The organism is Pantoea sp. F_5 (assembly GCF_008631595.1).
In the GTDB taxonomy this organism is placed as follows: domain Bacteria; phylum Pseudomonadota; class Gammaproteobacteria; order Enterobacterales; family Enterobacteriaceae; genus Pantoea; species Pantoea gossypiicola.
The window spans coordinates 1-57,671 of sequence record NZ_VWUO01000012.1; the positions used below are offsets into that span (position 1 = coordinate 1).

General features: G+C 55.4%; 49 protein-coding genes, 1 tRNA gene, 1 other RNA gene and 1 pseudogene (1 of these 52 running past the window's edge). 34 read left to right on the forward strand and 18 right to left on the reverse strand.

The features are described 5' to 3' along the window. From F3I44_RS16095 to F3I44_RS16120, 7 genes are all read left to right on the forward strand, one after another. Positions 1–1,925, forward strand: a 1,925-nt coding sequence (locus tag F3I44_RS16095; RefSeq protein ID WP_150019486.1) for a VENN motif pre-toxin domain-containing protein, incomplete at its 5' end; no start/stop codon positions are given. Next, positions 1,925–2,383 carry a hypothetical protein gene (locus tag F3I44_RS16100; RefSeq protein WP_150019487.1) on the forward strand — a complete coding sequence of 153 codons (459 nt, stop codon included), beginning with the start codon at positions 1,925–1,927 and terminating at the stop codon, positions 2,381–2,383. The genes F3I44_RS16095 and F3I44_RS16100, both read left to right, overlap by 1 nt. Positions 2,384–2,667: 284 nt before the next feature. After that, positions 2,668–4,101 carry a VENN motif pre-toxin domain-containing protein gene (locus F3I44_RS16105; RefSeq protein ID WP_223811685.1) on the forward strand — a complete coding sequence of 478 codons (1,434 nt, stop codon included), beginning with the start codon at positions 2,668–2,670 and terminating at the stop codon, positions 4,099–4,101. A 2-nt stretch (positions 4,102–4,103) separates the two neighbouring features. After that, a complete protein-coding gene (locus F3I44_RS16110; protein ID WP_150019489.1) occupies positions 4,104–4,325 on the forward strand; it encodes a hypothetical protein in 222 nt (73 codons plus the stop codon). 89 nt (positions 4,326–4,414) lie between these two features. Then, a complete protein-coding gene (locus F3I44_RS24285) occupies positions 4,415–4,747 on the forward strand; it encodes a hemagglutinin repeat-containing protein (RefSeq protein WP_368668629.1) in 333 nt (110 codons plus the stop codon). A gap of 29 nt (positions 4,748–4,776) precedes the next feature. Continuing rightward, complete coding sequence (locus F3I44_RS16115) at positions 4,777–7,353, forward strand: hemagglutinin repeat-containing protein (protein ID WP_368668630.1); 2,577 nt, start codon at positions 4,777–4,779, stop codon at positions 7,351–7,353. After that, the gene (locus tag F3I44_RS16120) at positions 7,350–7,823 is read left to right on the forward strand and encodes a hypothetical protein (RefSeq protein WP_150013397.1); all 474 of its coding nucleotides are present in this window, start codon (positions 7,350–7,352) and stop codon (positions 7,821–7,823) included. Before F3I44_RS16115 ends, F3I44_RS16120 begins: the two co-directional genes overlap by 4 nt. 36 nt (positions 7,824–7,859) lie before the next feature. Here the strand turns inward: F3I44_RS16120 and F3I44_RS24180 are convergent, their stop codons facing one another. Continuing rightward, positions 7,860–8,060, reverse strand: a complete 201-nt coding sequence (locus F3I44_RS24180) for a hypothetical protein (RefSeq protein ID WP_150013395.1) — start codon at positions 8,058–8,060, stop codon at positions 7,860–7,862. Between F3I44_RS24180 and F3I44_RS16125 the strand changes: the two genes are divergently transcribed. The 3 genes and pseudogenes from F3I44_RS16125 (at position 8,052) to F3I44_RS16145 (ending at position 11,115) form a co-directional block, all read left to right on the forward strand. Then, positions 8,052–9,608 carry a VENN motif pre-toxin domain-containing protein gene (locus tag F3I44_RS16125; protein WP_304621876.1) on the forward strand — a complete coding sequence of 519 codons (1,557 nt, stop codon included), beginning with the start codon at positions 8,052–8,054 and terminating at the stop codon, positions 9,606–9,608. The two genes, F3I44_RS24180 and F3I44_RS16125, sit on opposite strands and share 9 nt — an antisense overlap. A 245-nt stretch (positions 9,609–9,853) precedes the next feature. Further along, positions 9,854–10,273, forward strand: a pseudogene (locus tag F3I44_RS24290) (hypothetical protein); the annotation flags it as partial. Between the two features lie 299 nt (positions 10,274–10,572). Further along, positions 10,573–11,115, forward strand: coding sequence for a DUF3916 domain-containing protein (locus tag F3I44_RS16145; RefSeq protein ID WP_150013387.1), 543 nt, complete (start codon positions 10,573–10,575; stop codon positions 11,113–11,115). A 92-nt stretch (positions 11,116–11,207) separates the two neighbouring features. On the opposite strand, the gene F3I44_RS16150 is transcribed toward F3I44_RS16145, so the two are convergent. Next, positions 11,208–11,531, reverse strand: a complete 324-nt coding sequence (locus F3I44_RS16150) for a type I toxin-antitoxin system SymE family toxin (RefSeq protein ID WP_150013385.1) — start codon at positions 11,529–11,531, stop codon at positions 11,208–11,210. After that, positions 11,528–11,752, reverse strand: a complete 225-nt coding sequence (locus F3I44_RS16155; RefSeq protein WP_150013383.1) for a SymE family type I addiction module toxin — start codon at positions 11,750–11,752, stop codon at positions 11,528–11,530. The genes F3I44_RS16150 and F3I44_RS16155 overlap by 4 nt, the downstream gene beginning before the upstream one ends. A 368-nt stretch (positions 11,753–12,120) precedes the next feature. Between F3I44_RS16155 and F3I44_RS16160 the strand changes: the two genes are divergently transcribed. Both F3I44_RS16160 and F3I44_RS16165 read left to right on the forward strand, forming a co-directional pair. Next, entirely contained in the window at positions 12,121–12,405 is a 285-nt protein-coding gene (locus F3I44_RS16160) for a damage-inducible protein J (protein WP_150013409.1), read from the forward strand. After that, positions 12,402–12,701 (forward strand): type II toxin-antitoxin system RelE/ParE family toxin, encoded by a 300-nt coding sequence (locus F3I44_RS16165; RefSeq protein WP_150013381.1) that lies wholly within the window; start codon positions 12,402–12,404, stop codon positions 12,699–12,701. Before F3I44_RS16160 ends, F3I44_RS16165 begins: the two co-directional genes overlap by 4 nt. A 105-nt stretch (positions 12,702–12,806) precedes the next feature. Here F3I44_RS16165 and F3I44_RS16170 read toward each other — a convergent pair whose 3' ends face one another. The 5 genes from F3I44_RS16170 to fdnG are packed head-to-tail and all read right to left on the reverse strand — an operon-like array spanning position 12,807 to position 18,966. Next, positions 12,807–13,418 (reverse strand): glutathione S-transferase, encoded by a 612-nt coding sequence (locus tag F3I44_RS16170; RefSeq protein WP_150013379.1) that lies wholly within the window; start codon positions 13,416–13,418, stop codon positions 12,807–12,809. 21 nt (positions 13,419–13,439) lie between these two features. Beyond that, a complete protein-coding gene (gene fdhE, locus F3I44_RS16175; RefSeq protein WP_150013377.1) occupies positions 13,440–14,363 on the reverse strand; it encodes a formate dehydrogenase accessory protein FdhE in 924 nt (307 codons plus the stop codon). Continuing rightward, a complete protein-coding gene (gene fdoI / locus F3I44_RS16180; protein WP_150013375.1) occupies positions 14,363–15,004 on the reverse strand; it encodes a formate dehydrogenase cytochrome b556 subunit in 642 nt (213 codons plus the stop codon). Before fdoI ends, fdhE begins: the two co-directional genes overlap by 1 nt. Continuing rightward, positions 15,004–15,903 carry a formate dehydrogenase subunit beta gene (fdxH, locus tag F3I44_RS16185; RefSeq protein ID WP_150013373.1) on the reverse strand — a complete coding sequence of 300 codons (900 nt, stop codon included), beginning with the start codon at positions 15,901–15,903 and terminating at the stop codon, positions 15,004–15,006. The genes fdoI and fdxH overlap by 1 nt, the downstream gene beginning before the upstream one ends. 12 nt (positions 15,904–15,915) lie before the next feature. Further along, the gene (fdnG, locus tag F3I44_RS16190) at positions 15,916–18,966 is read right to left on the reverse strand and encodes a formate dehydrogenase-N subunit alpha (protein WP_150013371.1); all 3,051 of its coding nucleotides are present in this window, start codon (positions 18,964–18,966) and stop codon (positions 15,916–15,918) included. A 395-nt stretch (positions 18,967–19,361) separates the two neighbouring features. On the opposite strand from fdnG, the gene fdhD reads away from it, so the two are divergent. Continuing rightward, a complete protein-coding gene (gene fdhD / locus F3I44_RS16195; protein ID WP_150013369.1) occupies positions 19,362–20,186 on the forward strand; it encodes a formate dehydrogenase accessory sulfurtransferase FdhD in 825 nt (274 codons plus the stop codon). Here fdhD and F3I44_RS16200 read toward each other — a convergent pair. Continuing rightward, positions 20,183–20,959 carry a DeoR/GlpR family DNA-binding transcription regulator gene (locus tag F3I44_RS16200; protein WP_150013367.1) on the reverse strand — a complete coding sequence of 259 codons (777 nt, stop codon included), beginning with the start codon at positions 20,957–20,959 and terminating at the stop codon, positions 20,183–20,185. The genes fdhD and F3I44_RS16200 overlap by 4 nt on opposite strands. Positions 20,960–21,165: 206 nt before the next feature. Here F3I44_RS16200 and F3I44_RS16205 point away from each other — a divergent pair, with 206 nt between their 5' ends. The 3 genes from F3I44_RS16205 to F3I44_RS16215 all read left to right on the forward strand — a co-directional run bounded on the left by F3I44_RS16205 (position 21,166) and on the right by F3I44_RS16215 (position 24,576). Continuing rightward, entirely contained in the window at positions 21,166–22,506 is a 1,341-nt protein-coding gene (locus tag F3I44_RS16205; RefSeq protein WP_150013365.1) for an aspartate aminotransferase family protein, read from the forward strand. A gap of 282 nt (positions 22,507–22,788) precedes the next feature. Beyond that, the gene (sodA, locus tag F3I44_RS16210) at positions 22,789–23,406 is read left to right on the forward strand and encodes a superoxide dismutase [Mn] (RefSeq protein ID WP_135910493.1); all 618 of its coding nucleotides are present in this window, start codon (positions 22,789–22,791) and stop codon (positions 23,404–23,406) included. Between the two features lie 201 nt (positions 23,407–23,607). After that, positions 23,608–24,576, forward strand: coding sequence for a VirK/YbjX family protein (locus F3I44_RS16215; protein WP_150013363.1), 969 nt, complete (start codon positions 23,608–23,610; stop codon positions 24,574–24,576). 8 nt (positions 24,577–24,584) lie between these two features. Here the strand turns inward: F3I44_RS16215 and F3I44_RS16220 are convergent, their stop codons facing one another. The 7 genes from F3I44_RS16220 to F3I44_RS16250 form a co-directional block, all read right to left on the reverse strand. Continuing rightward, positions 24,585–24,947 (reverse strand): YibL family ribosome-associated protein, encoded by a 363-nt coding sequence (locus F3I44_RS16220; protein ID WP_150013361.1) that lies wholly within the window; start codon positions 24,945–24,947, stop codon positions 24,585–24,587. Positions 24,948–25,050: 103 nt separating this feature from the next. Then, positions 25,051–25,644, reverse strand: coding sequence for a mannitol operon repressor MtlR (mtlR, locus tag F3I44_RS16225; RefSeq protein WP_190285958.1), 594 nt, complete (start codon positions 25,642–25,644; stop codon positions 25,051–25,053). A gap of 16 nt (positions 25,645–25,660) precedes the next feature. Then, positions 25,661–26,809 (reverse strand): mannitol-1-phosphate 5-dehydrogenase, encoded by a 1,149-nt coding sequence (gene mtlD / locus F3I44_RS16230; RefSeq protein WP_150013359.1) that lies wholly within the window; start codon positions 26,807–26,809, stop codon positions 25,661–25,663. A gap of 96 nt (positions 26,810–26,905) precedes the next feature. Beyond that, positions 26,906–28,840: a PTS mannitol transporter subunit IICBA gene (locus F3I44_RS16235; protein ID WP_150013357.1), complete on the reverse strand. Its 1,935-nt coding sequence runs from the start codon at positions 28,838–28,840 to the stop codon at positions 26,906–26,908. A gap of 499 nt (positions 28,841–29,339) precedes the next feature. Continuing rightward, positions 29,340–29,972, reverse strand: a complete 633-nt coding sequence (locus tag F3I44_RS16240) for a helix-turn-helix transcriptional regulator (RefSeq protein WP_150013355.1) — start codon at positions 29,970–29,972, stop codon at positions 29,340–29,342. A 562-nt stretch (positions 29,973–30,534) separates the two neighbouring features. Beyond that, positions 30,535–31,251 (reverse strand): DUF3053 domain-containing protein, encoded by a 717-nt coding sequence (locus F3I44_RS16245; RefSeq protein WP_150013353.1) that lies wholly within the window; start codon positions 31,249–31,251, stop codon positions 30,535–30,537. 235 nt (positions 31,252–31,486) lie between these two features. After that, entirely contained in the window at positions 31,487–33,085 is a 1,599-nt protein-coding gene (locus F3I44_RS16250) for a gamma-glutamyltransferase family protein (protein WP_150019490.1), read from the reverse strand. 736 nt (positions 33,086–33,821) lie between these two features. Between F3I44_RS16250 and F3I44_RS16255 the strand changes: the two genes are divergently transcribed. After that, complete coding sequence (locus F3I44_RS16255; RefSeq protein WP_010257438.1) at positions 33,822–34,118, forward strand: HTH-type transcriptional regulator; 297 nt, start codon at positions 33,822–33,824, stop codon at positions 34,116–34,118. Between the two features lie 39 nt (positions 34,119–34,157). Here the strand turns inward: F3I44_RS16255 and F3I44_RS16260 are convergent, their stop codons facing one another. Further along, entirely contained in the window at positions 34,158–34,754 is a 597-nt protein-coding gene (locus tag F3I44_RS16260) for an HD domain-containing protein (RefSeq protein WP_150013349.1), read from the reverse strand. Positions 34,755–34,817: 63 nt separating this feature from the next. Between F3I44_RS16260 and F3I44_RS16265 the strand changes: the two genes are divergently transcribed. The 17 genes from F3I44_RS16265 (at position 34,818) to F3I44_RS16345 (ending at position 57,550) form a co-directional block, all read left to right on the forward strand. Beyond that, a complete protein-coding gene (locus F3I44_RS16265; protein ID WP_150013347.1) occupies positions 34,818–35,282 on the forward strand; it encodes a MarR family winged helix-turn-helix transcriptional regulator in 465 nt (154 codons plus the stop codon). Positions 35,283–35,377: 95 nt separating this feature from the next. Further along, complete coding sequence (locus F3I44_RS16270) at positions 35,378–35,806, forward strand: organic hydroperoxide resistance protein (RefSeq protein WP_013359635.1); 429 nt, start codon at positions 35,378–35,380, stop codon at positions 35,804–35,806. Positions 35,807–36,117: 311 nt separating this feature from the next. Continuing rightward, positions 36,118–37,809, forward strand: a complete 1,692-nt coding sequence (gene eptB / locus F3I44_RS16275; RefSeq protein ID WP_150013345.1) for a kdo(2)-lipid A phosphoethanolamine 7''-transferase — start codon at positions 36,118–36,120, stop codon at positions 37,807–37,809. Positions 37,810–37,934: 125 nt separating this feature from the next. Continuing rightward, positions 37,935–38,011: transfer RNA gene (locus tag F3I44_RS16280), tRNA-Pro, on the forward strand. Between the two features lie 34 nt (positions 38,012–38,045). Continuing rightward, positions 38,046–38,175: non-coding RNA, RtT sRNA (locus F3I44_RS16285), on the forward strand. Between the two features lie 1,092 nt (positions 38,176–39,267). Next, entirely contained in the window at positions 39,268–40,878 is a 1,611-nt protein-coding gene (gene dppA, locus F3I44_RS16290; protein ID WP_150013343.1) for a dipeptide ABC transporter periplasmic-binding protein DppA, read from the forward strand. A gap of 171 nt (positions 40,879–41,049) precedes the next feature. After that, entirely contained in the window at positions 41,050–42,069 is a 1,020-nt protein-coding gene (gene dppB, locus F3I44_RS16295; RefSeq protein ID WP_013359638.1) for a dipeptide ABC transporter permease DppB, read from the forward strand. 9 nt (positions 42,070–42,078) lie between these two features. Further along, on the forward strand, positions 42,079–42,981 hold the full coding sequence (gene dppC / locus F3I44_RS16300; protein ID WP_150013341.1) for a dipeptide ABC transporter permease DppC: 903 nt from the start codon (positions 42,079–42,081) through the stop codon (positions 42,979–42,981). 12 nt (positions 42,982–42,993) lie between these two features. Next, a complete protein-coding gene (gene dppD / locus F3I44_RS16305) occupies positions 42,994–43,980 on the forward strand; it encodes a dipeptide ABC transporter ATP-binding protein (RefSeq protein WP_150013339.1) in 987 nt (328 codons plus the stop codon). Continuing rightward, positions 43,970–44,992, forward strand: coding sequence for a dipeptide ABC transporter ATP-binding subunit DppF (dppF, locus tag F3I44_RS16310; RefSeq protein ID WP_150013337.1), 1,023 nt, complete (start codon positions 43,970–43,972; stop codon positions 44,990–44,992). Before dppD ends, dppF begins: the two co-directional genes overlap by 11 nt. Before the next feature lie 683 nt (positions 44,993–45,675). Beyond that, positions 45,676–46,269, forward strand: a complete 594-nt coding sequence (bcsO, locus tag F3I44_RS16315) for a cellulose biosynthesis protein BcsO (RefSeq protein WP_150013335.1) — start codon at positions 45,676–45,678, stop codon at positions 46,267–46,269. Next, entirely contained in the window at positions 46,260–47,063 is an 804-nt protein-coding gene (bcsQ, locus tag F3I44_RS16320) for a cellulose biosynthesis protein BcsQ (RefSeq protein WP_150013333.1), read from the forward strand. The genes bcsO and bcsQ overlap by 10 nt, the downstream gene beginning before the upstream one ends. A 48-nt stretch (positions 47,064–47,111) precedes the next feature. Then, a complete protein-coding gene (gene bcsA, locus F3I44_RS16325) occupies positions 47,112–49,223 on the forward strand; it encodes a UDP-forming cellulose synthase catalytic subunit (RefSeq protein ID WP_150013331.1) in 2,112 nt (703 codons plus the stop codon). Further along, positions 49,220–52,264 carry a cellulose biosynthesis cyclic di-GMP-binding regulatory protein BcsB gene (gene bcsB, locus F3I44_RS16330; protein WP_150019105.1) on the forward strand — a complete coding sequence of 1,015 codons (3,045 nt, stop codon included), beginning with the start codon at positions 49,220–49,222 and terminating at the stop codon, positions 52,262–52,264. Before bcsA ends, bcsB begins: the two co-directional genes overlap by 4 nt. An 11-nt stretch (positions 52,265–52,275) precedes the next feature. Then, on the forward strand, positions 52,276–56,091 hold the full coding sequence (locus tag F3I44_RS16335; RefSeq protein ID WP_150013327.1) for a cellulose biosynthesis protein BcsC: 3,816 nt from the start codon (positions 52,276–52,278) through the stop codon (positions 56,089–56,091). Next, a complete protein-coding gene (gene bcsD, locus F3I44_RS16340) occupies positions 56,091–56,534 on the forward strand; it encodes a cellulose biosynthesis protein BcsD (protein ID WP_150013325.1) in 444 nt (147 codons plus the stop codon). Before F3I44_RS16335 ends, bcsD begins: the two co-directional genes overlap by 1 nt. A gap of 8 nt (positions 56,535–56,542) precedes the next feature. Beyond that, positions 56,543–57,550, forward strand: a complete 1,008-nt coding sequence (locus F3I44_RS16345) for a glycosyl hydrolase family 8 (protein ID WP_150013323.1) — start codon at positions 56,543–56,545, stop codon at positions 57,548–57,550. Between the two features lie 103 nt (positions 57,551–57,653). On the opposite strand, the gene bcsG is transcribed toward F3I44_RS16345, so the two are convergent. Further along, positions 57,654–57,671: the 3' end of a cellulose biosynthesis protein BcsG gene (bcsG, locus tag F3I44_RS16350; protein ID WP_150013321.1), read on the reverse strand. The gene runs 1,647 nt beyond the window's last position; only the last 18 of its 1,665 coding nucleotides appear in the window; the start codon falls outside the window, past its right edge — the gene reads right to left on this strand; its stop codon occupies positions 57,654–57,656.

Genomic DNA, 57,671 nt, shown 5'->3' on the forward strand with positions numbered 1-57,671 from the left:
CGGCGAACGTGAACGTGAGCCGGGACAGGATGCACAGCAACTGGCAGAGCGTGACGGAGCAGACCGGGATATTTGCGGGTCAGGGCGGCTTTGACGTGACGGTGGGTGAGCACACGCAGCTGAACGGCGCGGTCATCGGTTCCACCGCCACCGCCGGTAAGAACAGGCTCGACACCGGCACGCTGGGCTTCAGCGACATTGAGAACCACGCGGACTATAAGGTGGAGCACCAGAGCGCGGGGATAAGCAGCGGCGGAAGTATCGGGGGTGAGTTCGCCGGGAACATGGCGAACGGGATGCTGGCGGGGCTGAACGGCAGCGGCAGCGCCTCGTCGGTGACGAAGTCGGCGGTGAGCGAAGGCACGATCGTTATCCGCGCCCCGTCGAAGCAGAAGCAGGACGTGGCGGACCTCAGCCGCGACGTGGAAAATGCGAATCCGGGGCTGGACGTCATCTTTGATAAAGAGAAGGAGCAGAACCGGCTGAAGGCGGCGCAGCTGATAGGCGAAATCGGGGCGCAGGCGGGGGACATTGCCAGAACGCAGGGCCAGATAGCGGGCATGAAGGCGCAGCGTGACCCGGCAGCGCTGGCGGCGGCCAGGGAAGAGCTGGCCGGAAAAGGGAAGCTGAACCCGACGTCAGATGAGATAGCGAAGCAGGCTTACGACACGGCGATGAAGCCGTTCGGCACGGGTTCGGCACTTCAGCAGGGCATCAGCGCGGTAACGGCGGCGGTGCAGGGGCTGTCGGGCGGTAATGTTGCACAGGCGGTAAGCGGGGCGGCTGCGCCATACCTGGCAGAAAAGATACATGAGCTGACCACGGACGCGAACGGTAAGGTGAATACCGAAGCGAACCTGATGGCGCACGCGGTGCTGGGTGCGGTAACCTCCTATGCGGCGGGCAACGCGGCGCTGGCGGGCGCATCGGGCGCGGCGATGGGCGAGTACATTGCGCAGCAGCTGTATCCGGGTGTCAAGCGTGAGGACCTGAGTGAAGAGCAGCGGCAGACGATAAGCGCGCTGGGGACGCTTGCGGCGGGTCTGGCTGGCGGCGTCGCTGGTGACAGTACGGCGGATGCGGTGGCGGGCGCGCAGGCGGGTAAGAATGCACTGGAAAATAACGCACTGAGTGATATTGCGCAGGCGCAGGCTGAAGGAAAAACGCCGGAACAGAAGGCCGGTGAGTACGTTGAGGCGGAAAACGAGCGCTATAAAAAGGCCAACTGCGGCGGCATGAGTGCCGAAGCCTGCTCGGTGAAGATGTACACTGAACGGCGTGAAGCACTGAAAGATATGGCGTCAGCGGGTGTAGAGTTCGGTAGCGACTTCATCCCTGTTTACGGCGACATAAAGAGTTTTGCGGAAGCGCAGTCGGCTCTCGATTATTTGGCAGCGGTAGTCGGTATTATACCGGGCGCAGGTGATGTTGCCGGTAAGGCCATCAAAGCAGCAGAAACGGCACTGAAGAAAGGTGATGTTGCTGAAGCATCGAAGCTGATTAATAAGGCCAGCGATGAGATAAAAGTTAAAGCACTTGATGTTGGCTCTTATAAAGAGCTTAAAGCGCGTGAAGTGGTTGGTGATGGATTAGAGCATGACCATATTCCGTCTTTTGCCGCTATAAAAAAATCCAAAGAAATAGAGTTGGGACGCCCACTTACTGAGGCAGAAACAAAGAATCTTTATCAAAATTCTACAGCTGTTGAGGTACCTAAAGATGTTCATCAGGCAGGCCCTACTTATGGCGGTAAAAATAAATCATCGCAGGTAGAACTAGACGCAATGAATCTATGTGGTGCAGAATGTCGCGATACTGATTCATTAAGAAAGAATATGTTAGATAAGGGATATGATCCTGGGCTTGTTGATGATGCAATACAGCAAATCAAAGAAAGAAACCGTCAGATAGGGGTAACTAAGTAATGCCTGATTGGATGAAATTCATTGGCTCTCTTGGGAAGGTTGAAAATTCAATCGAGTTCATAGAACTTAATAGTACTATTGATGATGTTCCCATTGTATCCGAAGATTCTAAGGAATATGACGATCCTGCAGGTCATACAAAGTATTATAAATATGTAAAATCAGGGCTGGAAATTGGATTTAGAAAAGGAGTGATGAATCATGCCCATTTTTATTTTGATGGTTATGAAAACTATGCGCCTTTTCAAGGAAAACTACTGTCAGGCATATGCTCAAGTTGGAATGAGAAATCTGTACTGCGCATTTTAGGTGAACCTTCTGCCAGTGGCGGTGGGAATTCAGATATGCTTCTGGGTTATATTAATCGCTGGATAAAATACGAAAAAGAGAGTTACGCGTTACATCTGCAATTTGATCAAAATGATTTTTTATGCAGAGCCAGTTTAATGATTCATTGATGAATAGAAACCCCAGCTAACCTGCCTAATGCCGGTCAGTTAAGCTTTTAATGAATATAAAATCATGAATTTGCTTAAAAGGAAAACGAAGGAATCAGGGCTTCAGTCCTTTTTTACTTCATTGAAGGCCAGAATTATTGAGCCTCATTTCCTTAACTGACTAGCATTAAGCTAAACTGCCGGGGTTTTTTATTTATGAGTCAGCTAGTTATGCTGCTGACAGCACCATTATTATCCGCGATAAGGAAAAACAGGCGCAGGACGTTGCAGATTTAAGCCGCGACGTGGCGAATGCGAATCCGGGGCTGTACGTCATCTTCGATAAGGAGAAAGAACAGAACCGGCTGAAGGCGGCGCAGCTGATAGGCGAAATCGGGGCGCAGGCGGGGGACATTGCCAGAACGCAGGGCCAGATAGCGGGCATGAAGGCGCAGCAGGACCCGGCAGCGCTGGCGGCGGCCAGGGAAGAGCTGGCCGGAAAAGGGAAGCTGAACCCGACGTCAGATGAGATAGCGAAGCAGGCTTACGACACGGCGATGAAGCCGTTCGGCACGGGTTCGGCACTTCAGCAGGGTATCAGCGCGGTAACGGCGGCGGTGCAGGGGCTGTCGGGCGGTAACGTTGCACAGGCGCTGAGCGGCGCGGCCAGTCCCTACCTGGCGACAGAAATACACAAGCTGACAGAAGGCAACCCTGAAGCGCAGGCGATGGCGCACGCGGTACTGGGTGCGGTAACCTCTTACGCATCCGGCAACTCAGCGCTGGCGGGTGCGGCGGGCGGGGTCAGCGGCGAACTGATGGCGAAGCTGGTGATGAACCAGCTGTATCCGGGCAAAGCGGTTGGTGACCTGTCGGAAACCGAGAAGCAGACCATCAGCGCACTGGGTGCGCTGGCGGCGGGCCTTGCGGGCGGCGTGACCGGTGACAGCACGGCTGATGCTGTGTCGGGTGCGCAGGCGGGACAGAACGCCGTTAACAATAACCTGTTTGGCGGAACGGAAGACGGTCAGGAGACGTTCGTGCGGGAGCACGGTAAAAATATCGCGTCTTGCAGTACAGACCCAGGCTCAGCTTCCTGCCAGAAAGGGCTGGCGATGAATGATGCGCTGATGGTAGCGCTTCCGGCGGGTCTTGGTGGTGGTTTACTGGCAGCGGCCACACCTGAAATAGCGGCGGCGGCAAAAGCTGTAATACAAGCTTGCGCAGGAAATGTGATGCTGTGTCTGAATAATGCCGGTATCCAGATGTCGGAAGCTATCGTGCCGGGTGGTGTTGGGGCTGGCGGTGCCGTAGGTATCGGTAAGACAGCGGTCGAGGCGACGGCGGCGAAAGCTGAAGCTGCGGCGGCTAATGCGGCGAAGGATATTCCTTCAAATGTTGGCAAAATTAATGCCGGTAAGTTTGGTCAGATTGAATTAACTTCTCTTTCTAAAACTGGAGGCAATATTGATCCAGCGGCCAAATCTGGCAATTTTACCGTTGCAGGTAGGGCGTTACAAAAACATGGCAGCCGCGAAGGAAGTGTCTATCCTACCGCTAAAGGAACTCCTGCTCAAATCAATGAACAGGGACAGAAAATATTAGACGGTATAGTTAAAGCACCTGGAGCGTCTGTAAAAGAAGGAAATCGTTTTGGAGGATTTGATGTCATCGCCCCTGATGGTCGAGGGGAAAGATTTGACCCTCAAGGTAATTTTCGTGGATTTTTGGAACCGTAATTATGAATTGTAAGGATCATTTAAAAATTGTCATCGCTAGTGATGTCGATTATGAAAATCTAATAGCTGAAATTTATCGAGATGATGAATTTATTGCACTTTTACAACAAGAAGATGGGATAAACGATATAAAAATTGAATTTTCATCGGACGTTAGTCCAATGAATTTTGATTGGCTTCAGAATGCATTAAATGAAGCCAAGAGAAGACTATTAGAGCAGTAATATTATATCCCGGCCACTGAGCCGGGATTTTAATTTTATCAGTCAGTTACCTTTCAGTCACCAGTCGGACGATCAACTATCCCGGCCCGGTGAGCACCTCGATCTTCAGCCCGGTCGTAAAACCCATCGTCAGACGCGATCTGACGGTAACCGGCTCTGCGGTTGCCGCCGACCGGGACGTGAACCTGCGTGCCGGGCGCGACGTGGAGATCGGCGCGGCAACCGGGACCGACAGCCACTATCAGCTGGAGGAAAAGAAAAAGAGCGGCCTGCTGGGCAGCGGCGGCATCGGCTTCACCGTCGGCAAACAGTCGACCCGCCATGAAATCGATGAAAAGGGCACCATCCAGAGCCAGAGCGTCAGCACCGTCAGTCGGGTGACGGGCGGGTCAGCGCGCTGCAGAACACTCAGGCGGCGCTGAACGGGGTGCAGGCGGCGCAGGCATATCAGATGGACGGGCTGAACACGGCCTCAGCGGACGCACACAATGCCGCCAACAACCTGAAGCCGGGGCAGGACGGCTATCAGGCGGGTTCGACCAGCACCATCGGCGTCAGTGCCTCGTACGGCAGCCAGTCGTCGAAAAGCGAAACCCGTACTGAAAGCCGCCAGTCGCAGGGCAGCACGCTGACGGCGGGCCGGAACCTGACCGTCACGGCCACCGGCAAAAATGGCACGGCGCAGAGCGGCGACATCAGCATCACCGGCAGCCAGCTGAAGGCGGGCGGCGACCTGAGCCTGGCTGCGGCGCGTGACATCCTGCTGCAGTCGGCGCAGAACACCCAGCGCACCGACAGTCAGAACAGCAGCAAAGGCGGCAGCGCCGGGGCGGGCATCGGCGCAGGGTCGGGCGGCTACGGTATCAGCGTGTCGGCCAGCGTCAACGCGGCGAAGGGCAGCGAAAAGGGCAACGGGCTGACGCACAGCGAAACCACGCTGGACGCGGGCAGTCAGCTCAGCCTGACCAGCGGGCGCGACACGACGCTCACGGGCGCGCAGGCAAGCGGCAACAGCGTGAAGGTGGACGCGGGCCGCAACCTGACGCTGACGTCGGAGCAGGACAGCGACCGCTACGACGCGAAGCAACAGAGCGCCAGTGCGGGCGGCAGCTTCACGTTCGGCTCCATGACCGGCTCGGCGAGCGTGAACGTGAGCCAGGATAAAATGCACAGCAACTGGCAGAGCGTGGCCGAACAGACCGGGATTTTTGCGGGCAGGGGCGGCTTTGACGTCACTGTAGGTGAGCACACGCAGCTGAACGGCGCGGTTATCAGCTCGACGGCCACCGCCGATAAGAACCGGCTCGACACCGGCACGCTGGGCTTCAGCGACATTGAGAACCACGCGGACTATAAGGTTGAGCATCAGAGCGCGGGGATAAGCAGCGGCGGAAGTATCGGGGGTGAGTTCGCCGGGAACATGGCGAACGGGATGCTGGCGGGGCTGAACGGCAGCGGCAGCGCTTCGTCGGTGACGAAGTCGGCGGTGAGCGAAGGCACGATAATCATCCGCTACCCGTCGAAGCAGGTGCAGGACGTTGCAGAGTTAAGCCGCGACGCGGAGAATGCAAATCCGGGCCTTGAGGTTATCTTCGACAAGGAGAAGGAGCAGAACCGGCTCAAGGCGGCGCAACTCATCGGGGAAATCGGGGCGCAGGCGGGGGATATCGCCAGAACGCAGGGCCAGATAGCGGGCCTGAAGGCGCAGCAGGACCCGTCAGCGCTGGCGGCGGCGAGGGAAGAGCTGGCCGGAAAAGGGAAGCTGAACCCGACGTCAGATGAGATAGCGAAGCAGGCTTACGACACGGCGATGAAGCCGTTCGGCACGGGTTCGGCCCTTCAGCAGGGCATCAGCGCGGTGACGGCGGCGGTACAGGGGCTGTCGGGCGGTAACGTTGCACAGGCGCTGAGCGGCGCGGCCAGTCCCTACCTGGCGACAGAAATACACAAGCTGACAGAAGGCAGCCCTGAAGCGCAGGCGATGGCGCACGCGGTACTGGGTGCGGTAACCTCTTACGCATCCGGCAACTCAGCGCTGGCGGGTGCGGCGGGCGGAGTCAGCGGCGAACTGATGGCGAAGCTGGTGATGAACCAGCTGTATCCGGGCAAAGCGGTCAGTGAACTGACTGAATCAGAGAAGCAGACGATCAGCGCGCTGGGGACGCTGGCAGCGGGCCTGGCAGGCGGCGTAGTGGGTGGAAGCACGGCGGATGCGGTGGCGGGAGCGCAGGCGGGCCAGAACGCGCTGGAAAACAACGCGTTAAGTGATATTGCGCAGGCGCAGTCTGAAGGTAAAACGCCGGAACAGAAGGCCGGTAAGTACGTTGAGGCGGAAAACGAGCGCTATAAAGAGGTCAACTGCGGCGGAATGAGCGCCGAAGCCTGCTCGGTGAAGATGTACACGGAGCGGCGTGAAGCACTGAAAGATATGGCTTCGCTGGGCACTGACTTCGTGCCTGTTGTGGGTGATATCAAAAGCTTTGCTGAGGCACAGAGCGCGCTTGATTACCTTGTGGCTGCAATCGGTATCATTCCAGGCGCGGGAGATGCGGCAGGTAAAGCCATCAAGGCGGCACAAACGGCGCTGGCTAAAGGTGATGTAGCGGAAGCATCAAAACTGCTTAATAAAGCCAGTGATGAAATATCAGGATATTTACCGAGTCCTGGCCAAACATCTTTACCAAGTTCTGGAATTGGATCTAATGCTGCATTCTCAGTTAACAATGCACAATTAGGTAAAAAACTTGGAAAACACGTTGAAGATTTTGGTGGTAATGCATCGAACGCAGCAGATAGGCAGCGCGTATTAGATATTATCAATGATATCGGTTCTCATCCAGATAAAGTTATTGCTGGAAAGTTTGCGGGACAAGGTACTGACGTTGGTGCCAGTCGTGGAAATGTGTTTTTTAGGATAAAGGGTAATAATGTTGTTGTTACCAAGCCAGATGGTAGTTTCGTCACTATCCTTAAAGATGGTATTAATAATACATCAGTAAAAAATGCACTAAAGGGTGATCCGAAATGATTAATATTGTAAAGGGATATGAAGAATGGACTCGCAGTGTTGTTGAGAAAAAACTTCTAAGGGTTAATGGGGTAATTTATTCGCTTGAAAACCATGATTATATTCACCCTCAACAATTGCAGCTTGTTTTTTCAGAAGTTGAAGAGATGGAGAGCTTTAAATGTGGAAAGGATGGCTCGACGCTTGAATTAACAGACTTGCCTCTCCAGGGAAGTGATCTTGGTGAATATGGAAAAGAAACGGTTGTTGATATTTCACACATTTATCCGATCGTTAATTATATTGGAAAAATACTTTTAAAAGTATTTTTAATGTCTTCTTCATTAGAGGATGCATTTGTAGGTGTGAAACTTGTATTTGAAGGTGAATTAAGCCTCTTTATTATGAATGTTGGGGATGAAATAAATATGTTGGAATCTTTGTCGTCATCATATGAACAAGACGAAGGTATTAAATATCAACAGTTATAAATTAAAATCTGAACCTCGCTTTACTGACGTCCTTTTTTACTTTAATGAGCAGTTTTTCGCGTACAGCAGGTTGGGAGTAGAGAGTAAGGCGTAGTAGGCCATCGTCATCGGCGTGAGCACACGCAGCTGAACGGTGCGGTCATCAGCTCGACGTCCACCGCCGATAAGAACCGGCTCGACACCGGCACGCTGGGCTTCAGCGACATTGAGAACCACGCGGACTATAAGGTGGAGCATCAGAGCGCGGGGATAAGCACCGGCGGCGGCATCGGCGGTCATTTCGAAAGCAACATGACTCAAAACGTGCTGGCGGGGCTGAACGGCAGCGGCAGCGCGGAGAGCACCACGAGGTCGGCGGTGAGCGAAGGCACTGTCGTTATCCGCGATAAGGAAAAACAGGCTCAGGACGTTGCAGATTTAAGCCGCGACGTGGCGAACGCAAATCCGGGGCTGGACGTCATCTTCGACAAGGAGAAGGAGCAGAACCGGCTGAAGGCGGCTCTGCTGATAGGCGAAATCGGGGCGCAGGCGGGGGATATCGCGCGGACGCAGGGTGAGATAGCGGGCCTGAAGGCCCAGCAGGACCCGGCAGCGCTGGCGGCGGCCAGGGAAGAGCTGGCCGGAAAAGGGAAGCTGAACCCGACGTCAGATGAGATAGCGAAGCAGGCTTACGACACGGCGATGAAGCCGTTCGGCACGGGTTCGGCACTTCAGCAGGGCATCAGCGCGGTAACGGCGGCGGTGCAGGGGCTGTCGGGCGGTAACGTTGCACAGGCGCTGAGCGGGGCGGCCAAGCCGTATGTGGCGACGGAGATACACAGGCTGACGGAAGGCAACCCTGAAGCACAGGCGATGGCACACGCGGTGCTGGGTGCTGTAAGCTCTTACGCATCCGGCAACTCAGCGCTGGCGGGTGCAGCCGGAGCGGTCAGCGGTGAGCTGATGGCGAAGCTGGTGATGAACCAGCTGTATCCGGGGAAAGTGGTCAGCGACCTGTTGGAAACCGAGAAGCAGACCATCAGCGCACTGGGTACGCTGGCGGCGGGCCTTGCGGGCGGGGTAGTTGGTAACAGCACAGCGGATGCGGTGGCGGGGGCGCAGGCGGGTAAGAACGCGGTTGAGAATAATTTACTCGGCGGTAGTGAAGATGCTCAGGCTGCATGGATACGCCAGCATGGAATAGACATGGCAAGTTGTGCCGATGCGCCGGGTTCTGCAAGCTGCCAGAAAGCGATGAATGAACGAGATTCTGTTGGGCTGGCACTGGCAACGGGAAGTGTTGCGTTGCTACCTGGTGGTGCTCAGGTAATGTGGGGACTGGGTGCGGGCGCGAATGCAGGTATCGGTTATTTGATGGATGGCTCGATAGATCCGGCAAACGCAGCGATAGCGGGTTGGGTGAATGTTATCAGCATGGGTAATGGCCTTGCGGGTACCGTGGGCTGGAACGCCGCAGGTGGTGCGCTGGGTAACTGGATTGATGACAAAGATCCACTGTCTGGTGCGCTTATCAATGGTGCTGGATCTGGTATCGGCTATGGCATTGGTAAAGGGCTCTCATGGGGAGTCAATGCCGGGGCAAACTGGTGGAAAGGTGGCTGGGATCCGAAATTCAATCCAACGCTTCAAAAATATACTGATATTAAAGGAGAGTTTGGGCTTTCAAAAGAAATGACACCTGGTTATTTCCCCGGCATGGCTGGAGATATCGGTGGTAGCTTGGGCTCAGAGCTCAGCGGGAAGTATATAGAGCAGAAATCCTCTGAGGAGAACCTCAAAAAATGAGACAGCAAAATGTGTTTCTACACTTGGCTCTTTTTATCGTATTAAGCATTGTATCTATTTTTTTGACATCAATTACTTTATACATTGCAGGGGAGTTTTTGTTCTTTTTTTTCAAAGGGATACCAATAAATTTCACTATGGATAATATATTTCTGCTTTGCAAGATTAGTTTTAGTATCGGAAGCTTTGTCGGGGGAGGGATGTGGATAGCTCGGGTATTGAAATTAAAAAACTTCTAAGTTGTTGTTGAGAATAACTCGCTGTCCGGTGATCAGGCGCGTGCAACGGCGAAGCAGGTCGCTGAATCCCTGAAGGATCAGGTCAGGGAAAAGCTGGGCGAGGGTACAACGTCTTCCATTGCCAACGGCATTATAAACGCTCTTGCGGATACCGGCGATGCGGCATTAGGCGGAGCGGATTACGCTGCTGACGCAGCAATGGCGCTTGCGTCTTGCGCGACCGGGGACAGTTACTGCGGTACAGCGCTTAATGACCTGTCCGGTAAGAATCAGGCGGTAGCGGACAGCGTTAAGGCGCTGATGAGCAGTGATACCTGGTCTGCGGTTGCTGCCACAATCAAACAGGCATCCGAAGGAAACCAGGTGGCGCTGGAAGCTACGGGCGGCATGCTGGCCGGGATTATATTACCGGGTAAAAAAGTTCCACATGTGCCAAATGCTGGAGCCGTGGGAAATATGAAAGAATTTCTTACCCAACAGGGGCTTGGTGCTCAGATAAAAAATAGTGCTCAAAAAAGTAGTCAAATATATCAAGGTCAGAGCATTTATAAAGCAAGTAGTGACATTGGCGATGTGATAAAAAAAGGCGATCAATTCTATCTGGATGGGCAGCATAAAAATCATCTTGAAGTATTCGACAGTAAAGGTAAATTCAAGGCAGTATTAAATCTTGATGGGACTATTAATAAGGTTAAGACTGAAGCAGCTAAGGGAAGGAAAATATAATGCGGCAACTAGCAATGAGTAATAAGAAATTGCGAGGAATACCACGCAGATTAAGATCATTAAAGAGATGGTCGGAGTCGTACGCGTCTAAATTTCCAGAGATTAATTCTGAAGACTACTCTTATGGCTACTGGAATGTCAAAATCCCGGTGCATTTTTCACTGGTTCAAGGGAAGCAAACCAGTCGTGATGTTCAGTCATATTGTGCACAAGCATTGATAAATGCAGCATATGAAATTCATCAAGCTAAGCCTGCTAATGAAAATGATATAAGAGTTACGTGCAGTATTGTTTTGCCTGATATGTTTTCAAGTGAATTGTGTTTATTTACTTCTGAAGAGTATTTCGATATGCATACATCGCCGGGGGTTAATGTTTTTGGACAGTTAAGTTTACTGCGTGATAGAAGTTTAATCAGAGAGTGGGGTTTAAAATTACCGAGAGGTTTTTCAGAGTTAGGAATACTAAGGGTCTGTGAAAACGATGACGGTGAGCTTTATCATTCAGAGCACTGGTATATTGGTGAGGTCAGTAAAAAATAGACTTCTATTTTTTAGCGGAAGATCCCGGCCAACTTTCGGAGTTCGCTTCATACTGGCCGGGATTTTTACATTTAAGCCTTTAATCCTTCCGTTTACCTCCGCCGCAACCGAATCACACCGGACGCAGTGGTAACCTCCAGCTGTTCCGCCTCAGTGATACCGAAACCGGTCAGCCAGTCGCCGCCGATAATCACTTCGCCGTTATCCCGTACCCAGTCAGCTCCCGGATTTTGCCACTGCTGGCTGGCTTCGCAGAGTTCTTTCCACTCCGCTTCATCGGTCACGGTTGTCACTGTCAGCGCGTTATCCCGCAGCATCAGCCGGATCGGTGTGCCGGTGGTAAATCCGAGTGCGGCCAGCTGACCGCCTGTGATGGTCAGCTCCGGGACGGGTTCCTCAATAAAAGTGATGTTCATACGTTCTCCTCCGTGAGGTGAGTAGTGCGGATAATCAGCTGGCCCTGTTCGGCGATGATGCTGACCGGCTGGCCTTTAATAAATCCTAACTGTTCCAGCCATCGTCCTTTGATGGTCAGTTGAGGTAAGGGGTTCGGTCTGCCGCCGTTGGGGCGGTATCCGACGATGCTTTTGCGTGCTTGGGGTACAGCAGGTTCTGACGTAGAATCTTTTCCAGCCATAATTAACTCCTACCTAGTTAGTTGTGGTCAGCGGGCTGCTGGTGTTCCACCACCTTCAGCCCGCGCTAATAATCTTTCGTTATGCTCTTCCTTTCCTGTTTTCTCCTGTTCAAATATACACCGTCCGCTTTGTAAACTCGCTGAAAGCTAAGTAATAGATTGCGAGGCATCTCTGAAAAACGGATTGTTTTTCCATTAACCATTTCGTTTACATCCTCTTCCCCATATCCTCTCCAGCATCCGTAATCGGCTATTTAGTTCTATTGGTGTGTCGATTTCCGGCATCGCATGCGAGCGAAATGGAGATGACAGAGAAAGGGATGACAGGCATGATGACACCACAAACGACACCACACGAGAGTCAGGCTATGAGCACTATCCACTTCAGGATTGATGACGACGTTAAACGACTTGCCATGCAGGCAGCCGAGCGCCAGAAGAAGACGCTGACTGAGGTTATGCGTCAGCGAGCGGAAGAGCTGGCTGCTGAAGAGCGGCACTATCAGGACAGTAAACATGATGCATGGCTGGAAGAGCAGATAGCGGCGGCATTCAGTCGTTATGATGCCGGCGAAAGTGAGTTCATCAGTAACGATGAAATGAATACCCGCATGGAAGAGCTTAAAGCGCAGGCCGCGCAGGGAACATTGTGATATCAGCCGTTCAATGGGAAAAACAGGCGCAGGCGGACAGGGAAATAATATTTCGTTATCTGTATCGTGAGGCTGGCCTGCTGGTAGCCAGTGCAACAGACGATAAGTTTACCCGGTTGGCCAGTCTGCTTAGCGAAAACCCGCGGGCTGGCACTAAAGTCGGAACAGAAAAACAGCTTAAACTGGTGGTGCCACGCTTACCGTTCATTATCATCTATGTAGCTGAAACAGATGCGGTTCGCATCCTGCGTATACTGCACACATCCCGAAAAATATCGGGTCGCTATCAAAGATAGTCTGCCACTCGAGCCTGCATCAGGTTGTCAGGCTCACGAGCTACGGTAGAGAGAGCGGTGCGCTCAGGAGGCCGATGAAATCATCAGCCCCAGCCACCGCACCCATCACGCCGCAGGCGGCGTTGTCCGTGCAAAGCTCTCGCGCTCAAACAGCGTTTCCGCCAGCTTCACCAGCGCCGGACGCTCAACGCACCAGTTTGGCACCACCCGGCGGAAATTGAGGTAGCCAATCATGCAGCCAGTAGCGATATCCGCCAGATTAAGCTGGCCGTTGTTAAGCCATTTGCCCTCCGCGGCCTTTGCTTCCAGCATATCGAGACTGCGCTGAATCTTTTCACGATTGCGCAATAGCACCTCTTCCGACTGCAAATCCCCCGGACGCATTTGCTCGCGCACGATCACCAGCGCGGCATCACTGACCCCATCCGCCAGCTTCTCCAGCTGGCGAATGTTAAGTGCCTCAAGCGGATCGGCAGGGAGTAAAGCCGGCTCCGCGCCGCGAAGTTCCAGAAACTCGGCGATGATGCTGGAGTCGAACCAGATTTGCTTATCGTCAGCAACCAGCGCCGGGACTTTGCCCAGCGGATTGTAGTGCGGCACGTGGCTGTCATCGCTGTAAGGCGATGCGTTAACGAATTCAAACGTAATGCCTTTTTCCAGCATGATAATCGAAATCTTACGCACAAACGGGCTGGTATAGCTGCCAATCAGTTTCATCGGGTTCTCCGGATTCAGTGACTATTCGCCAGGAAACATAAAGGGATTGAGACTGCTGCGAGCGAAGCCTTCCTGCTCCATCCGTGCATCCAGTATCAGCGACGCCAGGTCATCGGCCACCGGTTCGATCGCCGGATCTCTCTCCTGATAAAGCATCTTCAGGTAGGTGCCGCAGTCGCCACAACTCTCCGCCTTCACCGCCGCATGCTCGCTGTCGAGCGACCAGTAGTGCAGATCACGGGACTGTTCGCACTGGGTACATTTGCTGCGCACCACGTGCCATTCACTTTCGCACAGATTGCAGTGCAGATAGCGCGCACCTTCATGGCTGCCCATATGTACCACGCTGGCGACCGGCATACTGGCGCAGACCGGACAGAACTGGCGCTGATCGCCCATCTCAGCGCGTGCTTTGCCTGGGATCAGGGCCGCCATCTGCGCCCAGTAGAGCGAAAGCGCCGCCCAGATAAAGGGCGCTTTATCGCTGCTGACCAGCGCATAGTCGCCGGTAAACAGCGCGCTGGCCAGTGTCTCCAGCTCGGTGGCGGACGCCTTTTCCAGATTCTCCAGCACCGCCAGCGCCTGACCACTCATCTCCGGCTTCAGTTCGGCAATCAGCGAGTGCAGCAGCCGTTGCCAGTGCGCATCGCGCGGCAGGGTGTGAATGTTCAGTGGCGGCTTGCCCTCGCTGGCACTCTGCGTCAGTCGGGCATGCAGGTCGATGTGCAGCGGATGGTCATACAGCACAATCTCCTGCGCTTCAGCGATCATCGCCGCAAAGCGCAGATAATCGCCAAGTGGATTTTTCGCCGCCAGGTCGCGCAGTCGCGCGGCACGACGGCTGTATAAATTTTTCAGCCGTGGAAAAAGTAACGGCGGAATCATCTCCGCCGTTGTCTTTTCGCTTTTCTCCAGCTGGTCCTGCGGGATTATGCGAATACTCATCAGGGGCGTTTTTCCTGTTTTATTGGCGGATTACGCTGCTCACGATACCAGCGAGGGTGATGCTGTCTGGCCCATTCCGAGCTGACCCAGCCTTCCACCATCGCGGTCAGTGTGCCTTTGACCCACAATGCAGCATAAATATGCACCATAATGACGATGATCAGCGCAACCGCTGACACCGAATGCACAACCAGCGCCAGACGAATCAGCGGAATGGCAAAGGCATCAGCAAAGTAGGGTCGCCAGATCACAATGCCGCTGGCAAGCAGCAATACTAAGCTGATGATAGCAGCCCAGAACACACACTTCTGACCAAAGTTATATTTACCGGTATCGCCGACCTCTTCGTTCAGCGCAATCCGGTGAATATTTCTGGCCCAGTAAAGGTCATCGCGATTGATCAGGTTGTGTTTCCAGTAACGTAAAAACATCAGCATAAAAGCGGCAAACATCACCACGCCAACAAAAGGATGCAGAATACGCGCCAGTTGTGGCGTGCCAAAGATCTGCATCAGCCAGTTAAACGACGGAAAGAAAAACCCTAATCCGCTTAACGCAGCCATGACAAAGCAAATCGCGACGATCCAGTGATTGATACGTTCAGGTGCGCGATAGCGCACCAGATGATCGGGCTTTTTCATTATTGATGCTCCTCAGGCTGATCGTCGTTGTCGTCATGCTCTTCAGTGACGCGATTCGGGCCAACGCCGACATAGTGGTAAATGGAGGCGGCAAACGTGGCGGCAAAACCGACCGCCGCCAGCGGTTTCCAGATCCCCTTCCAGAAGGTCACGGTCGGGCTGATGCCCGGATTAGCAGGCAGACCGTGATAGAGCTGGGGTTTGTCAGCATGATGCAGCACATACATCACGTGAGTGCCGCCCACGCCTTCCGGATTGTAGAGACCCGCCTGCGCAAACCCGCGTGACTTCAGCTCCGCCACGCGTTCCTCCGCCAGCGTCAGCATGTCGCTTTTACTGCCGAAATGAATGGCACCGGTCGGACAGGTCTTCACACAGGCAGGTTCCTGGCCGACACTGACGCGATCTACGCACAGCGTGCATTTGTAGGCGCGGTTATCCTCTTTGTTTAGCCGTGGCACGTTAAACGGGCAACCGGCGATACAGTAACCACAGCCGATGCACTGCTCAGACTGAAAATCGACGATGCCGTTGGCATACTGAATGATGGCGCCTGCCGACGGACAGGCTTTCAGGCAGCCGGGATCGGCGCAGTGCATGCACCCATCTTTGCGAATCAGCCAGGCCAGCTTGCCGTTCTCTTCGACTTCGGAAAAGCGCATCACCGTCCAGGATTTGGCGGTCAGGTCGGTGGGATTGTCATAAACCCCGATGTTGTGGCCAACTTCATCGCGGATGTCGTTCCACTCGGAACAGGCGACCTGACAGCCTTTGCAGCCGATACAGGCGGTGACGTCGATAAGTTTCGCCACTTCGATCTTGTGATCGCGCGCCTGCGGCGGCGGGGTAAAACCATTGGTCGCAGAGCGACGGATAATATCTTGTGATTGATAAGCCATAGTCATCTGCCGTTACGCTTTTTCTACTTTCACTAAAAATCCCTTGTACTCCGGGGTCTGTGAGTTGGCATCGCCAACCGAAGGCGTCAGCGTATTGGCGAGGAAGCCTTTACGCGTGGTGCCTTCAAAGCCCCAGTGGCAGGGAATGCCCACGGTATCAACCGGCTTGCCGTCAACTATCAGACGCTGCAGACGACGCGTCACCACCGCTTTAGCTTTGATATAGCCGCGACGTGATGTGACCTTAACGGTGTCTCCGGCCTGAATGCCTTTCTCCTCAGCCAGCTCGGTGCCGATCTCGACAAACTGCTCCGGCTGCGCAATCGCATTCAGCAGGGCATGTTTGGTCCAGTGGCGGAACAGCTCGGTGATGGAGTAGGTGGTGGCGACGCAGGGATAGTCGGCGACCTCACCCAGCTGCGCGGCGTCGCTGCTGAACAGACGGACCACCGGACTGTGACGCTGCTGCGGATGCAGGGGGTTGTCGGCGAGCGGGCTTTCCATCGGTTCGTAGTGCTCCGGGAACGGGCCGTCGGCCATTTTATCGAGTGCAAACAGGTGGCCGAGACCATCGGGCTGCATGATAAACGGCCCGGCCTGCTTCTGCGGCGATAGCGTTACCGGATAATCCGGTACGTCGATGCCGTGCCAGCGTGCGCCATCCCACTCAATCAGGCGGCGCTGCGGATCCCAGGCTTTCCCCTGCGCATCAGCGGAGGCGCGGTTATAGAGAATGCGGCGGTTAGCGGGCCAGGCCCAGGCCCAGCCTGAGACCGCCCCCAGTCCCGACGGATCGGCGTTGTCGCGTCGGGCCATCTGGTTGCCTTCTGACGTCCAGCTGCCGCTGTAGATCCAGCAGGAACTGGCGGTGGTGCCGTCGTTACGCAGCTCAGAGAAGCTGTTTAGCTGCTGACCTTTTTTCAGCAGCAGTTTGCCACTGGCGTCGTAAATATCGGCCAGCGCCTGACCGTTGTTCTCCTGCGCCACCTCTTCCGGCTCAGGGTTAAACGGATCGCGGTAATCCCAGCGCATCGCCATCAGCGGCTCAGGGGCTGCACCGCCTTCCTGACGATAGAGCGCGCGCAGACGCATAAACAGGTTGCCGAGGATTTTGCCGTCGTGCAGCGCTTCCGCTGGCGGCTCGGCGGCTGCCCAGTGCCACTGCAGCCAGCGCGACGAGTTCGCCACCGAACCCGACTCTTCCGCGAAGCAGGAGGAGGGCAGACGAAACACTTCGGTCTGGATGGTCGATGGATCGACGTCGTTGAACGCATCGTGATGCTGCCAGAAGCTGGCGGTTTCCGTGCGAAGTGGGTCGATCACCACCATATATTTGAGGCGGGAAAGGGCCCGGACGGCTTTGTTTTTGTCCGGGAAGGCAGCCAGCAGGTTGAAGCCCTGAATCAGACAGCCGTTCAGCGCACCCTGCTCCATCATCTCTGCCTGCGCCATGCAGTCATAGGCCTTGTCCCACTTCGGCAGCCAGTCGTAGCCCCACTGGTTCTCCGCCGTGGCGTTATCACCGTAGAAACTCTTCATCAGGCTAACGAAAAACTTGTCGGTGTTCTGCCAGTAGTTGACCTGGTCCGGCAGTGTCGCCACCGGGGTGGCCTGTTGCAGGTAAGTTGCCAGCGTCGTCATCTTCTCAGACGGCAGCGGCAGATAGCCCGGCAGGCTCTGCGCCAGCAGGCCGAGGTCGGTATAACCCTGCACGTTGGAGTGACCGCGCAGCGCGTTAATACCGCCACCCGGCATACCGATGTTGCCCAGCAGCAGCTGGATCATCGCCGCCGTGCGGATAATCTGCGAACCGTTGGTGTGGTGGGTCCAGCCGAGCGCATAGAGGATGGTTGCGGTGCGATTGGGCACGCAGGTTGAGGCGAGCTGCTTGCACACCGTAATAAAGGCGTCCTGCGAAGTGCCGCACATCCGCGTCACCATTTCCGGGGTGTAACGGCTGGCGTGGGTTTTCAGCAGGTTCAGTACACAGCGTGGATGGCTGAAGCTCTCATCGCGTCGGGCGTGGCCGTTTTCATCCAGCTCATAGTGCCAGCTCTGGCGATCGTACTGACGGGTTTCCGCATCGTAGCCGCTGAATAACCCGTCGCTGAAGCTGAAGCCTTCGCTGACTATCAGGGCCGCGTTGGTGAAGGCGCGAACATACTCCTGCTGAATCTGATTGTGTTGCAGCAGATAGTTGATCACCCCCATCAGGAACACCACATCACTGCCCGCTCGCAGTGGCGCGTAGAGATCGGCGACTGCCGCAGAGCGGTTAAAGCGCGGATCGACCACGATGACCTGCGCATTGTTACGGGTTTTGGCTTCAATCACCCATTTAAAGCCAACCGGATGCGCCTCGGCGGGGTTGCCGCCCATGATCATCACCACGTTGGCGTTTTTGATGTCATTCCAGTTGTTGGTCATCGCACCGCGACCAAAGCTCGGGGCCAGCGCCGCCACGGTCGGGCCGTGACACAGGCGTGCCTGGTTTTCCAGCGCCAGAATACCCAGCGCGCGGGCAAATTTCTGATCGAGCAGGCCGGTTTCATTACTGGCGGCGGAGGAGCAGAGCATCGACGTGGTCGGCCAGCGGTTTACCGTCACGCCAGCGGCGTTGGTCGTCTGGAAATGAGCATCGCGATCCTGCTTCATCAGACGGGCAATGCGGTCAAATGCCTCATCCCAGCTGATGCGCTGCCATTTATCGGAACCCGGTGCACGGTATTCCGGGTATTGCAGGCGCTGTTCGCTGTGAATAAAGTCGAGCACGCCTGCGCCTTTCGGGCAGAGCGATCCGCGACTGACCGGATGGTCAGGATCGCCTTCGATATGGTAAATCGAGGCACGGGCATTTTTTGCGCCATCGCCCAGGCTGTAGATCAGCATCCCGCAACCGACTGAACAGTAGGTGCAGTTATTGCGTGTTTCTCTGGCACGAATGAGTTTGAATTCTCTGACGCTGGCTAACGCTGTGGTGGGGGCAAAACCAAGTAATGCTGCGCTGGTGCCCGCCAGCCCGCCAGCACAGATTTTGAAAAAACTCCGTCTGTTAATCTGCATCTTATCGTTCTTCTTTATTGGCTCCATTGCGAAGCCTTGCAAAATAGCAGCCCTGATTGCCTGTAAGTTGACCAGGGTCAACAGGTTAGTCATTAGTAATTATTTTTCTAAATTTTGTTAAATACCCTCGGTGGTGGATTTGCGCTGCAAGCAGATTTTCAGACGGTGCAGATAATTAGTGTTGTTTTATGCTTACCGATGTTAATGCGTGAAAGAGAACCATTCGCATTGTGCCCGCCAGCAGGCGTGGCTACGCCTTTTGGGGGAGAAAACCGCATGAATTGCCCCGCTGTTTATTTGCGCTGAATGGGGCTAAAAGGCAGAATCAAAGCACGCCAGTGCCCGGCCTCACCGGGCACTGAATGACATAATTTATTAACAACAGGTCATACTTTTTGAAAGCTATCCAGCCTGACTCAGGCGAAGATTTAACAATTCAGGCCGGCGTCAGCAGGGCGCAGGTGTGGCAGCGTAAAGATTTGACCGATGCGCAGGATGACTGGCTGGCGGATGAAGTGCCGGTGGCGCTGGTCTATAACGGCATCTCACACGTGGTGATGATGACTACGCCCAAAGATCTGGAGGCGTTTGCGCTGGGCTTCTCGCTGTCAGAGGGCATTATCGATGCGCCGGGCGACATTTTCGGCATGGACATCGTGCCGGGCTGTGACGGCATTGAGGTTCAGATTGAGCTTTCCAGCCGCCGTTTTATGGCGCTGAAAGCGCAGCGTCGCGCGCTGGCAGGCCGGACCGGCTGCGGCGTGTGTGGCGTTGAACAGCTGGATCAGATTGGCAAGCCGCTCCCTCCGCTGCCGTTTACCCAGACCTTTGCGCTGGAGCAACTGGATCGGGCGCTGGGTCAGCTGAAAGATTATCAGCCTGTCGGACAGAAAACCGGCTGCACCCATGCGGCCGCGTGGACCCAGCCCGACGGTCAGCTGGCCGGGGGTTGTGAAGATGTGGGTCGCCATGTGGCACTGGATAAGCTGCTGGGGTATCGCAGCCAGTCAGAGTGGGGACCGGGCGCGGTGCTGGTCTCCAGCCGCGCCAGCTATGAAATGGTGCAGAAGTCCGCCATGTGCGGCGTCGAGATCCTGTTCGCGGTTTCAGCCGCGACCCGCCTGGCGGTTGAGGTGGCTGAGCGCTGCAATCTGACGCTGGTCGGCTTCAGTAAACCCGGCCGCGCCACGGTCTACAGCCATCCTCAGCGACTGCGTTAAACCACCATCACCTCTGGCAGCGTCTGCTGCAATGCTTCAAGGGCGGCACCGTTGTCGCCGCCGCTGTCGGTAATCAGCATGGTGATCGTCTGCGGCGGCGCGTAAACCGTGCGGCTGACTACGCCCAGTTTGGTGTGATCGGCCAGCAGATAGCAGGCTGCAGATTGCTGCACCATCGCTCTGGCAATAGCCGCTTCATGCGGGTGAAAACTGCTGGCACCGCGATTCGCCTCAATGCCGACCGGCGACAGCAGCGCGACGTCGGCGCGATAGCGGACGATTTCACCCACGGTGATTTCGCCACGCGTCTGGTGCGCACCCGCTGTCATCATCCCACCGAGCAAAATAATCTGATTATTCAGCGGCCGATCTTCTTCTCCGGCGCTCAGCGCCAGCGCGGCCTGCAGGCTGTTGGTGACTATCGTCAGGCCGGAAAGGGCGTGGAGCGCCTCTGCCAGCAGGGTGGTGGTGGTGCCCGCATCCAGAAACAGCGTCTGTCCCGGCTGCAGCAACTGCGCAGCGGCGCGGGCAATGGCGCGCTTCTCGCGGGTCTGCGTACTGCGGCGTTGCGTCAGCGGCGGTTCAGCCGCCGTTTCAATCGCTACCAGTCCACCGTGAACGCGGCGCGCCAGACCCTGCGCTTCCAGCTCAATGATATCGCGGCGCGCGGTTTCGCGAGACACCCCCAGCTCCCTGATAATGCGCTCGGTACTGACCTGATTAAGTCGGGTCAGTAAGGCGCGAATACGATGAAGGCGCGTTTCCTGCAGCATAGAGGTTTCCTTATAAAGCGCGAAGAGCACGGATGATACGCCACTGACGCGAAAGATGCCGTCTGAATCAGAGGGAAGCTTAGCGCGGGGAACGGCCAGCGCCATGTGTATTTTGTTGTATTTGTGTATTTGGTTGCATTTTGGATTCAGGAAGGCATGATACAGGGGTCAACTCTTCCTCCTTCATCCTTGTCACGGGAGTCATTATGGCCACGCGTTCCACCATTATGGATACCAACAGTTTCCGCGCCGAACATGCCGATGCGCTCGACAGCGAAACGCGCAAACTCACCGATAAACGCAGCAAAGTGCTTGGCGAATCCTATCGCCTGTTCTATCGCAAACCGGTTCATCTGGTGCGGGGTGAAGGGCAATATCTGTGGGACGCGGCGGGCGATAAATATCTCGACGTCTACAACAATGTGGCGAGCATCGGCCATTGTCATCCGGCCGTGATTGAGGCGGTGACGCAGCAGATGAAAATGCTGAACACCCACACCCGTTACCTGCATGAGAATATCCTCGACTACAGCGAAGCGCTGCTGGCGACTACGCCTGCGGCGATCGATCGCGCGATGTACATGTGCACCGGATCGGAAGCGAATGATCTTGCTATCCGTGTGGCGCGCGCTTTCAGCGGCGGTACCGGGATTATTGTCAGTAAAGAGGCTTATCACGGCACCAGTGAGCTGACCTCCGGCGCTTCTCCGGCGCTGGGCAGTGGACAGCCGCTGGCACCCACCACGCGGCTGGTAATGCCGCCGGATGCGTATCGTGTGGATGCGCCGGAGTTGGGCGACTGGTTCGCTGACCAGATTCAGCAGCAGATTGATGATATGGCGGCGAACGGCATTAAATTTGCCGGTTTCCTGGCGGACTCGATCTTCTCCTCAGACGGTGTGCTGCCCAATCCGCGTGGCTTCCTGAAAAAAGCGGTCGAGGTAGTGCATGCCAATGGCGGCATCTTTATTGCCGATGAAGTGCAGCCTGGCTTTGGCCGTACTGGCGACGCCTTCTGGGGTTTTGGCCGCCATGATGTGGTGCCTGATGTGATTACTACCGGCAAGCCGATGGGCAATGGCATTCCGGTGTCCGGGCTGCTGGCAAAAAGTGAGGTGCTGGCCGCCTTCAGCGACTCAATTCCCTACTTCAATACCTTTGGTGGCAATCCGGTGGCGATGGCGGCGGCGCAGGCGGTGCTGAACGTGATCACCGAAGAGGGATTACAGGAACACAGCCGCGTGGTCGGCGCGAAGCTGCTGGCGGAGTTGCGGACGCTGATGGATCGTTATGAGTGCGTGGGCGATGTGCGCGGTGCCGGGCTGTTTATCGGCTTCGAACTGGTCACCGATCGTCACAGCAAAACGCCGGACAAAACCCTGGCGCTGAACCTGATCGAGAAACTGCGTGAACATCGTGTGCTGACATCTGTCGCCGGCCCGTATGGGAATGTACTGAAACTGCGTCCGCCATTGGCTTTCCAGGAAAGCGACATCGACTGGCTGGTTGGCGCACTCGACAACTCCCTGCGCGAGCTGGGTCAGTAAGGCACAGGGCAGGGCAGATGCGGCGTCCGGCCGGAACGCATGCCCGCTGACGGCCAGGCCACAGCGCGCCGCACGTCCTGTCGGATGAGGCAGAAAAGGCAGGGTCAGCAGCAGCATGCTGTAAAAACAACGGGTTGCTTTTGCCGGGTTTCGCAAATCCTTATGGTTAATAGGGCATTGATTACCCTTTTACGCTACATGAATTTAACTATAATGATTCGACTGCTTACGCGGCACGCCCCGAATTCGTCGTGCTGCTCACACTAAATGGAGAGGAAGAACATGAGTTATTCACTGCCATCCCTGCCTTACGCATACGACGCACTGGAACCGCATTTCGACAAGCAGACGATGGAGATCCATCATACTAAACACCACCAGACCTACGTGAACAACGCGAACGCGGCGCTGGAAGGTACTGAATTTGCTAATCTGCCGGTAGAAGAGCTGATCACCAAACTGGATCAACTGCCAGCAGACAAAAAAGGCCCACTGCGTAACAACGCTGGCGGCCACGCTAACCACAGCCTGTTCTGGAAAGGCCTGAAAACCGGCACCACGCTGCAGGGCGACCTGAAAGCGGCTATCGAGAAAGATTTTGGTAGCGTGGAAAAATTCCAGGAAGAGTTCGAGAAAGCCGCTGCGACCCGTTTCGGTTCTGGCTGGGCCTGGCTGGTTAAGAAAGGCGACAAACTGGCTGTGGTTTCAACCGCAAACCAGGATAACCCACTGATGGGCGAAGCGGTTGCCGGCGTTTCTGGCTTCCCGATTATCGGTCTGGACGTGTGGGAACACGCTTACTACCTGAAGTATCAGAACAAACGTCCTGATTACATCAAAGCGTTCTGGAACGTGGTTAACTGGGACGAAGCGGCAGCCCGCTTCGCGTCTGCTAAATAAGTTAACCAAACGTAAACGCAATGAAGATAAACCGGTGAAATCTATTTCGCCGGTTTTTTTTGTCCTTATTTTGTGCATTGCCAAAATGAAATGAAAATCGTCAATTATTGGTTTTAATGTTATTCCACATTAACTTTCCGTTGATATTGGCTATGTTATGTTCGGTGACATTCCTGCTTAACTCACTGTGTGTCGCTGACTATGTCAATTATCACTACTCACGAAACGACGACCGAATCCTCTGCTTCGCTTTTTTTCCAGTTAATCAGTGGGAAATACATTCCGGATAAACTCTGGATCAGTAAACGTTTCCGTCTGAAATTTGCGTTAAGAACCTTAATATCGCCGCTGACCACGCTGCATTATCTGGATGCGCTATCGCATCTGCCGCAACTTCCCTTGCTGATGAGCACCCAGGGATTGCTGCCCGCCAAGCTGCACCGGCCTTATCTGCGTTCAGGTCTGAGTATTGCTGCGCGTGCGCAGGCGATTCTCGACCACTACACGCTGATGAACAATCTCGAAAATCCTATGCTGCGTCAGCTGCTGCAGAGTGCTTCAGATAGTCCGCTGGCCACGCTGACCGGAAAAAATGGCGAGGCCTTTTTACTCTCATGCAGTTCCGGTTATTTTGATCGCGAAGGGGAAGTGACGCTGGTATTACGTTATAACGACGAAATTATTGCTTCGCTTTCTTTTTCGATTCTTAACGAGAATAACCAGCGCACCTTATTAATTGGCGGGTTACAGGGGCCGCGAAAACATATTAATAATGAGATGATCCGCGAAGCGACCAAAGCGGCTCACGGTCTCTTCCCGAAACGCCTGTTAATGGAAGCGGTATTTATTGTGGCGAAGCAGTGCGGCGTGGAAAGTATTCAGGCGGTAGGCGATGAGACGCATGTATTCCGCAGTCTGCGTTATCGCCACAGCAAAGGGGATAAGTTCTTTGCCAGCTACAGTGAATTCTGGCTGTCGCTGAGTGGTGAAGCGCGCAGGGATGGGATGTTTACGCTGCCGCTGAGTCTGCCCCGTAAAACGCTGGAGGAGATTGCCAGTAAGAAGCGGGCAGAGTATCGCCGCCGTTATGAGCTGCTGGATGCGCTGGCGGAGCAGGTTTATGCCGCCGCCGGCGAACGCAAAGCCGATGTCGATCAGGCTGCTGCCTGATCGACCTGTCAGAATGCGGTTTTAGCGAAGCCCGTCATCACTTTAAGACCCATCTCACGTCCCAGCGCGGTCATTGGATGCACCACCACCAGGCCGCGTACGCTTTTCTTCAGCGCACCCAGATTTGCCTGCTCTTTTTTGGTAATTTCGCGGCTGAAGCCCATTTTCTGCAGCTTCTGCGCTTCGGCACTCAGTTTTTCGACCCGCTGACCGCGCAGACGCTCAATCTCAATGACCAGCGTTTCTTTCTCTTTCAGCAACGCGCCCAGTTTCTCGGTATCACCCGACTCCAGTAACTGCGGCTCTTTGCGGTTCAGTGCGTCCAGCTTATCGCTGAGAAGTTTAATTTCGTTCTTTTCTTGCTCTTTCATGACAACAACTCGTTGAGGAAAACAGGCCAAGGATACACCAAATCTGACGTATATTCCCGGCCAGGTTAAGACGAAAAAGGCGTCGTGATGACGCCTGACAGGATTAGCTACCGGACTTTTTAAACGCCTGCTTCATACTGATGCGGGCGATCAGTTCGGTCAGCGACAGGACCATGGTGGACCGCACCATCTGCAGATAGCGCTGCTGTTGCATGCTGCGCAGCTCAGCATCATCGGTGTGAAACACCGGCGCAGGTGGCCAGGCAGTCACACAGTGCAGTTCACTAAACGGGCCGAGGATCTCATCGTCGGTGAAACGATAATCGCCGCTGTCGTGATTCAGCTCTTCACGCAGTGCCAGCAGCAGCTCAGCATCTTCATATTCGTGGCGACTGATTACGCCAAGTCCGTAAATGAGTTTCAGGCGAACCGAGAGTTCGCCCAGAGGGCCATCGCCCAGCAGCAGCGGTTCAACCGCATATTTAACCGCATAGTCATCTTTACGAAACACCTGCAGCACCAGCAGATTGACGGCTTCAGCCAATAGCTCAACGGCGGCGATCAGAAAGCTTCTCACCGAACGACCGGCGTTCAGGCGCTCAAGCACCCTGTTCTCAAAAGCCTGCTTCTCTTCCATTATTGCCTGCATGGGTTCAATACCGCCGTCGGGCGCAGGCGAACTGCGCCCGGCTTGCATCACTAACACGCGCGCATTATGCCATAGCGTGCCAGGCGCTCACCACAGAAGCCACGACTTCGCTGTCGGCATCCAGGCCTGAAATCTCAGCCAGCGTCGCCTGTGGGCCTTTTTCGGCCAGCAGCGTCGCCAGCTCCTGCGCCTGTGGGTCCTGATCGCTGTGATAGTGCATCGCGGCGGCAATGCCCTGCACCAGGCTGGCGTGCGGTAAACCATACTCCAGCGTGCCCAGCGTCGGCTTGATCAGGCGATCGCCCGCGCTGAGTTTACGCAGCGGCTGACGACCCACGCGCTCCACATCATCTTTCAGATACGGATTTTCAAATCGGCCCAGAATCTTCCGGATGTACGCCGCATGCTTCTCCGCATCGAAACCGTAACGCTTAATCACTACCGCGCCGCTCTCCTCCATTGCGCCTTTCACCACGGCCCGGATTTTTTCGTCAAGGATGGCGTCACGAATGGTCTGGTGACCGGCCAGCTGGCCGAGATAGGCGGTAATGGCGTGACCGGTGTTCAGGGTGAAGAGTTTACGCTCAACAAAGGCCATCAGATTATCAGTCAGCTCCATGCCCGGAATGGCTGGCAGGTCGCCTTTAAACTGGGTTTTATCCACGATCCACTCGCTGAAGGTCTCAACGGTCACTTCCAGCGGATCGGTGCTGCCTGCTTCAGACGGGGGCACGATGCGATCGACAGCGGAATCCACAAAGCCAACATGCTGCTCCAGCCAGGCGTGATACTGCTCCGGCAAGGCTTTCAGCACGTGCTGTTTCAGCTGGCTGGTGCCGCGTACCATGTTTTCACAGGCGATAATATTTAACGGACGAGTGTTGCCGTTGTCGCTGCGTTTTGCCAGCCCTTTAGCCACACTGCCGGCTATACGCTCCAGAATCTGCGGACCCACAGCGGTGGTGACCAGATCGACTTCAGACACCAGGGTGATGATTTCATCGCTGGTGCTGTTGACCGCACTGACGCCTTTAACGGTTTCCACTTTGGCCTGCTCGCCAACCACATGAACGGGATACTCATGACGCGCGTTCAGTGCATCCAGCACCGTCTGATTCACATCAGCAAAAACCAGTTCGATACCTGCATCAGCCAGTAATTTGCCGATAAAGCCGCGACCAATGTTTCCTGCTCCGAAATGTAACGCTTTCATAATTTTTGACCCATATCAAATGACGATGGGGCGGGCAAACCCGCCCCAGGAAATCGGGACGGGCATGACCGCCCCAGGGAAAATAATTGCTGTAAATTACGCGATTACAGGCTTGCCTGACAGCAGATCCAGCACTTCCTGCACGCTGGTAGTGTTGGCCAGCTTCTCAATCACGCTGTCATCATCCAGCGCGTTGGTCAGGCTGGTGATCACCTGAATGTGCTCGTTGTTGCGGGCCGCAATACCAATCACCAGGCGCGCCACATCGTCCGGCTCTTCGCCGAACAGAACGCCTGCCGGATACTGACAGAACACTACGCCGGTTTTCAGCACGCGATCTTTCGCTTCAACCGTGCCGTGTGGCACTGCGATCGACTCACCCAGATAGGTCGGCGTCAGTTTTTCACGCGCCAGCATCGCATCAATATATTCAGGTTCAACATAACCGCCTTTCACCAGCTGTTCGCCGGCAAAGCGAATCGCCTGCTCTTTGTTACTGGCGGTCAGACCGAGGAAGACATTATCTGCGCCCAGTTTAAACAGGTGCGCATTGCCTTCATCAAAGCTGTCTGAGAGCGCGGTGTTCACCGTTTCACGATGCACATCGCTGCGGTTAGCTGCCACCAGACGTTCGGTCAGGGTGCTGTAGAGCGCGCTGTCGAGGAAGTTATTCAGCGAGATATGCTGCGCATGTGGTGCCTGGCGAATGGCGCGTTCAGTCAGGTCACGATGCGTAATCACCAGATCGACATCACCCGGCAAGGCGTTGATCGCAGTGTTGGTTACCGACACATTGCTCAGACCGGCATCCTGCACTTTCTTGCGCAGCACGCCTGCACCCATGGCGCTGGAGCCCATACCGGCGTCACAGGCAACAATGATTTTTCGCACATGATGCAGCTCGACGCTCATCGCATCGCTGGCGACGGCACCGCCCGCTATGCTCTGGCCTTTAGACTGCGCTTTCATCTCATGCATGCGCTGGGTCGCGGCTTCAATATCGTCATCTTCTTTGACTTTGCTGGTTTTCAGCAGGATAGCGGAAACCACGAAGGAGACGGCGAAGGCGGCAGCAATAGCCGCGATGTTCGCGAAGTAAGCACCTTTTGGCGTCATTGCCAGTACGGCCAGGATAGAACCCGGTGAGGCAGGAGAGACCAGACCACCGTTCAGCAAGGTCAGCGTGAAGACGCCAGTCATACCGCCCAGGATAACCGCCAGCAGCAGACGAGGGGCCATCAGCACATAGGGGAAGTAGATTTCATGGATGCCGCCGAGGAAGTGGATAATTGCCGCACCGCCCGCAGACTGTTTAGCACTGCCACGGCCAAAGAACATGTAGGCCATCAGCACGCCCATACCCGGACCCGGGTTGGCTTCGATCAGGAAGAAGATCGACTTGCCCGCTTCGCTGGCCTGCTGGATGCCCAGCGGTGAGAAGATGCCGTGGTTAATGGCGTTGTTGAGGAACAGGATTTTGGCCGGTTCCACGAAGATGGAAGTCAGTGGCAGCAGGTTGTTCTGCACCATCAGATTCACGCCCGCGGCGAGAATGTGTGACAGACCTTCAACCAGCGGACCAATCGCCAGGAACGCCAGTAGTGCCAGGATCATCCCGATAATACCGGCCGAGAAGTTGTTAACCAGCATCTCGAAGCCGCTTTTGATTTTGCCGTCAATCGCCCGGTCAAACGACTTAATCGCCCAGCCGCCCAGCGGACCGGCAATCATCGCACCGAGGAACATCGGCATATCCGCACCGACAATCACACCCATGGTCGTAATCGCGCCGACCACGCCGCCGCGATCGCCGCCCACCAGACGCCCACCGGTAAAACCGATCAGCAGAGGCAGCAGGTAGGTGATCATCGGGCCAACCAGTTTGGCCAGCGTTTCGTTAGGGATCCAGCCTGTTGGAATAAACAGTGCGGTGATGATACCCCAGGCGATAAACGCCCCGATGTTCGGCATCACCATATTACTCAGAAAGCGACCAAAGCTCTGTACTTTGACCTTCACTGATGAGGACATAAACCCACCCCTTATTGAGACGCGCTGCAATAGGAGAGCGCGCTTGTTTTTGTTTAGCCACCCCGACTCACAGCCGGTGGTATTACTGTATGCACGCGGACTCTATCACGCGAATTTAACGCTGCGTAGCAGGTAAGCAGCGTGTGACTTTGATCACTGTTTTAAGGGGGGTGTAAGGGGGTTTAGTGTGATATTCATCACAGTATGGCTATCGCAAGGGGCAATTTCATACCTGAAATGAGAGAGGGTGGTCTCTTTAGTGTGATGCTAATCACATTAATTAGGGCGCTGTTTATTTCTGAAGTGTGATTTTAATCACAATATAAAACTGCCGGAAGCACAATTTCTGCTCGGTTTTAAGAGGTGTGATCAATAGTTGCTCAGTTCTTCAGGTATCCTGATGGTCAATCAGGGGAAAGCGTTGTAAATAGTCAGAAGGGATAAAAGATAATGGTTTTCCCTGGGCTGGTGCATTGCAGAAGAATTACAATTAAAAAAATTAAAAAGCTCTGTGTATGTCAGCGCCCAAATTAAAGTGGTTGAGCATTGAATAGAAAAAACGTGAGTTCCGACAGCCGAGTTTATTAAGTGCTTTATGCTTATAAATCAGAACAGTTTTATCGCATATGCCTAATGACATGCCGATCATGTTAATGCTGTCACCTTTGATTAGCCTGTTTAAGACCTGCGATTCTCGTTTAGTAAAATGCACTGATGCCGGAGTTATTCGGTCACTGTCTCCTTTTGCATGTATTAACCCACCCATGACAGATTGTAACATCTTAACCAGGGGTTGCCTTCGTTCAATCAGCTGTGCATTGACAGTAACAAAATCTGATGTGAGTTTCTGATACTTGTTACTGTATAAAAAAAAGATGCTGTTTCTCAGCGCGGCGTTTTTAATAACTCTGAACGTATCGTTATCAATTTCAGTGATAAAGTTAAATATATCCAGAATAAAAACCGACTCTACATGGTTCATAAGCATCGTCAGCAATAGCGACGAGTTGTATGCACTGGTTGTATAAGTTTCCCCTCTGTAATCAGCTACGCCACGCCTGAAAAACATATCGTCTGTTATAAAAATAACAGACTTTTTTATACTTCCGGATTCCACAAGTTCCATATTCATTGCCTCCGCGTTCGGTTCAGAAAAATTATACCAAATGAAAGGAACAATCAATTCATGCAGGTTGTATATTAATTCCTAAAAACAGGGGGAGATCTTTATTTCTCGCAGCGTTTTCATAATAGTTTTACTATCAAAAATTATGCGGAAGGAATCGATGTGACTCAGTTATTGTTAATTATTGCCTTGTTTTTTTTGATATTCTACAGTGCTTATCTGCATATCAAAGTCCGCAAAAGAAAGAAGATCATTAGCCGGAGGAAAGACAACAGGCTGTAAGTAATTCATTTCTGTGCCAGCCAGGAATGGCAGGAAGGTATTATTGATCGTGTAATATGATTATGTGGATTAACAGAATGGTTTTAATGTTAAAGGTTGATGAAAATATCGAGTTATTATTTCGCGTGAATTAACTTTACTCTTCATTTCAGGAAAAAGTCATAAGCGCTTAAATAGCGAAAATGAATTTAACAGATGAATGATTCGCGCATCAGACAGGAATACACTCTTCCTGGCTGATGCGGCACTTTAGCGCAGAGTGGCAGATACCACCCTGAAATGAAGATTAGCGAATTGATCCCTGCGTAATCTGCTGGGCCTGAGGAAGCGCCTGAGCATTGGCTGATAAGGTGCTCATCAGCGCGTTATATTGTGAAGCCTGATCCTGCGTCGGGAACTGCACGCCGCCATCATTGAAGCTGACACGGTTTCCCTGCGTTTGCAGGAAATCGCCGGTCTGCACGGCACCCTGGCTCAGCGCCTGGAGTTTTGGCAGCAGCGGAATCAGCTGATTGGCGGGCACCGTCACCACTTTGTTGTAGGCGGTGTCATAGACTTTTTTCAGGTCATCCGGCTGCTTCAGGGCTGCTTTGCTGCTGTCCGCCTGCATTTTTGCACTTTCAATCTGCTGGGTAACGATCACCAGTGCACTGTTCGCCTGACGCAGGGAATCACGACGGCTCAGATAATCCTGCGGAACGCGAATGGCCGAAAGCTCATCCACTACCGGACGCATACCCTGCTCAACGGCCTTGTTCGCCTGCTGTGAGAAGCCATACATGATGGCGTAATCGCTGGCGAAGTTGCCAAAGCTCTGTTTCTGATTCTCGCTAAGGCTGGGCAGATGTTCGCCGCTGCGCATGACGGTGTTCTGGAGGAAATCGATAAATGCTTTGCGCTGCTCGCCTTCTTTATCACCGCACGCGGTGAGTTGCAGCGCAATCAGTGCGCCAGCGAACATCATGCCGCCGCGTGCCATAAGGCGTGTAAGTCCTGAAGCCATGGGTTCAACTCCTGTCGGTGATACTGTCGGATGTCCAGGTAAGAATGGGCTAAAGAATAGAACAAACCCGCATCACGGCACAATGTGAAACCACCTGTGAAACAGATGCTTTCTGAAACACCGGTTAAAGAACGGGATCGTGTGCACGTCAGTGCAAGCTGCTTTCCCTGCTATTGCGGGCTTCAGCGTGCAGCTGAAAGGCACGCTTAGCGGCCTGACGCGCGCTGGCGCGGCCTTAAAACACCACTGCCTGTCCATCTTTACGACTCTCGCTGGCTGCAATATAGAAGCCCTGCGGATCGCGTACGATTGCCTGTGCGCCACCAAAGTTGTAGTTACTCAGAGGGTCTTCCAGCACCACATTGTGCCCCATACGGCGCAGCGTGCTCAGGGTATTGCGATCGAGAGTGGATTCAAACACCACCTCGCGTCCCTGTACCACGCGCCAGCGCGGCGCATCAATGGCGGCCTGCGGATTCTGGCGGTGCAGCATAATGCGCAACGCCAGCTGAACGTGTCCCTGCGCCTGCATCGGGCCGCCCATCACGCCAAACGCCATCAGCGGCTGGCCCTGCTGATCCAGCGCAAAGGCCGGAATGATGGTGTGGAAGGGCCGCTTACCGCCTGCCACAACGTTGGGATGCGCCGGGTCGAGTGAAAAGCCCGCGCCACGGTTTTGCAGGCTGATGCCGGTATCGGGTACGACCACGCCGGAGCCAAAGCCCATGTAATTGGACTGGATGAAAGAGACCATCATGCCGCTGGCATCCGCTGCTGCCACATACACCGTGCCGCTTTGCTGCGGAGATCCAAAGCGGAAATCGCCTGCCTTGTCAGGATCAATCAGCGCGGCCCGCTGGCAGATGTACTCTTTGCTTAGCAGTAACTCAGCCGGAAATTCGAGGTGATCCTCGTCGGAGACATAACGGTCCAGATCAACCAGCGCCAGTTTCATCGCCTCAATAGAAAGATGCAGCCACTGCGGTGAATCAGGTGCATAACGATTGATCTCCCACGCTTCCAGAATGCCGAGCGCAATTAAGGTCGCGATCCCCTGACCATTCGGCGGCAGCTCCTGCACCGATCCCCCGGCAAACGGATGCGACAGCAGGGTCACCCAGTTGGCGCGATGGTTTTTCAAATCCTCCAGCGTCAGCGCCGCGTTATGTTCACGAGCAAAGGCTGCCATCTTCTGCGCCAGTGCGCCGCGATAAAAACTTTCGCCCTCAGTCTCAGCGATCTCCTGAAGGGTGCGGGCCTGCGCCGGGTTGCGAAACAGCTCGCCCATGCGCGGTGGTCGGCCCTGCGGCGCAAAGCAGTCGCTGAAGCCAGGCTGATCCTGCAGCTTGTCATAGCCGCGCTGCCAGAGCTGGCCAATCAGCGGCGATACCGGAAAGCCGTCGCGCGCATAGTCGATTGCCGGTTGCGCCAGGGTAGTCAGCGGTAAGGTGCCGAAGCGCTGCGCCAGTGTCACCCATGCCGAGACGGCTCCCGGCACAGTGACAGACTCCCAGCCGGTTTCAGGCATCGCGCTCAGAGCGGCAAAGCGTTCGGGATGCCAGGCAGCGGGTGCCCGGCCTGACGCGTTTAAGCCATGCAGCGCGCTGCCGTCCCAGACAATCGCAAACGCATCACTGCCGATGCCGTTTCCGGTCGGCTCCAGCACGGTTAAGGCGATGGCGGTGGCGATAGCCGCATCCACGGCGTTCCCGCCCTGTTGCAGCATCCGTAAACCCGCCTGCGCCGCCAGCGGTTGTGAGGTCGCGACGGCATTGCGGCCCATCATCGGCACGCGATGAGACGGATAGCTGACGTTAAAATCTGTTTCACGCATCGCTTTTCCTTAAAGAGGTCAGGAGAGAATTTTTCCGTCGTCAGTACGCGATTAACGGCTGCACGTTTAGCGCGCAAAGGACTTGCTTTTAGCCGCCAGCTGCACCGTTATGAGGCGTCAGCCGTTTCGTTAGGGTGACTGTTGATTTATCTGACGATACCGGGGCGTTCATAATAAAAGATTTCCCCGCACTGCACTGTGAACCGCCGCGCGCCAGGGGCCAGGTGCTGGCCAGGACTATTCTTAAATTAATCAGAGCTGTGAATATAAGTGTTCAGGAAGTAAACCATTGGCGTATATTTTGCACTCACAAGGTGAAGGGGTGTAGTGCTTCACAGAAATGAGAATATGCCAGAGCAAAGCTTGATGGCATCCACATAAATTGCAAACACCATTTGATTTTTTTGCGCGCTATAACAGCACAAAAATCAACTGCCTCAGCAGGTTAGAGGCGCTGGAACATTTCCGGCAAACCATAATGAAAAAAATAATTATAAATTGCGCGGCAAATAGTCAGGTCTCTATCCATACTTAGTCTCCCGGCATTTGTTGCATTGATCTGACATCTTTAAAGCAGTGCACCGCAGGCTGTGTCCCGTAATGGTTTTTATCATAACAAAAACAAACCCTTGCGGGATCCAGCCTGAAACAGGCCCGGTTTCAGAGTCCTGACTTCAGGCTCGTACCTCTCTACTTTACTTTCACGTGCTTCATAGTGAGTTTTAAGGAGTTCTCTATGGAATTAAAAGACCCGATGTTTGAATTGCTCAGCAGCCTTGAGCAGATTGTTTTGACACGTGATGATCGCGCCGCCGAGTTACTTATTCAGCGTCAGCAACCCGCCCAGCCAGAACCGCAGCGTCTGCGTGAAATGACCGGCATGCAGGTTGATGAATTTGCAAAAGTAATGGGCGTGAGCGTCTCTTCCGTGAAAAGCTGGGAAGCACGGCGTACCCGTCCTTCCGCGACGGCGCAAAAATTAATGAAGTTATTGCATGCCAATCCCTATCTGGGACGGCAGTTGCTTGAATAAACAGGTATTACGAAGAGAACCCGCCGCTGGCGGGTTTTTTTATGCACGCATTTCGCTGTATTTAGCGGCCTGTTTCACAAACCAGCTCTCTGGCACGTTGTAGGGTGGCTCCCGCAGCTGGGCAAGGCCGTTTTCAATGATCGTCGACGCCTGTTGCCATAACTGTGCATCGCCCTCCTTCAGCAGCGCAATCTGTATCTGTTTTTCCACCAGATAGACCCGCGCAAAGTCAGGATCAAAACGCACAATCGCGCGGGTATTGTCGATGATGTCAGCCAGTTTGATGGTCTGCGCTTCAGGACTGGCGCTGGCCGTATGGCGAAAGTGCGCCAGTTTACGAGCCGCCCGATTTTTTGCGGCGGTGGGTGTGCTGTCGGTCAGCATTTCCACCAGACTGGCTACACGTTGACCAAAGTGGGCTTCGATATCCCCCAGCGTGGCAGAGGTATCTTCTACGGTGTCGTGCAGCCAGGCGGCTGCTAACATGGCATCGTCATGAGTGACGCTGCGCACCAGTTCCACCACGGCTGCCGGATGAACAACGTAAGGCTCATCGGTATATTTGCGGCGCTGACCGGCACCAGCATGTGCCTCAGTGGCGAAACGACGCGCCTGTTCTTCCAGTGAATCCTGCATGCTATTTCTCCTGACAAAAAAGTTTGCTTGCAATTATCTAGCGCGCTATCTATATTAATCACCATGAACTGTGATCAAGATGACAAAAAAGTGAAAACGATGCCACTGTTGGTCGATCAGCAACTCTGCTTTGCGCTTTATTCTGCCAATCTGGCGATGAATAAAGTCTATCGCCAGTTGCTGAGCCAGCTCGACATTACCTATCCGCAGTATCTGGTGATGCTGGTGTTGTGGCAGAAAGATGATGTCACGGTGTCAGAGATTGGCGAGCAGCTTTTTTTAGACTCGGCAACATTAACGCCACTGCTGAAGCGGCTGGAAAGCGCAGGTCTGATTTACCGCCAGCGCACCCGGCAGGATGAACGCCAGGTTGCGGTAACGCTGACTGAGGCTGGCCGCGCGCTGCGCGTTAAGGCTGAAGCGATTCCTGAAGCGGTTAAATGTGCCACAGCCTGTGACGATGACGCCCTGCTGGCGCTGAAATTACAGCTCGATGGGTTGCGTGATAACCTGAATCAATCACGATAAATATTGCCGACGGATGCGCTGCATCCGTTGAACCTCACCGCCTGATTACGGTTAAATAAGTCGCGGGCGATTAAATAGCGTAACGGAGAAATGTCATGTCTTTAGAACAAGTGGTTTACCGCGCCAAAGCCAAAGCAACCGGTGGTCGTGATGGTCGTGCAACCTCTTCTGACGGTGTACTGGACGTTAAACTGGGCGTGCCAAAAGAGATGGGCGGTGCAGGCGGTGAAGTGACTAACCCTGAGCAGCTGTTTGCTGCAGGCTACTCTGCCTGCTTCCTGGGCGCGATGAAGTTTGTTGCAGGCCGCGACAAAATCGCGATGCCAAAAGATGCGTGGATTGAAGGTGAAGTCGGTATCGGTCCGATCCCTGACGGCTTTGGTATTGAAGCCACGCTGAACATTCATCTGCCAGAGATGGATGAAGCAGAAGCGCAGAAGCTGGTTGATGCGGCGCATATCGTTTGTCCTTATTCAAACGCTACCCGCAATAATATCGACGTTACACTGAACATCATTCGCTAAGCGTACTGCGGGCCTGATACCATCAGGCCCGCATTTTTTCACATCCTCTCTCCTGCTGTTTTCTGCGTCAGTCAGCCAATAGCTACTGTCAGCCATGTACAAAAAATGTGCTAATCCGGTCGACAAAGATTATTTTCTGGTCTATCAAACGCGGCCATGCTTTACTGAGCCACCTTGCGTTATAGCCAGTAAATCCGTTCAGAATTTTCCTTCATCTTGTCCGGTCCGCTTATTCAGCGAACTCTGCCGCGTTTCGGCAGTCACATAAAAGATTTGGTCAAGCGCTTCACACCGGAGAAACCCCTTTTTTCATGAATTATATTAAAACCCTGACCCAGCAGAAGTTATCGCTATTGCTGGCGCTCTACCTCGGTATTTTGCTGAACTTACCGATTTTCTACCGTCGTTTTGACGGTTTTCTCAGGCAATCCACGGTAACGAACTGGCTCACTGCCGTTACCGAGGTAGTTGCCATTGTGCTGCTGACGTTCTTCCTGATGCGTCTGCTGTCGCTGGGCGGAAAGTGGTTTTATCGCGTGCTGGCCACGCTGATTGTTCTGATATCTGTTGCCGCCGCCTATTACATGGCGTTTTTTAACGTCGTGATTGGCTACGGTATTGTGGCGTCGGTGATGACGACCGATACCGATCTTTCTAAAGAAGTGGTTGGCTACCATTTCATCCTGTGGATGGTGCTGGTCAGCGCGCTGCCGCTGCTGATGATCTGGCGCAACAGGCTGAGCATGACGCTGAACGAGCAGCTGCGTACGCCAGGACAGCGCCTGAAACCGACCCTGATTATGCTGCTCTGTGTAGCGCTGGTGTGGCTGCCGATCCGTTATTTCGACAAGCTGCAGAAGCATAATGAAGAGATTACTAACATCGATCTGCCGAGCTACGGCGGCGTAGTCGCCCACTCGTATCTGCCTTCTAACTGGCTGGCGGCTGTAGGTCTGTTTGCCTGGACCCGCGTAGATGAGTCGCTGCAAAACGAGGAACTGCTGGATCCGGCGAAGAAGTTTACCTATGTTGCGCCTGCCGGTCTGGACGACACCTATGTGGTGTTTGTGATTGGTGAGACCACGCGCTGGGATCACATGGGTATGCTGGGCTATGAGCGTGACACGACGCCTAAGCTGTCGAAAGAGAAGAATCTGGTCGCATTCCGGGGTGAATCCTGCGACACCGCGACCAAGCTGTCGCTGCGCTGCATGTTCGTGCGCGAAGGCGGCACCATGGATAACCCTGGCCGCACGCTGAAAGAGCAGAATGTGTTTGCGGTGATGAAAGAGCTGGGCTTCACCTCTGAGCTGTTTGCGATGCAGAGCGAAGTCTGGTTCTACGACAACATCAATGCCAACAACTTTGCCTTCCGTGAGCAGATTGGTTCAGAAAAGCGTAATCAGGGTAAATCGGTAGACGACATGCTGCTGGTGCCGGAGATGAAAGCGTCACTGGATCGTTTCCCGAAAGGTAAGCATCTGGTGGTGTTGCACACCAAGGGTTCACACTATCTTTATTCACAGCGTTATCCGCGCAGCTTCGCGAAGTATCAGCCAGAGTGTATGGGCGTCGACGAGACCTGCAGCAAAGCGCAGCTGATCAACGCTTATGATAACTCAGTGCTCTATGTCGATAGCATGCTGGACAGCGTGCTGGATCAGCTGCGTGATAAGAAGGCGATCGTTTTCTATGCTGCCGACCACGGCGAGTCGATCAGCGAGAATATGCATCTGCACGGCACGCCGCGTGAGATGGCCCCGCCGGAGCAGTTCCGCGTCCCGATGATGGTCTGGGCGTCAGATAAGTATCTGGAAGACAGTCAGAACCGCAGTAACTTCGAACGCCTGCAGGCGCAGCAGCGTGTGGGCCGGACCCATCGTCACGTTGAGTTGTTCGATACCATTCTGGGCTGTCTGGGTTATACCTCGCCAGATGGCGGCATTAACCCGGCTAACAACTGGTGTCAGGCTCCGGCTAAAAGTCAGGCTAAAGCGCTGTAGCGGTGGTCTGAAAGGGACATGCAGATGGTTGATTTCGGGTAACCGCATGCTTTCCAGGCGATTGGCGGCAAAAGCATAAAAAGCGGTTGACGCTGTTCGGGGGTAGCAGTAACATGCGCCCCCATCGGCGAGTAGCGCAGCTTGGTAGCGCAACTGGTTTGGGACCAGTGGGTCGGAGGTTCGAATCCTCTCTCGCCGACCATATTTAAGAAACCTGTCTGAAAAGACAGGTTTTTTTTTCGTCTGAAGAAAAGAGGATGAGAACCTCCGAAGGAGGTTTGAGCCGAGCGTAGCGAGACAACGTTGCTTTAGCAACGGCCCGAAGGGCGCTGCTCGCAGAGCAGAGTAATCCTCTCTCGCCGACCATATTTAAGAAACCTGTCTGAAAAGACAGGTTTTTTTTCGTCTGAAGAAAAGGGAAAAACTCACCGCTGAGCAGGCTTCAGGGAGCATACGCCTTCCGCAAAGACGCAAAAGACGCCATCCCTGGCATGCTCAGCGCGACCCATCCCTGGCCCGCGATGCTTTGCTGCAGGCGTATACTCCCTTCGCTTCACGTCTGGCAGACGCATCGGGTACGTACAGAAGCACTACAGACGGCTGGCAGATCTAAACCCTGGGAATCTGACCGCAGCGCATAAATTCAAGGCGTAGGGAACACGGGCAGAGGAGGAAAGCGTCCCACGCCATGGACGGCGTGGGCCGAGCGTTCAGGGATGGTTTAAGCGCCTTTCCGATCTGCCCGTGTTCCCGAAGCAGATCTCGATCTTAACGCCATACGTGCCACCGATAGTCCTTAACGCCACTCCCGCTTACCACATTTTGTTTTGTTGCTCGCCTCGCTACCTTCCAGAAGGTTCCAGTAAAACCCCACTGCCGCGCGTTCCGCTTACCAGCCCCTGTTATTGTCACTTTCCCGCTGGCAGGCCTTGCCATACAGGAGTTGCGATCATAATTCGCGACACATTCTTCTTATGACCGAAAGCGGCAACATGCTGATTTCTTATGCTTCTTTCCCAGCATATTCCGCTGGTTGAACGTCATAACGCACGGTGAATCGTTCAGTTATTCAACATTTGCCGGTAAAAGTTTTAAGTTTTTTAGCGGTGAGAATCACTAGCGATAGAGCAGCAATCCAGCACAATGCACGGAATTCAGGCCAGCTACGCTGTGCATTGTATGGCTTTTAGACAGAAACGGTTTTTATTACCGTTGCATGCTATTCCTCACACTCTGTGTAAATAAGTAACCGTTGTATTGACGTTCTTTGCAACTGTTGACAAATTGATGCGTCAATAAACGCGCAGTTACGGAATTTTCTGAATGCACAATCTGCGTCAGAAAAAACATAAAAAACGCAGCGCGCGTTAACCACCTGTTCGGTGGTACGCCTGAACCGCATAAAAAAATCAGAGGTCGGGCAATACACACAACATCACATCACAATGGAGCAAAAGCATGATCAACTCCCTGGCTAAATCCGGGATGCTGAAGGTCGGTCTGAGCCTGATTGCTATGACTGTCGCCGCCGGTGTTCAGGCAAAAACCCTCGTTTACTGTTCTGAAGGTTCTCCGGAAGGCTTTAACCCGCAGTTGTTCACCTCGGGCACCACCTACGATGCCAGCTCACGTCAGATCTACAACCGACTGGTTGAGTTCACTATCGGCACCACCGAACTGCACCCTGCCCTGGCAGAGAAGTGGGATGTCAGTGAAGACGGTAAAACCTACACCTTCCACCTGCGTAAAGGTGTGAAGTGGCAGACCACCAAAGATTTCAAACCGACGCGCGACTTCAATGCGGATGATGTGGTGTTCACCTTTGAGCGCCAGCTGGATAAAAACAACGCCTATCACGGCGTCTCTGGCGGCAGCTACGAATACTTCGAAGGCATGGACATGCCGAAGCTGATCAGCAAAATCGAAAAAGTGGACGAGAATACCGTGCGCTTTGTGCTGACGCGTCCTGAATCGCCGTTCCTTGCTGACCTCGGCATGGACTTCGCCTCGATTCTGTCGAAAGAGTACGCAGACAACATGCTGAAAGCGGGCACCCCGCAAAACGTTGACCTGAACCCGGTCGGTACCGGTCCGTTCCAGCTGCTGCAGTACCAGAAAGATTCGCGCATCCTTTACAAAGCTAACCCGGATTACTGGGGCACCAAGCCGAAAATCGACCGCTTAGTCTTCTCCATTACCCCGGATGCGTCGGTGCGTTACGCCAAGCTGCAGAAGGGCGAATGTCAGGTCATGCCGTATCCAAACCCGGCTGACATTGCGCGTATGAAGCAGGACAAAAACATCAACCTGTATGAGCAGGCTGGCCTGAACGTCGGCTATCTGTCGTACAACGTTGAGAAAAAACCGCTGGATAACCTGAAAGTGCGTCAGGCACTGACCATGGCGGTCAACAAAAAAGCGATTATCGACGCCGTTTATCAGGGTGCAGGTCAGCCTGCTAAAAACCTGATCCCACCAACGATGTGGGGCTATAACGACGACGTAAAAGACTACGCCTACGATCCCGAGAAAGCCAAAGCACTGCTGAAAGAAGCGGGTATGGCAGACGGTTTCTCTATCGACCTGTGGGCGATGCCGGTTCAGCGTCCGTACAACCCGAACGCACGTCGCATGGCGGAAATGATCCAGAGCGACTGGGCGAAGATTGGCGTGAAAGCCAAAATCGTGACCTACGAGTGGGGCGAATACCTGAAACGCGCCAAAGCGGGTGAGCACCAGACCGTCATGATGGGCTGGACCGGTGACAACGGAGATCCGGATAACTTCCTGGCGACCCTGTTCAGCTGTTCAGCGGCCAAAGATGGCTCTAACTACTCGCGCTGGTGTGATAAATCCTTCGAGGATCAGATTCAGCCAGCTCGCGCCACCGCCGATCAGGCGAAGCGTATTGAGTACTACAAGCAGGCTCAGGTTGTGATGCATGACCAGGCACCGGCGCTGATGATCGCGCACTCAACGGTATATGAACCGGTCAGCAAAAAAGTCTCCGGTTACAAAGTCGATCCGCTGGGCGGACACTACTTTGCTCAGGTAGACATTAAAGAATAATTGTCGCCTTTTCCGGGGCGGCTGCGCGTCGCCCCGGCTTTATCTCCCTGTTTTACTGGAAACGGTAGAGGCGCAGCCTGGCTGCGTCGCGGTCGGGCCTACCCGATCGTCAGATGTAAGCAATAACAACCCGCGCGGCGACGGTCGCACGGACAAGAGAGAACCCGGATTATGCTGCAGTTCATACTCCGACGTCTGGGCCTTGTCATCCCAACGTTTATCGGTATTACATTACTCACCTTCGCGTTTGTTCACATGATCCCCGGCGATCCGGTGCTGATCATGGCCGGCGAGCGCGGTATTTCTCCTGAACGTCATGCACAGTTAATGGCGCTGTTAGGTCTGGATCAGCCGCTGTGGAAACAGTACCTGAACTACATTAACGGCGTATTACATGGCGACCTGGGCATTTCACTGAAGAGCCGCATCCCGGTCTGGGATGAGTTTGTTCCGCGCTTCAAAGCGACGCTGGAACTTGGCATCTGCGCCATGATATTTGCCGTGGCTATTGGCATCCCGGTTGGGGTGCTGGCGGCGGTAAAGCGTGGTTCGATTTTCGATCACACCGCCGTGGGTATCTCACTGACCGGCTACTCCATGCCGATCTTCTGGTGGGGCATCATGCTGATCATGCTGGTCTCGGTGCAGCTCAACCTGACACCGGTTTCCGGGCGGGTCGGCGACACCGTCTTCTTGGATGACAGCATGCCGCTGACCGGCTTTATGCTGATCGACACCTTCTTCTGGGGTGAGCCGGGCGACTTCCACGATGCGGTGATGCACATGATCCTGCCCGCCATCGTGCTCGGCACCATTCCGCTGGCGGTGATTGTACGTATGACGCGTTCGGCAATGCTCGAAGTACTGGGTGAAGATTACATCCGCACGGCGCGCGCCAAAGGCCTGACGCGGATGCGGGTGATCGTCGTGCACGCGCTGCGCAACGCCATGCTGCCGGTGGTGACGGTCATCGGCCTGCAGGTCGGCACGTTGCTGGCCGGGGCGATTCTGACTGAAACCATCTTCTCGTGGCCGGGGCTGGGGCGCTGGCTGATTGAAGCGTTGCAGCGCCGTGACTATCCGGTGGTACAGGGTGGTGTGCTGCTGACGGCAGTACTGATTATTGTGGTCAACCTGCTGGTTGATCTGCTGTATGGCGTGGTTAACCCGCGCATACGTCACAAGAAATAAGGGGGCATCATGTCTGTTGTTGATCCCGGCAGCGTTACCGTTGCACCCAAGCCGATGACCCCGTTCCAGGAATTCTGGCACTACTTCAAACGTAACAAAGGCGCGGTCATCGGCCTGGTCTACATCATCATTGTGCTGCTGTGCGCTATTTTCGCCGATGTGCTGGCCCCGCATGCGCCTGCTGAGCAGTTCCGCGACGCGCTGCTGCATCCGCCGGTCTGGCAGGAAGGCGGTAACTGGAGCTACATTCTGGGCACCGACGACGTGGGCCGCGATGTGCTGTCGCGTCTGATGTACGGGGCGCGCCTGTCGCTGCTGGTAGGCTGTCTGGTGGTGGTACTGTCGCTGATTTTCGGCGTGATATTTGGCCTGCTGGCCGGTTATCTTGGCGGCGTGGTCGATGCCATCATCATGCGTGTGGTCGACATCATGCTGGCATTGCCCAGTCTGCTGCTGGCGCTGGTGCTGGTCGCCATCTTCGGTCCCTCAATCGTTAACGCCTCCATTGCGCTGACCTTTGTGGCACTGCCGCACTATATCCGTCTGACCCGCGCCGCGGTGCTGGTGGAAGTGAACCGCGACTATGTGACCGCCTCCGGCGTGGCCGGTGCCGGTATGCTGCGCCAGATGTTTGTGAATATTCTGCCTAACTGCCTGGCACCGCTGATCGTGCAGGCGTCATTAGGTTTCTCCAACGCCATTCTTGATATGGCGGCGTTGGGCTTTCTCGGTATGGGTGCGCAACCGCCAACGCCGGAGTGGGGCACCATGCTCTCCGACGTGCTGCAGTATGCGCAAAGTGCCTGGTGGGTCGTGACCTTCCCTGGATTGGTCATTCTGCTTACCGTGCTGGCATTTAACCTGATGGGCGATGGTTTGCGTGATGCCCTCGACCCGAAACTCAAGCAGTAAAGAGGCACCGAGATGGCGTTATTAAATGTAGACAAACTATCGGTGCATTTCGGCGACGATAAAGCACCGTTCCGTGCGGTTGACCGCATCAGTTATCAGGTTGAGCAGGGCCAGGTCGTCGGTATCGTGGGCGAGTCCGGCTCCGGTAAATCGGTAAGTTCACTGGCGATCATGGGACTGATCGACTTCCCTGGCAAAGTGATGGCGGAGAAGCTGGAGTTCAACCAGCGCGATCTGAAACGGATCTCTGAAAAAGAGCGCCGCCAGCTGGTGGGCGCAGAAGTGGCAATGATTTTTCAGGACCCGATGACCAGTCTGAATCCCTGCTACACCGTGGGTTTCCAGATTATGGAAGCGATCAAGGTGCATCAGGGCGGCAATAAACGCACCCGGCGTCAGCGGGCAATCGACCTGCTGAACCAGGTGGGGATTCCCGATCCCGCGTCGCGGCTTGATGTCTATCCTCACCAGCTGTCGGGCGGCATGAGCCAGCGCGTGATGATTGCGATGGCGATCGCCTGCCGGCCTAAGCTGCTGATCGCCGATGAGCCGACCACGGCGCTCGACGTGACCATTCAGGCGCAGATCATTGAACTGCTGCTGGATCTGCAGCGGCAGGAGAACATGGCGCTGATCCTGATTACGCACGATCTGGCGTTAGTGGCAGAAGCGGCGCACCACATTATCGTGATGTATGCCGGTCAGGTGGTGGAGAGCGGTAAAGCGACCGATATCTTCAAAGCGCCGCGCCATCCTTATACGCAGGCGCTGCTGCGTGCGCTGCCGGAGTTTGCGGCCGATAAAGCGCGTCTGGCGTCACTGCCAGGCGTGGTGCCGGGCAAGTATGACCGCCCGGCTGGCTGTCTGCTTAACCCACGCTGCCCTTATGCGACTGACCTTTGTCGCCAGGAAGAACCGGAACTGCGCACCATTCCAGGACGTCAGTCCAAGTGTCACTATCCGCTGGATGATGCCGGGAGACCCACTTATGAGTCATGAAATCACGAAAGATCAGTTCCTGCTGCAGGCGATTGATCTGAAAAAACACTACCCGGTGAAGAAGGGTCTGTTTGGTCAGGAGCGTCTGGTTAAGGCGCTGGATGGCGTCTCTTTTAATCTGGAGCGCGGCAAAACGCTGGCGGTCGTCGGCGAGTCAGGCTGTGGTAAATCCACGCTGGGCCGCCTGCTGACGATGATTGAAACCCCGACCGAAGGGCAGCTTTACTGGCACGGTCAGGATCTGCTGAAACACGATCCCCAGGCGCAGAAGCTGCGGCGTCAGAAAATCCAGATCGTGTTCCAGAACCCGTATGGCTCACTCAATCCGCGTAAGAAAGTCAGCCAGATTCTGGAAGAGCCGCTGGTGATCAATACCCAGCTGACCAAAGCGGAACGTCGCGAGAAGACGCTGGAGATGATGGCGAAAGTGGGCCTGAAAACCGAACATTACGATCGCTATCCGCACATGTTCTCAGGCGGTCAGCGTCAGCGTATCGCTATCGCACGTGGACTCATGCTCGATCCGGACGTGCTGATTGCCGATGAGCCGGTTTCGGCGCTCGACGTTTCGGTACGTGCTCAGGTGCTGAACCTGATGATGGATTTGCAGCAGGACATGGGACTCTCCTACGTCTTTATCTCCCACGATTTGTCGGTGGTAGAACACATTGCCGATGAGGTGATGGTGATGTATCTCGGCCGTTGTGTCGAGAAGGGCAGTAAAGAGGCGATTTTTGCTAACCCGCGCCATCCTTACACCCAGGCTTTGCTGTCAGCGACGCCGCGTCTGAATCCGGACGACCGTCGTGAGCGCATTAAACTGACCGGCGAGCTGCCCAGCCCGCTCAATCCGCCGCCAGGCTGCGCCTTCAATGCGCGCTGCCACCGACGTTTTGGCACCTGCGTACAGCTGCAACCGAAGCTGAAAAACTATGGTGGTCAGGAGATTGCCTGCTTCGCGGTTGATCAGGATGAGAATCAGCCGGTGGGTGTGGCAGAAAAGGTCAGCTGAGGATTGTCGGTTCAGGCCGTTAATTCAGTGGCGGCTCAGGGAGCATACGCCCTCCGCAAAGACGCCATTCATGGCCTGCGATGCTTTGCTACAGGCGTATGCTCCCCTCTCCTGAAGAGGGTTAGCCGTCTGTGGTTCTGATTTGGTAATGCAATACACCCTGAGCCGGTACAATTTCTTAAGACGAAGGCTCCTTACTGGAGCCTTTTTTTATCTCAATTGCGCTGTAAACCGCACCGTCGGGAGACCCGCCATCACATTTCGGTTATTTTCCCTCTTTTTCCGTTATCAGATTTAACCTGTTTTTCTTCTGGCGAAATGAGCAGCCAAAAAAGATAAATACTCCAAATCCCTTATGACAGCGATCAGACTTTTTTGCGCCTGCGGCAGCCCGATCGTGGCATAACATTGCGCTTATCGTGTCCCGCCTGGCTGTGCCAGTGGTTGTCATAGCGGCTAAGTCTTAAAAATTATTGAAACATCGCAGATTAATTTAACTTAAACATCACTTATTAATTATAGGGGCTAATCATCTTATATTGGCTTTATTCCGCTGTAAGTGAATCTTTATGATTAAACTATTTTATTGAATCTGCTTTATTTGTAATCAGGTTTTTCTGACTGACATTAAAGGGATGTGTTATATTCCAGGAAAATTCCTCCCTTGTTGCAGGCCACGGCCAATGAAGAATAATTACGATGATTTGCAGCGTTTTAAAGAGAAAACGCAAACGCTCGACATCGACTTTAAAGATATGTCTGGCCAGGCGCAGGAAGCGGCGGAACACAGTAAATGGGCTTTAATTCGCCAGCTGGCAAAAGAGGACCATCAGACCTCATTGGGGGGCGGTCAGCGTATCGACCTGCCGCAGCCGCAGCCACTGCGCGGGGATGAATTTACCGCGCCACCGCCTGAGGCACCGGCAAGGCCTGCCACACTCAGCGCGCAACCGACGACATCAGCCCGCAGCGCAATTCTCGATAGTCTGTCAGGCAGCAACCTGCCCACAGCTCGCACGGCTGAACGTGACCCTTCATCACTGTTTCCGCCGCCACCGCAAAAACGGGCTTTAGCTGAGCCTGTTGCTGTATCACATGCTCAGCCCGTCCGGCCCGCCATGGTGGCGGATTTAAAGCCCGCTATGACGCCTGCCACCCCCCATTCTGAACCGGAACGGTTTGGTGCGTTGTTCCGCTCACGCGACAGCGAACCGTCGAATCTGCCGAAAGAAACCTTACTCAAACCGTTACTGGAGAAGATTGCGCTATGCCGTTAGTTTGTGTGTGCTCGCCGAAGGGAGGCGTGGGGAAAACCACGCTGGCGGCGAATCTGGCCTGGAGTCTGGCGCGTTCCGGTAGCAAAGTTCTGGCCATTGATTTTGATGTGCAGAATGCACTGCGTCTTCATTTTGGCGTGCCGCTGCATGATGGCCGCGGATTTGTGGCGCGCTCAGAAGAGCAGGCGGACTGGAGCCAGTCGATTCTTACCACCGGCGGAAATATCTTTGTCCTGCCCTATGGCGATGTCACCGAGCCACAGCGCGAACGGTTCGAAGAGAACCTGATGAAAGATCCCCACTTTATTAAGCGTGGTCTGGATACGGTACTTAATTATCCCGGTCTGGTGATTGTCGCTGATTTTCCGCCTGGTCCGGGCCCGGCCCTTAAAGCAATGACGGCGCTGGCCGATATGCATTTAGTGGTGATGTTAGCGGATACCGCCTCTGTGTCGTTATTACCGCAGATTGAAGAGAACCGGATGACCGGGAAACCGCTCAATAATAAGCATGGGCACTATTTTATCCTGAACCAGTGCGATAACCGCCGGAATATTAATCGTGATGTCACTGCATTTATGCAGCAGCGTCTGGGCGATAATTTACTGGGCGTGGTTCACCGTGATGAAAGTGTGGGTGAAGCCAATGCTTCCCAGCAGTCCGTATATGATTTCAGCCCTGCCTCAGCAGCGGCATTTGATATTGAACTGATCGCCAAACGGGTCAGCAGCATTCTGAATATCACCGTGGGAAATGGTGAAGTTCAGGCTCCCATCCGCACAAATCATTTTTAGTCGGCTACTGCAGGCGACTGACTTAAACAGCTCTTCTCAGGGTGAATCATGAGTAAAATCGGGTTTTACCTGCTGCTGCTGGTGCTTGCACCCGTTGCCGCGGTGATCATCATTACGCCGATGGACAGCCAGAAACAGTATATTTTTGGTCTGATCAGCATCGGCATGATGTTTTTATTGGGTTTCAGCAAGAGCCGCAAAATAACCGTGGTGATGGTGATTCTCTCTGCCCTGATGTCCAGCCGTTATATCTGGTGGCGCACCACTGAGACGCTGCACTTTAATTCCGAAGTCGAGGCGATATTAGGGATTGGCTTATATCTGGCGGAGCTTTACGTCTGGCTGATCTTAATTCTCGGCTTCCTGCAAACCACCTGGCCATTAAAGCGCACCATTGAGCCATTGCCGGACGATACCCGTCTGTGGCCGACGGTCGATATTTATGTGCCGTCTTACAATGAAAGCCTGGATGTGGTGCGCGATACCGTGCTGGCGGCGCAGTGTATCGACTACCCGCGTGACAAACTCAAAATCTATCTGCTGGATGATGGCAAGCGCAGCGAATTTGCCCGCTTTGCGGCGGATGTCGGGGTAGGGTATATCACCCGCGACGACAACAAACATGCCAAAGCCGGTAACCTCAACCATGCAATGAAAATCACCAAAGGTGAACTGATTTGCATCTTCGACTGCGACCACGTGGCGACCCGCACCTTCCTGCAGGCGACGGTGGGACCGTTTCTGAAAGATCCGAAGCTGGCGCTGTTGCAGACGCCGCACTACTTCTATTCGCCCGATCCCTTTGAGCGTAATCTGCGCGCTGCGCGCAGCATTCCCAACGAAGGCGCGCTGTTTTATGGCCCGGTGCAGCAGGGTAACGACAACTGGAATGCCACTTTCTTCTGCGGCTCCTGTGCGGTGATCCGTCGTTCGGCGCTGGAAGAGATTGGCGGCTTTGCCGTTGAAACTGTCACCGAAGATGCACACACCGCCCTGAAAATGCAGCGCCTGGGCTGGGGTTCAGCGTTCCTGTCGATCCCGCTGGCGGCCGGCCTGGCGACCGAACGTCTGGGTCTGCATATCATCCAGCGTACCCGCTGGGCGCGCGGCATGACGCAGATTTTCCGCGTCGATAATCCGCTGTTTGGCCGTGGCCTGAAGTGGCAGCAGCGTCTTTGCTACCTCAACGCCATGCTCCACTTCCAGTTCGGCCTGCCACGCGTCGCCTTTCTGACCGCGCCGCTGGCTTACCTGCTGTTTAACCTGAATATTATTCATTCGTCGGCATCGCTGATTTTTGCCTACGTGCTGCCGCATCTGGTGATGTCGCTTTATGTTAACTCACGCATGAATGGCCGTTTCCGTTACACCTTCTGGGGTGAGATTTATGAGACGGTGATGTGCTTCCATCTGGTCATTCCGACCATCCTGACGCTACTGTCGCCGAAACATGGCAAGTTTAACGTGACCGACAAAGGCGGTGTGCTGGATCAGGGCTTCTTCGATTTCCACATCGTGCGTCCGCACGTGATTGTGGCGCTGTTGCTGGGCATCGGGATTGTTGCTGGCGTAGTGCGTGCAGTGATGCATGACTATTTTGGCGTCGACCCATACGTTATTGCGCTCAACGTCGGCTGGGCGATTTTCAGCCTGATTATTCTGATGGCGGCGATTGCCGTGGCGCGCGAAACCAAACAGGTGCGTAAAACCATCCGTGTTGACGTACAAATCCCGGCGATTATTCACTACGCCAGCGGCATTTCATCACGCACCCTGACCAGCAACCTGTCGATGGGCGGTGCACAGCTCGATGCGCCGGATGGCCGTCATGAAACGGACGAAATTGAAGAGATTGATCTTCTGCTGAAATCCGGCGCGATCACCATCCCGGTGAGTAAGATTTCTGGCGATGACGAGAGCATTCGCCTGCGCTTTGAGGCGATGCCGCTGGCGCGCCGTCGCGAACTGGTGCGTGTGGTGCTGGCACGTGCGGATGCCTGGATCCAGCCAGAGTATAAGCAGGACAACCCGCTGATTTCACTGGGCACCATTATCCGTACCGTATTTGAGCTGTTCTGGCTGACCTGGAGGGGCCGCCACGATAAACGTAAAAAAGTCGACCCGGTTGTCGCGGCGGCGAAAGAGGATGGCGCGGCATGAAAATCCTGACGCATACGTTGCTGGCCAGTTCACTGACCGCCGCGTTATGGCTGACGCCCGCTGGCGCGGAAACGTCGACGGCGATGGATAGCAGCAGTGCCGCGCCGGTAAACAGTGCGGCTCCAACGCCGCCTGAGGCTGCTGCAACCACCCAGCAAGCTGAGGCCACTGCAATCTCGAAATCTGCTGATGCCACCGCGAGTGCGCCGGTAAACAGTGCGGCTCCGACGCCGCCTGAGGCTGCTGCAACCACCCAGCCAGCTGAGGCCACTGCAACCTCGAAATCTGCTGATGCCACCGCGAGTGCGCCGGTAAACAGTGCGGCTCCGGCGTCGTCTGCGGCCGCTGCAACCACACAGTCAGTCGATGTCACTGTCAGTGCGCCAGCGGAAAACCAGGCCCCGGCCAGCGATGCGGCGTATGCGACGCCACCTGCAACGCCTGTTAATAATGCTGCCACACCGGATGCCGGTTCAGCGCAGGTGACGACCCCGATGAGTGTGGGCGGGTCAGCAATGCCGTCAGTGCCATCCGCGGCCCAGCCCGAGGAATCTGCACCGGCCTCTGCGCCACAGCGCGCAGTACCGGATGCCACGCCGTCATCAACCAACGCTTCTTACGCACCAGCGGGTGAGGCAACATCAGCGCCTCAGGCGTCAGCGAGCGGCGAGTCTTCTTCCGTCGCGCCGGCCACAGCGTCGGTGACGAGCAGTGGCGCAGTGACGCAGGATAGCAGCGCGCTTTCCACGGTGCCGCTGCCACAGGGGCTGAGCAATGCCGATCCGGCGCTGGAAGCGGCTGCCAGTGCGCTGCCCTACGCGCCGGGCCAGGCGACTGCACCGGTTGCAGAACCGCAGCCACCCATCGCGGCGGCCATCAATCAGCCGATCAGCAGTGTGGTTTCTGTGGCCCAGATGGGCCAGGCGCGTGGTATCACGCTGACCGGCGGTCAGTTACAGTCGGGCATCACCTTTACTCTCCCCAGCGATGAAGTGATTACCAATGCGCGACTCAGTCTGACGCTGCGCGTCTCCGCCGCGCTGGCGGCACGCAACACCTCGCTGCAGCTGATGCTGAATGGTCAGCCGCTCGGCACGCTGCCGCTGGGTGCCACGGACAGTGACGTCAGTGATTATGAGCTGGATATTCCGGCGGCGATGGTGGTGTCGGACAACAACCTCAGTTTTAAAATCAACGATGCAGACAAGCTGCTGTGTGAGAAAGAGAGCGCGCAGCAGTATCAGGTCACCATTCTGCCGAATACCGCGCTGCACCTTGAAGGACAGAAGCTTAATATCGGCACCCGCCTGCGCAACTTCCCGCGTCCCTTCCTGGATCCGCAGCGGATGACGGCGTCCACCATCACGATGGGTTTTGCCAGTAACGTCTCACCTGATGCGGTCAGCGCGGCGGCGCTGGTGGCTTCCTGGCTCGGCATTCAGAGTGATTATCGCGGCATCCGGTTCCCGGTGGTACGCGGCGAACTGCCGGAAAACAACGGCATCCTGTTTGGTCATCCTGGCGATCGAATCGGCACGCTGACGTTCCCGGCCAGTAATGGCCCGATGCTACAGGTGGTGGATAACCCCAGTAACCCGGTTTACAAATTGCTGCTGGTCAGTGGCAACAATGACGATCAGCTGCGTCAGGCGGCGAACCGTCTGACGACCCAGCCATTCACTACCGATGAGAGCCAGCTGCAGGTTCCTGTACAGACCATTGGCAACCGCAAACCTTACGATGCGCCGCGCTGGATTAACACTGACCGTCCGGTCCGCCTGAGCGAACTGCTGCGTAAAGATCAGAGCCTGACCAGCAGCGGCATCTGGCATGATGCGCTGCGGGTTAACTTCCGCGCCGCGCCTGATCTGTTCCTGTGGGATGGCGACACCGTGCCGGTCAATCTGCACTATCGCTTCCCGTCTGAAAGCTGGATTGATGAGGACAACTCGTTCCTTAACGTCATGCTCAACGGCACGTTTCTGCGCAACCTGACGGTCAACAAAGTTGGGCTGCTGGAGAACGCCTGGCATCGTTTAGGCGGTGATGCGCGTCAGGAGCAGTATCAACTGAATCTTGAACCTTATCTGATCTATGGCGATAACCAGCTGGCGCTCTACTTCAATATCAAACCGCGCGCCGATGCGCCCTGCGGCGTGCTCCTGAACAACAATATCAAGAGCCGGATTGAAGAGGACGCGTGGATCGATCTGAGCCATACCCGCCACTTCAGCATGTTGCCGAACCTCTCATACTTTGTGGGTGCCTCGTTCCCGTTCTCGCGGCTGGCTGACTTCGGCCAGACCACGCTGCTGCTGCCGGAAACGCCCAGCGATGCCGAGCTGTCGACGCTGCTGGATCTGGCGGCGCGGGCCGGAACCGCGACCGGCGTGGCGCTGACGCAGAATCAGGTGCTGTTTGGTCTGCCCACTGGCGGCACCCATCTGGCGCGAATCCAGCAGAGCGATCTACTGGCGGTCAGCACCACCGGCAACAGCGCCTTCAATCAGGCGATGCTGGCGGCGTCACCCTATGATGCCACCAGCAGCACCTTTGGGGTGAAAGAGCCGGACACGCTGGAAAAATTACGCGGCTGGCTGACCGGCGACTGGAGTCGTCAGCAGCTGGATGCCGATCGTTACTTCTCTTCCAACGAAGCATGGCGGGGCTTTCTCAGCTACCGGTCGCCGTGGAATCGCGATCGGCTGGTGGTGATGACGGTGGCAACCAGCGACGATCAGCTGTTACGACTGCACAACGATTTAAGTTCGGCACAGATTAACGCTGCAGTACGGGGTGATACCGCGATTATCACGGATGAAAACGGTATTCGTAGTTTCCGCGTCGGTGCACAGTTCCCCAGCGGCGAGATGCCCTGGTACATGATGGTGGTGTGGTATGCCAGCCAGCACTCAGTGCTGCTGGCGGTGGCGGCGATGCTGCTCTCTGCACTGGTGGGCAGTGCGGCCTGGGTGATGCTGAAGCGTCATGCCTGGCGGCGTCTGAACCCAAAGCAGGGCCATGATTCCGGCAGGAAGTAAGGACAACAATAATGAAAAAAAATCTGTTAAGTGCCGGTATCCGTAAAGCGTTACTGCTGGGCAGCGCGCTGGTCCTGTCACCGCCGCTGCTGGCGGCGGAAAGCGCCAATCCGGCGTTGCAGGCTCTGTTCGATCAGGCCTCCTACTGGCATCAGAAAGCGCATGACGACCTGGCGAAAGCCTCGCTGCAAAAGGTGCTGATGGTTGAACCCGGCAACACTCAGGCGCTTTATCTGCTGGCCCTCTATTCACAGCAGGGCGGCGACACGGCTGCCGCAGCACAGTATCGTGCCCGTCTCAGTCAGGTCTCCCCCAGCGATCCGCACCTGAGCGAGCTGGATAATGCGCGCCAGATGCAGACCATTCCACAGGCGCAGCTTTCGCTGGCGCGTCAGCAGGCGCGCAGCGGCAACATTCCGGCGGCGTTACAGACCTGGCGCAATACCTTCAGCGGTAATGAGCCGCCACCAGGCGTCGCGGCGGAATATTATCTTACGATGGCGGGTGACCGTACGCTGCTGCCGCAGGCGGTTGAGGCGCTGCGGCAGTTTGCGGCTCAGCATCCGCAGGACACCGGCGCGCGGCTGGCGCTGGGTAAAGCGCTGAGCTATCAGGAACCGACCCGTCGCGAAGGCATTGAGGTGCTGAGTTCGCTGGCAAGTGGTAATCAGGATGCCGATCGTTCACTGCGCCAGGCGCTGCTGTGGCTCGGTCCGCAGCCGTCAGATGCGGCACTCTATCAGACCTGGCAGCAGCGTCATCCGCAGGACGCTGCCGTTATCGACTACTACCGTAAAAATGTGGGTGGCGCAGAAAAAGGGGCCGGATTCAGCGCGCTGAACAGCGGTGACGTCGGCGGAGCGCAGTCCAGTTTTGAAAAAGTGCTGGGCGCGAATCCCCAGGATGCCGATGCGTTAGCGGGCATGGGCTATGTGGCCCAGCGAGCCGGACGTTATCAGGAAGCGGCTGATTATCTGCAGCGCTCTGCTCAGCAGGGCGGCGATCAGGGTTCCTCGCGCCAGCAGCAGGCCGATGACGCGCGCTTTTACGCCCAGCTGGCCAGCGCGCAGCAGGCGCTGAAAAACGGCGACAGCGCGCAGGCGCTGACCTTAAGCGAACCGCTGGTCCAGGCTGACGGTGAAAAAGGGCTGGCCGCCAGGCTGTTCCGCGCCGACGTGCTGCGCCGCACCAATCAACCGCAGCAGGCTGAGCAGATCTACCGCACCATTCTGCAAAGTGATGCGGACAACCGCAGCGCCAAAGAAGGGCTGTTCTACGTTCTGCGTCAGCAGAATCGCAGTGCCGAAGCCAGTACGCTGCTCGGGGCACTGCCCGACAGCGTTCGTCAGAGCGTCACGCCACGGGCCAATGAAGCGGATGCGCTGCGTCAGCAGGCAAAGCGTCAGCTGGCGGCCGGTAACAACGCTGCTGCCATCGCGACGCTGCAGCAGGGTATTCAGCGCTATCCCTCCGATGGCTGGCTGCGGCTCGATTTAGCCCGGCTTTATCGTCAGCAGGGCGATACGCTGCTGGCGGCCAACGTGATGCAGCCGGTAATGCGCAACGGGGCCAGCACCAGCGAACTCTATGCCGGTGCGCTGAACGCCAGCGAAAGCGGTGGCTGGCAGCAGGCCAGCGCGTTGCTGGCACGCATTCCTGCCAATGCGCAGACGGCGGCGATGCGTGAACTGGCGCAACGGGTGAATTTCAATCTGCAGATGAGTACCGCCGATCAGTACCTGGCGCAGGGCGCGACGGCCGCCGCCGTCAATACCCTGAAAGCGCTCACGGTCACGCCGCCCGCTAATCCGGTGGATGCCGGCAACCTGGCGCAGAAGCTGGCAAAGGCGGGCGATCTCACCAGCGCGGTGTCGGTGGTGCGCACGAACCTGCAGCGTGGCGTGCAGGGCAATGCGGGCGATTATGCCGCGCAGATGGCGGTGCTGAATCAGGCAGGCCTCGGCAGTAAGGCGCAGCGCTTCCTCAGCAACCCGGAGCTGCAGGCGCGCAGTACCCCGACGCAGCTGGCCGGTATTCGTAACGGCTATCTGATTAACGAAGTGGATCGCCTGCGGCAGCAGCGGCAGTACGCGGTGGCCTATGACAAGCTGATAGGTGCGCTGCAGCAGGATCCGCAGAACCGCGATCTGATGTTCGCGATGGCCCGTCTCTATCAGGACGGTAAGATGAACCGGGATGCGGGTGTCGTGTATGACTACCTGATGACTCAGGATACGCCGACCCAGGATGCGCGTGTCGGGGCCATCAACGTCGCGCTGGCGCAGAACAATGTGCAGCGCGCCAGTGAACTGAGCCGCGGCCTTAACAGCGCCACGCAGACGCCGGATCGCCTGCTGCTGCTGGCGCGGGTCGCGGAAGCCAACGGCGAGCATTCACAGGCGATGGCATATCTGCGTTCGGCACGCGGGCAACTGATTGGCCTGCAGGGCGCGCAGTCTGGTAGTGTGCCGACCGTGGGCGGCCTGGCGCTGGCGGACAATCCGTTTATCAACCGCACCACCTCGCCGGTGGGACGTTCACCGTCCAGCTACGGCACCGTGCTGCCGTGGCAGGCGGCACCAGTAGCGGCTACTGCGGGCGTGACAACGCAGGATGAACCGGCAGCGGGCAGTAAAACCGTTTCTCAGCAGTCACAGATTCTGCATGACGTCGACACCATGATGGATTCGCTGCAGGAGAAAACCGGCACCTGGAGTCAGGGCATGGTGCAGGTACGCGGGCGCGATGGCGAGTCGGGCCTGAGCAAGCTGACGGAAGCCAAAGCACCGCTGACCTTCTCTACCGTGCCGTTTGAACAGGCGCGCCTCGATTTTACCGCCACGCCGGTCTCACTGACGGCGGGCAGTGGCGCAGCCGATGCCTGGCGGCGTTTCGGCACCAATGCGCTGAGCCAGGGGCGCGTGGTGGCCGCAGGCGGCGCGACGGTTAATGACCTGCCCAACGCGACCACCGATTCGCAGACCGCTTCTGGCGTCGAGCTGAATCTGGCGCTTAAGGGCGACAGCTACAAAGTGGATATCGGCAGTACACCGCTGGGCCAGGATCTCAGTACGCTGGTCGGGGGTGTGCAGTGGTCACCGAAACTCACCGATTTCCTGACGCTGATCCTGACCGGTGAGCGTCGCGCGATTACCGACAGCCTGCTCTCTTATGTCGGCGCAGAAGATAAAGCCAGCGGCAAACGCTGGGGACGCGTCACGAAGAACGGCGCGAACGCCCTGTTAAGCTACGATAATGGCGATGCGGGCTTCTACGCTGGCGGCGGCGCTTACAGCTACCTTGGTGAGAATGTTGCCAGCAACAACAATCTGCAGGCGACCGCCGGGGCGTACGTTCGTCCGTTCCACAGTGACGACCGCGAGCTGAAAGTGGGCATGAATCTGGCGTGGATGGACTTCTCAAAAAACCTCAGCTACTTCAGCTATGGGCAGGGCGGCTACTTCAGCCCGCAGAACTACGCGTCGGTCTCGTTCCCGATAGAGTTCACACGCAAATTTGACGATTTAAACGTCAATATCGGCGGTGCAGCCGGTTATCAGACCTACAGTCAGGATAAGAGCGCGTACTTCCCGGCGGATGCCAGCCTGCAGTCAGAGCTGGAAGCCCTTGCTGCCAGCGGCAGCGTGAAAGACGCTTACTACTCTGGCGGCAGTAAAAACGGCATCGGCTATAACCTGCACGCCGGAGCGGACTACAAACTCAATAAAGATGTGACGATTGGCGGCCAGCTGGGTTATGACACCTTTGGTGACTACAACGAAAGCAGCGCCCGGCTCTATGTCCGTTACCTGTTCGGAGAGAAGTAATGAGTGAGCATACGGGGATATCACATCCTTATCAGCCGGGCTGGTTTGACCTGGTCAGCGTGCTGATTGGCGGGATGATCGCCAACGCCGGTCAGCAGGAGGCGGAAGCCTTTCTCTACAGGATGGGTGAATCGCTGGCGACCCGCTATCCTTTGCCAGCGTCTCGCACCGTGCAGGATCTGGAGCGCGAGGCCAACCTGCAACTGGCGCGGTTTAACTGGGGCTTTGTGCAGCTTCAGCCGGAAGAGAAGGCGCTGCTGATTGCGCATCACGCCTTACCGGCAGGCGACAGTCTTCATTCTCCGGCTGACTGGCAGGCGGCGTTTGGTGCGATCATCGCCGGGCTTTTTTCAGGCTGGTTGCAGGGCCAGGGCGGCAGCAGAACGGTGCCGGTGACGCTTGAACTCAACGATGGCAGTACGCTGCACTATCGATATCAATAGGATCAGAAATGAAACGTAAGCCATTCTGGATGGGTTGGATCTGCTCTGTTTTACTGCTGGCCTGCAGCGCGCAGGCAAGTGCCAGCGGCTGGGATACCTTTAAAAGCCGTTTTCTGACCGCCGAAGGGCGGATCACGGACACCGCCAATAACAATGTCAGTCACACCGAAGGTCAGGGGTATGGCATGTTGCTGGCAGTGGCCAACAACGATCGCGCCACCTTTGATCGGCTGTGGCAGTGGACGCGTACTCAATTGCGTAATCCGCAGACCGATCTCTTCTACTGGCGCTATGTGCCGGGCAGTGATAATCCGGTGGCCGACAAAAATAACGCCTCGGATGGCGATGTGCTGCTGGCATGGGCGCTACAGCGTGCCGCACAGAAATGGCAGGTGGAGAGCTATCAGCAGGAGTCTGATCGCATTCAGCGCGCCATCATCAAGCTGGATGTCACCCGCTTTGGCGGTCATACCGTCCTGCTGCCGGGCGCGCAGGGTTTCAATAAAACCAGCTACGTGGTGCTGAATCCCTCGTACTTCCTGTTTCAGGCGTGGCGGGAGTTTGGCGAGCGCAGTCATCTGCAGGTCTGGGATAAGCTGATTAATGATGGTTTTGATCTGCTGGGTAAGCTGAGTTTTGGCAAAACCGGCCTGCCACTGGACTGGGTCGCGCTGAATGCGGATGGGTCGGTTGCGCCGGCTGTCGGCTATTCAAACCGCTTCAGCTACGATGCGATTCGCGTGCCGTTGAACATCTGGTGGTACGATCCGCACAGTCTGGCGCTGGTGCCGTTTCAGCGCGTCTGGCAGGGTTACAGTCGCATGCTGACCCCCGCCTGGTTTGATGTGCTGGCGAATGCACCCGCCCCTTATCACCTTGAGGGCGGTCTGCTGGCGGTACGTGATCTGACGCTGAATGAGACCGGCTATCTGAGTGATAAGCTGGCTTCCGATCAGAACTACTTCTCTGCCAGCCTGCAACTACTGACCTGGCAGGCGTTTCAGGAGAAGCGCTGATCAATCGCAGAACGGCGCTGGCCGCCGTTCTGCGGCTGATAACCCGGTGTGTCAGTCGCTGAGCCGCGCCTGACACACACTTCTGCTGTCCGGCGGTAATGCGTTACTGCGGGTAGGGCAC

What these genes read in the sequence shown, in the direction of transcription:
- dppA (WP_150013343.1), top strand. Translation starts at nt 39,268, where the DNA reads ATGATCAACTCCCTGGCTAAATCCGGGATGCTGAAGGTCGGTCTGAGC.
- fdhE (WP_150013377.1), bottom strand. Translation starts at nt 14,363, where the DNA reads ATGAGTATTCGCATAATCCCGCAGGACCAGCTGGAGAAAAGCGAAAAG.
- dppC (WP_150013341.1), top strand. Translation starts at nt 42,079, where the DNA reads ATGTCTGTTGTTGATCCCGGCAGCGTTACCGTTGCACCCAAGCCGATG.
- F3I44_RS16245 (WP_150013353.1), bottom strand. Translation starts at nt 31,251, where the DNA reads ATGGCTTCAGGACTTACACGCCTTATGGCACGCGGCGGCATGATGTTC.
- eptB (WP_150013345.1), top strand. Translation starts at nt 36,118, where the DNA reads ATGAATTATATTAAAACCCTGACCCAGCAGAAGTTATCGCTATTGCTG.
- F3I44_RS24180 (WP_150013395.1), bottom strand. Translation starts at nt 8,060, where the DNA reads ATGCTCCACCTTATAGTCCGCGTGGTTCTCAATGTCGCTGAAGCCCAG.
- fdxH (WP_150013373.1), bottom strand. Translation starts at nt 15,903, where the DNA reads ATGGCTTATCAATCACAAGATATTATCCGTCGCTCTGCGACCAATGGT.
- F3I44_RS16250 (WP_150019490.1), bottom strand. Translation starts at nt 33,085, where the DNA reads ATGCGTGAAACAGATTTTAACGTCAGCTATCCGTCTCATCGCGTGCCG.
- F3I44_RS16265 (WP_150013347.1), top strand. Translation starts at nt 34,818, where the DNA reads ATGAACTGTGATCAAGATGACAAAAAAGTGAAAACGATGCCACTGTTG.
- sodA (WP_135910493.1), top strand. Translation starts at nt 22,789, where the DNA reads ATGAGTTATTCACTGCCATCCCTGCCTTACGCATACGACGCACTGGAA.
- F3I44_RS16255 (WP_010257438.1), top strand. Translation starts at nt 33,822, where the DNA reads ATGGAATTAAAAGACCCGATGTTTGAATTGCTCAGCAGCCTTGAGCAG.
- dppB (WP_013359638.1), top strand. Translation starts at nt 41,050, where the DNA reads ATGCTGCAGTTCATACTCCGACGTCTGGGCCTTGTCATCCCAACGTTT.
- F3I44_RS16100 (WP_150019487.1), top strand. Translation starts at nt 1,925, where the DNA reads ATGCCTGATTGGATGAAATTCATTGGCTCTCTTGGGAAGGTTGAAAAT.
- F3I44_RS16110 (WP_150019489.1), top strand. Translation starts at nt 4,104, where the DNA reads ATGAATTGTAAGGATCATTTAAAAATTGTCATCGCTAGTGATGTCGAT.
- bcsD (WP_150013325.1), top strand. Translation starts at nt 56,091, where the DNA reads ATGAGTGAGCATACGGGGATATCACATCCTTATCAGCCGGGCTGGTTT.
- F3I44_RS16220 (WP_150013361.1), bottom strand. Translation starts at nt 24,947, where the DNA reads ATGAAAGAGCAAGAAAAGAACGAAATTAAACTTCTCAGCGATAAGCTG.
- F3I44_RS16155 (WP_150013383.1), bottom strand. Translation starts at nt 11,752, where the DNA reads ATGGCTGGAAAAGATTCTACGTCAGAACCTGCTGTACCCCAAGCACGC.
- F3I44_RS16170 (WP_150013379.1), bottom strand. Translation starts at nt 13,418, where the DNA reads ATGAAACTGATTGGCAGCTATACCAGCCCGTTTGTGCGTAAGATTTCG.
- dppF (WP_150013337.1), top strand. Translation starts at nt 43,970, where the DNA reads ATGAGTCATGAAATCACGAAAGATCAGTTCCTGCTGCAGGCGATTGAT.
- F3I44_RS16215 (WP_150013363.1), top strand. Translation starts at nt 23,608, where the DNA reads ATGTCAATTATCACTACTCACGAAACGACGACCGAATCCTCTGCTTCG.
- F3I44_RS16240 (WP_150013355.1), bottom strand. Translation starts at nt 29,972, where the DNA reads ATGAATATGGAACTTGTGGAATCCGGAAGTATAAAAAAGTCTGTTATT.
- F3I44_RS16150 (WP_150013385.1), bottom strand. Translation starts at nt 11,531, where the DNA reads ATGAACATCACTTTTATTGAGGAACCCGTCCCGGAGCTGACCATCACA.
- bcsQ (WP_150013333.1), top strand. Translation starts at nt 46,260, where the DNA reads ATGCCGTTAGTTTGTGTGTGCTCGCCGAAGGGAGGCGTGGGGAAAACC.
- F3I44_RS16120 (WP_150013397.1), top strand. Translation starts at nt 7,350, where the DNA reads ATGATTAATATTGTAAAGGGATATGAAGAATGGACTCGCAGTGTTGTT.
- bcsO (WP_150013335.1), top strand. Translation starts at nt 45,676, where the DNA reads ATGAAGAATAATTACGATGATTTGCAGCGTTTTAAAGAGAAAACGCAA.
- F3I44_RS16260 (WP_150013349.1), bottom strand. Translation starts at nt 34,754, where the DNA reads ATGCAGGATTCACTGGAAGAACAGGCGCGTCGTTTCGCCACTGAGGCA.
- mtlR (WP_190285958.1), bottom strand. Translation starts at nt 25,644, where the DNA reads ATGCAAGCCGGGCGCAGTTCGCCTGCGCCCGACGGCGGTATTGAACCC.
- fdnG (WP_150013371.1), bottom strand. Translation starts at nt 18,966, where the DNA reads ATGCAGATTAACAGACGGAGTTTTTTCAAAATCTGTGCTGGCGGGCTG.
- fdoI (WP_150013375.1), bottom strand. Translation starts at nt 15,004, where the DNA reads ATGAAAAAGCCCGATCATCTGGTGCGCTATCGCGCACCTGAACGTATC.
- F3I44_RS16145 (WP_150013387.1), top strand. Translation starts at nt 10,573, where the DNA reads ATGCGGCAACTAGCAATGAGTAATAAGAAATTGCGAGGAATACCACGC.
- F3I44_RS16115 (WP_368668630.1), top strand. Translation starts at nt 4,777, where the DNA reads ATGGACGGGCTGAACACGGCCTCAGCGGACGCACACAATGCCGCCAAC.
- bcsA (WP_150013331.1), top strand. Translation starts at nt 47,112, where the DNA reads ATGAGTAAAATCGGGTTTTACCTGCTGCTGCTGGTGCTTGCACCCGTT.
- F3I44_RS16345 (WP_150013323.1), top strand. Translation starts at nt 56,543, where the DNA reads ATGAAACGTAAGCCATTCTGGATGGGTTGGATCTGCTCTGTTTTACTG.
- mtlD (WP_150013359.1), bottom strand. Translation starts at nt 26,809, where the DNA reads ATGAAAGCGTTACATTTCGGAGCAGGAAACATTGGTCGCGGCTTTATC.
- F3I44_RS16160 (WP_150013409.1), top strand. Translation starts at nt 12,121, where the DNA reads ATGAGCACTATCCACTTCAGGATTGATGACGACGTTAAACGACTTGCC.
- F3I44_RS16270 (WP_013359635.1), top strand. Translation starts at nt 35,378, where the DNA reads ATGTCTTTAGAACAAGTGGTTTACCGCGCCAAAGCCAAAGCAACCGGT.
- bcsB (WP_150019105.1), top strand. Translation starts at nt 49,220, where the DNA reads ATGAAAATCCTGACGCATACGTTGCTGGCCAGTTCACTGACCGCCGCG.
- F3I44_RS16200 (WP_150013367.1), bottom strand. Translation starts at nt 20,959, where the DNA reads ATGCTGCAGGAAACGCGCCTTCATCGTATTCGCGCCTTACTGACCCGA.
- dppD (WP_150013339.1), top strand. Translation starts at nt 42,994, where the DNA reads ATGGCGTTATTAAATGTAGACAAACTATCGGTGCATTTCGGCGACGAT.
- F3I44_RS16335 (WP_150013327.1), top strand. Translation starts at nt 52,276, where the DNA reads ATGAAAAAAAATCTGTTAAGTGCCGGTATCCGTAAAGCGTTACTGCTG.
- F3I44_RS16205 (WP_150013365.1), top strand. Translation starts at nt 21,166, where the DNA reads ATGGCCACGCGTTCCACCATTATGGATACCAACAGTTTCCGCGCCGAA.
- F3I44_RS16235 (WP_150013357.1), bottom strand. Translation starts at nt 28,840, where the DNA reads ATGTCCTCATCAGTGAAGGTCAAAGTACAGAGCTTTGGTCGCTTTCTG.